The sequence below is a fragment of the Niastella yeongjuensis genome (genome assembly GCF_900110245.1).
GTDB classification, from domain to species: domain Bacteria; phylum Bacteroidota; class Bacteroidia; order Chitinophagales; family Chitinophagaceae; genus Niastella; species Niastella yeongjuensis.
Genome location: NZ_FOCZ01000012.1, coordinates 57,672 through 115,342, shown reverse-complemented (window position 1 = coordinate 115,342; position 57,671 = coordinate 57,672). Strand labels below are relative to the sequence as shown.

At 45.6% G+C, this 57,671-nt stretch carries 43 protein-coding genes (1 of these 43 only partly in view); 19 read left to right on the top strand and 24 right to left on the bottom strand.

Annotated features, from left to right (window positions below; all coding sequences use genetic code 11):
* The first annotated feature begins 21 nt into the window (after positions 1 to 21).
* Both BMX95_RS26390 and rfaE2 read left to right on the top strand, forming a co-directional pair.
* Positions 22 to 1,047, top strand: coding sequence for a lysylphosphatidylglycerol synthase transmembrane domain-containing protein (locus BMX95_RS26390; protein WP_081198062.1), 1,026 nt, complete (start codon positions 22 to 24; stop codon positions 1,045 to 1,047).
* Positions 1,034 to 1,522, top strand: a complete 489-nt coding sequence (gene rfaE2, locus BMX95_RS26385) for a D-glycero-beta-D-manno-heptose 1-phosphate adenylyltransferase (RefSeq protein WP_081198063.1) — start codon at positions 1,034 to 1,036, stop codon at positions 1,520 to 1,522. The genes BMX95_RS26390 and rfaE2 overlap by 14 nt, the downstream gene beginning before the upstream one ends.
* 116 nt (positions 1,523 to 1,638) lie before the next feature.
* On the opposite strand, the gene BMX95_RS26380 is transcribed toward rfaE2, so the two are convergent.
* From BMX95_RS26380 to BMX95_RS26370, 3 genes are all read right to left on the bottom strand, one after another.
* Positions 1,639 to 2,280: a DUF4294 domain-containing protein gene (locus tag BMX95_RS26380; protein ID WP_081198064.1), complete on the bottom strand. Its 642-nt coding sequence runs from the start codon at positions 2,278 to 2,280 to the stop codon at positions 1,639 to 1,641.
* A 308-nt stretch (positions 2,281 to 2,588) separates the two neighbouring features.
* The gene (gene ccsA / locus BMX95_RS26375; RefSeq protein ID WP_081198065.1) at positions 2,589 to 5,009 is read right to left on the bottom strand and encodes a cytochrome c biogenesis protein CcsA; all 2,421 of its coding nucleotides are present in this window, start codon (positions 5,007 to 5,009) and stop codon (positions 2,589 to 2,591) included.
* 9 nt (positions 5,010 to 5,018) lie between these two features.
* On the bottom strand, positions 5,019 to 5,438 hold the full coding sequence (locus BMX95_RS26370) for a cytochrome c maturation protein CcmE domain-containing protein (protein ID WP_081198066.1): 420 nt from the start codon (positions 5,436 to 5,438) through the stop codon (positions 5,019 to 5,021).
* Between the two features lie 305 nt (positions 5,439 to 5,743).
* Between BMX95_RS26370 and BMX95_RS26365 the strand changes: the two genes are divergently transcribed.
* The 6 genes from BMX95_RS26365 (at position 5,744) to BMX95_RS26340 (ending at position 13,868) form a co-directional block, all read left to right on the top strand.
* Entirely contained in the window at positions 5,744 to 6,790 is a 1,047-nt protein-coding gene (locus BMX95_RS26365; protein ID WP_081198067.1) for an agmatinase family protein, read from the top strand.
* A gap of 174 nt (positions 6,791 to 6,964) precedes the next feature.
* Positions 6,965 to 7,531: a hypothetical protein gene (locus BMX95_RS26360; protein ID WP_081198068.1), complete on the top strand. Its 567-nt coding sequence runs from the start codon at positions 6,965 to 6,967 to the stop codon at positions 7,529 to 7,531.
* 412 nt (positions 7,532 to 7,943) lie between these two features.
* Positions 7,944 to 9,467: an L-piperidine-6-carboxylate dehydrogenase gene (gene amaB / locus BMX95_RS26355; RefSeq protein ID WP_081198069.1), complete on the top strand. Its 1,524-nt coding sequence runs from the start codon at positions 7,944 to 7,946 to the stop codon at positions 9,465 to 9,467.
* A 204-nt stretch (positions 9,468 to 9,671) separates the two neighbouring features.
* Positions 9,672 to 11,168 carry an OmpA family protein gene (locus tag BMX95_RS26350; protein WP_081198070.1) on the top strand — a complete coding sequence of 499 codons (1,497 nt, stop codon included), beginning with the start codon at positions 9,672 to 9,674 and terminating at the stop codon, positions 11,166 to 11,168.
* 263 nt (positions 11,169 to 11,431) lie between these two features.
* A complete protein-coding gene (locus BMX95_RS26345) occupies positions 11,432 to 13,141 on the top strand; it encodes a S8 family serine peptidase (RefSeq protein WP_081198071.1) in 1,710 nt (569 codons plus the stop codon).
* A 121-nt stretch (positions 13,142 to 13,262) separates the two neighbouring features.
* Positions 13,263 to 13,868, top strand: a complete 606-nt coding sequence (locus tag BMX95_RS26340) for a DinB family protein (protein ID WP_081198072.1) — start codon at positions 13,263 to 13,265, stop codon at positions 13,866 to 13,868.
* A 199-nt stretch (positions 13,869 to 14,067) separates the two neighbouring features.
* Here the strand turns inward: BMX95_RS26340 and BMX95_RS26335 are convergent, their stop codons facing one another.
* The 8 genes from BMX95_RS26335 to BMX95_RS26300 all read right to left on the bottom strand — a co-directional run bounded on the left by BMX95_RS26335 (position 14,068) and on the right by BMX95_RS26300 (position 20,660).
* On the bottom strand, positions 14,068 to 14,829 hold the full coding sequence (locus tag BMX95_RS26335; protein WP_081198073.1) for a Rossmann-like and DUF2520 domain-containing protein: 762 nt from the start codon (positions 14,827 to 14,829) through the stop codon (positions 14,068 to 14,070).
* A 67-nt stretch (positions 14,830 to 14,896) separates the two neighbouring features.
* Positions 14,897 to 15,553, bottom strand: coding sequence for a protein-L-isoaspartate(D-aspartate) O-methyltransferase (locus tag BMX95_RS26330; RefSeq protein WP_081198074.1), 657 nt, complete (start codon positions 15,551 to 15,553; stop codon positions 14,897 to 14,899).
* A gap of 239 nt (positions 15,554 to 15,792) precedes the next feature.
* Complete coding sequence (locus BMX95_RS26325) at positions 15,793 to 16,686, bottom strand: aldo/keto reductase (RefSeq protein WP_081198144.1); 894 nt, start codon at positions 16,684 to 16,686, stop codon at positions 15,793 to 15,795.
* Positions 16,687 to 16,842: 156 nt separating this feature from the next.
* A complete protein-coding gene (locus tag BMX95_RS26320; protein ID WP_081198075.1) occupies positions 16,843 to 18,063 on the bottom strand; it encodes a PKD domain-containing protein in 1,221 nt (406 codons plus the stop codon).
* 158 nt (positions 18,064 to 18,221) lie between these two features.
* Complete coding sequence (locus BMX95_RS26315) at positions 18,222 to 19,427, bottom strand: MFS transporter (protein WP_081198076.1); 1,206 nt, start codon at positions 19,425 to 19,427, stop codon at positions 18,222 to 18,224.
* A 105-nt stretch (positions 19,428 to 19,532) separates the two neighbouring features.
* Positions 19,533 to 19,808 carry an ArsR/SmtB family transcription factor gene (locus BMX95_RS26310; RefSeq protein ID WP_081198077.1) on the bottom strand — a complete coding sequence of 92 codons (276 nt, stop codon included), beginning with the start codon at positions 19,806 to 19,808 and terminating at the stop codon, positions 19,533 to 19,535.
* A 199-nt stretch (positions 19,809 to 20,007) separates the two neighbouring features.
* On the bottom strand, positions 20,008 to 20,271 hold the full coding sequence (locus BMX95_RS26305; protein WP_081198078.1) for a hypothetical protein: 264 nt from the start codon (positions 20,269 to 20,271) through the stop codon (positions 20,008 to 20,010).
* A 104-nt stretch (positions 20,272 to 20,375) separates the two neighbouring features.
* Entirely contained in the window at positions 20,376 to 20,660 is a 285-nt protein-coding gene (locus BMX95_RS26300) for a hypothetical protein (protein ID WP_133053862.1), read from the bottom strand.
* Positions 20,661 to 20,955: 295 nt separating this feature from the next.
* Here BMX95_RS26300 and BMX95_RS26295 point away from each other — a divergent pair, with 295 nt between their 5' ends.
* The 5 genes from BMX95_RS26295 (at position 20,956) to BMX95_RS26275 (ending at position 27,003) form a co-directional block, all read left to right on the top strand.
* The gene (locus BMX95_RS26295; RefSeq protein WP_165758830.1) at positions 20,956 to 22,716 is read left to right on the top strand and encodes a histidine kinase dimerization/phosphoacceptor domain -containing protein; all 1,761 of its coding nucleotides are present in this window, start codon (positions 20,956 to 20,958) and stop codon (positions 22,714 to 22,716) included.
* The gene (locus BMX95_RS26290) at positions 22,713 to 23,480 is read left to right on the top strand and encodes a response regulator (RefSeq protein WP_081198081.1); all 768 of its coding nucleotides are present in this window, start codon (positions 22,713 to 22,715) and stop codon (positions 23,478 to 23,480) included. Before BMX95_RS26295 ends, BMX95_RS26290 begins: the two co-directional genes overlap by 4 nt.
* A gap of 58 nt (positions 23,481 to 23,538) precedes the next feature.
* Positions 23,539 to 24,636, top strand: a complete 1,098-nt coding sequence (locus BMX95_RS26285) for a DUF695 domain-containing protein (RefSeq protein WP_081198082.1) — start codon at positions 23,539 to 23,541, stop codon at positions 24,634 to 24,636.
* 137 nt (positions 24,637 to 24,773) lie between these two features.
* Positions 24,774 to 25,958, top strand: coding sequence for a glycosyltransferase (locus BMX95_RS26280; RefSeq protein WP_081198083.1), 1,185 nt, complete (start codon positions 24,774 to 24,776; stop codon positions 25,956 to 25,958).
* Entirely contained in the window at positions 25,945 to 27,003 is a 1,059-nt protein-coding gene (locus BMX95_RS26275; protein WP_081198084.1) for a lipocalin family protein, read from the top strand. The genes BMX95_RS26280 and BMX95_RS26275 overlap by 14 nt, the downstream gene beginning before the upstream one ends.
* A gap of 401 nt (positions 27,004 to 27,404) precedes the next feature.
* Here the strand turns inward: BMX95_RS26275 and BMX95_RS26270 are convergent, their stop codons facing one another.
* The 4 genes from BMX95_RS26270 to BMX95_RS26255 form a co-directional block, all read right to left on the bottom strand.
* Positions 27,405 to 29,390, bottom strand: a complete 1,986-nt coding sequence (locus BMX95_RS26270; RefSeq protein ID WP_081198085.1) for an OmpA family protein — start codon at positions 29,388 to 29,390, stop codon at positions 27,405 to 27,407.
* A 39-nt stretch (positions 29,391 to 29,429) separates the two neighbouring features.
* Positions 29,430 to 30,434, bottom strand: coding sequence for a PorP/SprF family type IX secretion system membrane protein (locus tag BMX95_RS26265; RefSeq protein ID WP_081198145.1), 1,005 nt, complete (start codon positions 30,432 to 30,434; stop codon positions 29,430 to 29,432).
* A gap of 48 nt (positions 30,435 to 30,482) precedes the next feature.
* Positions 30,483 to 34,517 carry a T9SS type B sorting domain-containing protein gene (locus BMX95_RS26260; protein ID WP_081198086.1) on the bottom strand — a complete coding sequence of 1,345 codons (4,035 nt, stop codon included), beginning with the start codon at positions 34,515 to 34,517 and terminating at the stop codon, positions 30,483 to 30,485.
* Positions 34,518 to 34,782: 265 nt separating this feature from the next.
* On the bottom strand, positions 34,783 to 37,746 hold the full coding sequence (locus BMX95_RS26255) for a PKD domain-containing protein (RefSeq protein ID WP_081198087.1): 2,964 nt from the start codon (positions 37,744 to 37,746) through the stop codon (positions 34,783 to 34,785).
* Between the two features lie 329 nt (positions 37,747 to 38,075).
* On the opposite strand from BMX95_RS26255, the gene BMX95_RS26250 reads away from it, so the two are divergent.
* Entirely contained in the window at positions 38,076 to 40,067 is a 1,992-nt protein-coding gene (locus BMX95_RS26250) for a tetratricopeptide repeat-containing sensor histidine kinase (protein WP_165758831.1), read from the top strand.
* A gap of 3 nt (positions 40,068 to 40,070) precedes the next feature.
* Positions 40,071 to 40,706 carry a response regulator gene (locus tag BMX95_RS26245; RefSeq protein ID WP_081198089.1) on the top strand — a complete coding sequence of 212 codons (636 nt, stop codon included), beginning with the start codon at positions 40,071 to 40,073 and terminating at the stop codon, positions 40,704 to 40,706.
* On the opposite strand, the gene BMX95_RS26240 is transcribed toward BMX95_RS26245, so the two are convergent.
* On the bottom strand, positions 40,703 to 41,209 hold the full coding sequence (locus BMX95_RS26240; protein WP_081198090.1) for a hypothetical protein: 507 nt from the start codon (positions 41,207 to 41,209) through the stop codon (positions 40,703 to 40,705). The two genes, BMX95_RS26245 and BMX95_RS26240, sit on opposite strands and share 4 nt — an antisense overlap.
* A gap of 402 nt (positions 41,210 to 41,611) precedes the next feature.
* Between BMX95_RS26240 and BMX95_RS26235 the strand changes: the two genes are divergently transcribed.
* Positions 41,612 to 41,974, top strand: a complete 363-nt coding sequence (locus BMX95_RS26235) for a helix-turn-helix domain-containing protein (protein ID WP_081198091.1) — start codon at positions 41,612 to 41,614, stop codon at positions 41,972 to 41,974.
* Between the two features lie 2 nt (positions 41,975 to 41,976).
* On the opposite strand, the gene BMX95_RS26230 is transcribed toward BMX95_RS26235, so the two are convergent.
* Genes BMX95_RS26230 through BMX95_RS26215 form a run of 4 tightly spaced genes read right to left on the bottom strand, consistent with a single transcriptional unit; the run spans position 41,977 to position 49,692 of the window.
* Positions 41,977 to 42,453, bottom strand: coding sequence for a group II truncated hemoglobin (locus BMX95_RS26230; protein ID WP_081198092.1), 477 nt, complete (start codon positions 42,451 to 42,453; stop codon positions 41,977 to 41,979).
* Positions 42,454 to 42,491: 38 nt separating this feature from the next.
* Entirely contained in the window at positions 42,492 to 44,465 is a 1,974-nt protein-coding gene (locus tag BMX95_RS26225; RefSeq protein WP_081198093.1) for a DUF3857 domain-containing protein, read from the bottom strand.
* 8 nt (positions 44,466 to 44,473) lie between these two features.
* Positions 44,474 to 46,399: a transglutaminase domain-containing protein gene (locus BMX95_RS26220; RefSeq protein WP_081198094.1), complete on the bottom strand. Its 1,926-nt coding sequence runs from the start codon at positions 46,397 to 46,399 to the stop codon at positions 44,474 to 44,476.
* Positions 46,396 to 49,692 (bottom strand): toxin-antitoxin system YwqK family antitoxin, encoded by a 3,297-nt coding sequence (locus BMX95_RS26215; RefSeq protein ID WP_081198095.1) that lies wholly within the window; start codon positions 49,690 to 49,692, stop codon positions 46,396 to 46,398. Before BMX95_RS26215 ends, BMX95_RS26220 begins: the two co-directional genes overlap by 4 nt.
* 357 nt (positions 49,693 to 50,049) lie before the next feature.
* Between BMX95_RS26215 and BMX95_RS26210 the strand changes: the two genes are divergently transcribed.
* The 3 genes from BMX95_RS26210 to BMX95_RS26200 are packed head-to-tail and all read left to right on the top strand — an operon-like array spanning position 50,050 to position 54,986.
* Positions 50,050 to 51,912, top strand: a complete 1,863-nt coding sequence (locus BMX95_RS26210) for a T9SS type B sorting domain-containing protein (RefSeq protein ID WP_165758832.1) — start codon at positions 50,050 to 50,052, stop codon at positions 51,910 to 51,912.
* A 32-nt stretch (positions 51,913 to 51,944) separates the two neighbouring features.
* The gene (locus BMX95_RS26205) at positions 51,945 to 52,967 is read left to right on the top strand and encodes a PorP/SprF family type IX secretion system membrane protein (protein ID WP_081198097.1); all 1,023 of its coding nucleotides are present in this window, start codon (positions 51,945 to 51,947) and stop codon (positions 52,965 to 52,967) included.
* Positions 52,968 to 52,976: 9 nt separating this feature from the next.
* The gene (locus BMX95_RS26200; RefSeq protein WP_081198098.1) at positions 52,977 to 54,986 is read left to right on the top strand and encodes an OmpA family protein; all 2,010 of its coding nucleotides are present in this window, start codon (positions 52,977 to 52,979) and stop codon (positions 54,984 to 54,986) included.
* 3 nt (positions 54,987 to 54,989) lie between these two features.
* Here BMX95_RS26200 and BMX95_RS26195 read toward each other — a convergent pair whose 3' ends face one another.
* The 4 genes from BMX95_RS26195 to BMX95_RS26180 all read right to left on the bottom strand — a co-directional run.
* Positions 54,990 to 56,315, bottom strand: a complete 1,326-nt coding sequence (locus tag BMX95_RS26195; RefSeq protein ID WP_081198099.1) for a hypothetical protein — start codon at positions 56,313 to 56,315, stop codon at positions 54,990 to 54,992.
* A 114-nt stretch (positions 56,316 to 56,429) separates the two neighbouring features.
* On the bottom strand, positions 56,430 to 56,645 hold the full coding sequence (locus BMX95_RS26190; RefSeq protein WP_081198100.1) for a hypothetical protein: 216 nt from the start codon (positions 56,643 to 56,645) through the stop codon (positions 56,430 to 56,432).
* A 10-nt stretch (positions 56,646 to 56,655) separates the two neighbouring features.
* On the bottom strand, positions 56,656 to 56,916 hold the full coding sequence (locus tag BMX95_RS26185; RefSeq protein ID WP_081198101.1) for a hypothetical protein: 261 nt from the start codon (positions 56,914 to 56,916) through the stop codon (positions 56,656 to 56,658).
* Between the two features lie 102 nt (positions 56,917 to 57,018).
* Positions 57,019 to 57,671, bottom strand: partial view of a LytR/AlgR family response regulator transcription factor gene (locus BMX95_RS26180; protein WP_081198102.1) — the 3' portion only. The gene runs 55 nt beyond the window's last position; only the last 653 of its 708 coding nucleotides appear in the window; the start codon falls outside the window, past its right edge; its stop codon occupies positions 57,019 to 57,021.

Here is a 57,671-nt window from a genome sequence, read left to right as displayed (position 1 = left end):
TTTGAAAAATAATCGCCCCGTATGAATAAAAAAATTCTGAGCATATTACAGTATCTCCTATTCCTGGGACTCAGTATTTTTTTAGTGTGGTGGTCAATGCGAAAAATTACCGATCAGGGTTGGGAAGACATTAAAAATGCTTTCCGAAATGCCAACTACTTGCTGATCATCCCGGTAATGGTCACCTTGTTATTAAGTCATTACAGCCGGGCATTGCGTTGGAAAATATTAATGGAACCAATGGGCTACAAACCCAGGGTTTCTAATACCTATATGGCCGTTTTGGTCGGTTATATGGCAAACCTGGCCGTTCCGCGGCTGGGCGAAGTATTAAAATGCACCATTCTGGCCCGGTATGAAAAAGTACCTGCCGATAAACTGGTAGGCACCATTGTTGCCGAACGCGCTTTTGATGTGCTTTGCCTGGTACTGGTTATCCTGATCACCTTTTTAACCCAGGCCGATCTTATTGGCGGTTATATCAGGGATACCCTGAACACCATTTTTAATTCAAAGGCCAGCTCGCTCTCCGCCTCCAAAATAATTATGTTGCTGGCCATCGTAATACTGGGTATAACGGCCGTAGTGGTGGCATTCAAAAAATTCTCACACATTAGGTTCATACAAAAGATCAAAACCATCTTTGAAGGGATCTGGCATGGCATTACCAGTGTGCGGTACCTGAAAAAGAAAGGCTGGTTTATATTTCATACCATTTTCATTTGGAGTATGTACCTGCTGAGTGTGCAGATCGGTTTCTGGGCCATGAAGGAAACAGCCGTATATACCATCCCTAATGCATTGTCGGTATTGACCATGGGCAGTTTGGCCATGATTGTACCGGCGCCCGGTGGTGGAATTGGTGTTTATGCCTGGTTTGTACAAAACACCATGCTGATCTATGGGTTGAAAGAAACCCTTGGCTTTGCCTTTGGTCAGCTGATGTGGTCAGTGCAATTCTTTTTTTCCATCATAAGTGGTTTTATTGCCCTGATCCTGTTGCCTTATTTTAATAAAAGAACTCCGGTAATAAATGAGAAAAGCTGATATTATTAGTACGCGGGTGTGCAATTTGAATGAAGCAAAACATAAAATTGCCCAGTGGCGGGTAACAGGTAAAACAGTTGCTTTTACCAATGGTGTATTTGATATTCTGCATCGCGGTCACATTTTTTCTCTTTCGCAGGCCGCTGTGGAAGCGGATTATTTAATTGTTGGATTGAACTCTGACGCCAGCACCAAACGGTTAAAAGGAGATAGCCGCCCGGTAAATGATGAACAATCAAGAGCCCTGGTTTTGGCTTCCCTGTTAATGGTTGATATGGTGGTGATCTTTGAAGAAGACACCCCACTTAACCTCATCACTACCCTGCAGCCAGATGTGCTGGTAAAAGGCGGCGATTATACCCTGGAACAAATTGTAGGTGCTAAAGAAGTAATGGAAGCGGGCGGTAAAGTGATTATTAACTCTATTGTAGAAGGATTCTCAACGACGGGAATTATAGCTAGAATGAGTTCCTAGTTTATAAGTTCGCAGGTTATTGGGTTCTTGAGTTTTAGGTTAACTTAATAACCTAATAACTTAATAACCTGAAATTCGCGAGTGTAGGAGTTAATCCGAGGCCTTGAACTAAGGAACTACATGCGATGCATCCGTTCCACTTCCTGAACGATGCTTTCTATTTCACGCTCATCGCCTTGGGCATCGTATGGCTGTTTGAGGTTGCTGCCAAACAGAAAGGCCACGGTTTGCCAGGTTCTGGCAGTAAATCCACCTTTATATTCTTTAATGATCTCGTAGCAGTTATTACCGGTTTGCCGGTTGATAAGCTTCATCAATACTTTTCCCTGGTAAATCGACAGTTCGCTCAGCGGTTCTGCAAACTGTTTTTTCAACTCTTTTTCGCGGGATTTTATATACGTTTTCTTGTCTTTATCAGGCATTTGGGAAATGTGCGCGTTGATGTCGTTCATGATGGCGCCGGCCCGGCGGGCATACGGATAACATACATAAACCGCATTGCGTAAACGCGTCCACTCCTGTCTTCTTTTCAATAAATGCTTGGGATAGGGAACCTGTACCCATACCCAACCCAGGGTTTGAGCCGGCACATATTCATTTTCAACTATCTGTGCGGGAACTGGAATGGTATCATTGGGCCCTAACAGAGGTAAGGGAATAGTATCGGGGGCCGTTTGTGCATGAGCCGGATTAATAGAAACCGCTACAATTGCCAAAACCGCAAATAAGATCCTGAATATTTTTCTTTTTTCAGTCATTCCAATCGCACTAATATAATACAAATTCCTTTGTAATTGTAATTCCAGAAAGACACTTTAGTAACCCGCACCGCTGCCCGATAATTATTAAAAAATTGGTAAGGTTACAATCAAATTTACAATATGAAATACAAAGGGAGAACGGTTGACTGAATATGATTTGATTAAATAAGGTTAATCATTTAAGGCTTTGGCGGGCAAAACCTCCTACGCCAAGGCTTCGGCGGGCAAAGCAAAAAGCCCATCCTGGGTTCCAGAATGGGCTTTGAATTGTATTAACCTGTTAACTCGTCAACTCCCGGCAGGGCCTATAACAATTTAACTCTGCGGATCATACTCATTACAAACCCGGCGATCATCAGGAGGGTCCCCAACCACACCAGGTTAATGAAAGGAAACTGCAGCACCTTCAATGCCAGGAACGGCGCCAGGCGCGATGATTCCTTTACACTGATCTCCACGTGTTTATCGTCGGCAATTCGGGTGAGGCCAATGGCCAGCCCTTGTGAATACAGGGTATCCAGCATGTATTGGGCGCCATTGTTGCGAACATAAAATACCGGTTTAGCGACCAGCTTTTGCTGTTCTTTGGTGATCACCGTTAAATTGGCCATTAAAGCCGTATCCCTGCTGGTGAACTTGTATTTTTCATTGTTCGGGTTTACGGTTACGCTGTCCAGGATCATATACCCTTCAGAATAAAACACCGTATCGCCGGTTTTCACCACATGGTTTTTGAACTGGGCCGTATCGGAGCCTTCCTGCACCGAACTGGCATGGTTCACATAACTGAAAATATCTTTATGCAGGTAATGTTTTGAATCGGGGTTGTTTGAATTACCTTCCTGCCCCTTGGTATTCTTGATCAGGTCGGGGTATAAGGTGAATTTGTCTTTTCCATCTTTCCGCTCCATATCAACCCTGAAGTAGGTCACCGTCTTCTTTTCACTCACCGAGTCTCCCACATAGGTTGCCCAGTAGCTTCCCATATCGGTTTTTACGCCACGGAACAGGGTCAGGTTTTCAAACCCTTCTTTTGGTTTTTCAGGACCAAAATTGAGCGGATTAAAGGTATTTACCGACAGCACCTCTTTCTTGGAGGAAGAAATGAGAATTCCCACCAGCAACAGGCCAAAACCCAGGTGGGCAACGGAAGCGCCGGCCGCTTTTAATTTGCCATGTAATCCGGTAAAAATATACCCGGCATTGGCAATGACTGCATACACCGAAGTAAACAGGGCCAGGTGAATGGCAGCCAGAAAGCCATAACCGTATTTATTATAGTTAACATGACCGAAAACACTGATGGAAACCGATACCAACAGCGAGATCGCTGTAGCCCAGAGCAGTTTTTTCGTAAAATACGCTTTTGACGTGTTTTTGTATTTGAGGTACTGGCTGATTGCAGTCAATATACCTATCACCACCGCTACAAATATCTGAATGCGGTTATAGGGAAATTCTTTGTCCTCCCCGATCACCATTTTGGTGCCGAACAGTTTATTGAAGATGGGGAAAGAAGTGGGAACGATGATGGCCATGGCCGACAGGAACAATACCAGCGAACCGATGAACATCCAGAATTCGCGGCTGCTGAACTCTTCTTCCTTGGCAATATGCGGGATCTTCCTATACCGGGAGATCAACAGGGTCAGCGAACCAATGGCAAAGAGCAGCACCCAGATGCGCATTTGCCAGTTCATGCCTGAGTCAACAAACGCGTGTACCGACGTATCCTGCAGGTCGCCGCTGCGGGTAAGATAGGTTGAGTATAATACCAGCAAAAAGCTCAATACAAAGAAAAAGTTGGTTGCCCGCAATGAGTGACCGGTTGAATTATATATAACCTGGGTATGAATACCAGCCACCATTATCAGCCAGGGTACCAGGGAAGCGTTTTCAACGGGATCCCAGGCCCAATAACCACCAAAAGTGAGGGATTCGTAAGCCCAGGCGGCACCCATCATAATTCCCAGGCCAAAAATGCCGCCGGAGAACAATGACCAGGGCAAAGCCTGTTTCGACCAGCCGCCAAAATCTTTCTTCCACAAACCGGCTATCGTATAAGCAAATGGCACAATGGTACTTGCATAACCCAAAAACAACACCGGCGGGTGGATCACCATCCAGTAGTTCTGCAATAACTGATTGAGGCCATTACCAGTGTGAATTTTCGGGAGGTTCAGGTAATTCTCGCCCTGGAAAATGGGCGCATCCTGAAACTGGTAGCGGGTCAATAGAAATGGACTGCTCCCCACCTTCAGATCAAACACATACACCCCAATAATAAGGGTAGCCAGGCAAAACTGGGCAAAGCTCATCACCGTCATAACCGGCGCTTCCCATTTTTTGGCGGTGGCAATCAATAATACGCCCAACAGAGACTGCCAGAAGGTCCATAATAAGAAGGCGCCCTCCTGCCCTTCCCAGATACTACTGAGCAGGTATTTGGGGTTCAGGGTGATGTCTGAGTGGTTCCAGGCGTAAAAATATTCGTGATAATGTTTGGCAATAATAAAGAAGAGAATGCTGAAAGTGGCCAGTACCGAGGCGGCATTCACGATAAAAGCAATGCGGGCCAGTTTTCTCCAGCTTTCGTGGTCTGTTTCTACAGTGGCATTGGAAGCTTTAAAATAAGCAATACAGGCTACCAATGACGCTACAAGGGAAAGCACTACCAGAAATTGTCCTAACTGACCGGGTAACAGGTGTTCACCGATATACTTCATTTCAGGATTTTAATTTTGAGTCAGGTTGTTCGCCGCAGCTTTGGGATCGTCTTTATATTTGGATGGACATTTAATCAGAATTCCGTCTTTGCTTTTAATTTCAAATACATCCCCTTGCATTTTTCCTTTCAGCACAATACGATCGCTTTTCTCCATATCCATAGGCTTTTCGAAATAATAACGCACCTGCGCCCGGTTGCCCAGAGAATCAACTACATAGAACTGGGTTAAATTGGGGTTTTTAGCAGGGTCGTACTCGATGGGAACAGCAGCCGATTTATCGAGCTTGGCAATTACGGTCACGGTTTTACCTTCTTTTTGACGGGCTGAGGCCAGGGTTTCGTAGGTGGAAAGATCGGCCATAAAGCTCAACAGGACCATAATGCAGACCGCGATTCCAACCAGAATGACAATGTGGATCTTTTTCATCTGAAATATTTATTGTAACGCCTTGACGGCGTGGCACATTTGGGTGTTTACGCCGCAAAGTTAGTTCAAAATTGAATTGAGGATAGATAGATTTTATTTATGTAGTATGTGTAATTAGAATTTAAGTGTTTATTGTAAGGTTTTAACTTTCTGTTCATAGTTTAAGGTCTAAAGCTGCGAAATCTCCGAACTTTGAACTTTGAACTTTCAACTATTAACTAACAAACGTCAGCTATCTTTCATAAATATTTTGCTACTATCTGTTCGTGGGCTAACTTGCACCCCGTTTTTTTAGTGTGTGACATATGACAGACCTATCGCAATTTGATCCCAACGCGGCAAGTAATCCCAATAACAATATTTTTGGTTTGCCGTTTACCGAGGAAGATGCCCGTTTGGTAATACTACCTGTTCCCTGGGAAGTTACCGTAAGCTATAATGCCGGTACTGCCCGGGCAGCCGACCATATCTTCAAGGCAAGTATGCATGTTGACCTTTTTGACCCTGAAACCAAAGAATCGTGGAAGCAGGGTTTTTTTATGCGCCCACCCGATAAAAAGGTGCTGCTAAAAAGTGACTACCTGCGCAAGGAAGCCGAGTTATACATCGACTATATCTGCCATGGCGAAATACTGGAGAAAAACCTCTTCATGTGCAAATCGCTGCGCGATATCAATGAAGGCGGCGGGTATTTGAACAAATGGGTGTACGAACAATCCAAACAACTGCTCAACCGCGGTAAACTGGTAGCAATACTGGGCGGCGATCACAGCGTAGTACTGGGTTTTTTCAAGGCAATGGCCGAACAGCATGGCGAATTTGGCGTATTGCAAATTGATGCCCATTGCGACCTGCGTGCCTCCTATGAGCTGTTTACCTACAGCCATGCCAGTGTTATGTATAATGCACTGAAAGAAATTCCTACCCTCACCCACCTGGTACAACTGGGCGCCCGCGATTACTGCCAGGAAGAATGGGAATATATTCAGAACAACAAAGACCGGGTAATACCCTATTTTGATAAAGACATAAAAGAACGCCAGTTCGAAGGGGAAACCTGGAAACAGATCACCGATGAGATCGTGAGCAAATTACCCGAAAAAGTACTGGTAAGTTTTGATATTGATGGGCTTGATCCTAAATTGTGTCCCAATACAGGCACCCCTGTACAAGGTGGATTTGAGACCGAACAGATCTTTTACCTGTTAAAAAAGATCGTTCAAAGCGGCCGTAAATTCATTGGTTTCGATTTGGTGGAAATTGGTGTAGGCGATAACAATGAGTGGGACGCCAACGTAGGCGCACACATTTTATGGAGATTGGCCAACCTGTTGGTAGCCAGTAACCATTGAAATCAGGCAGAGGGCAGAGAATTAAAGGCTGCGGCGGGCTAAGCAGTAGTCATGAGTATTGGACGGTGCAAAGGAGTTTATTAATCTCGATCATCGCGAACTAAACTCACCACTCACTACTCACTGCTCACCACTCACCACTCACTAATCAACTTATCAACCCTATCAACTACCATGGTATATCAATATGTTGTTACGCTGAAAAACCAAACCAACCGGTATCTGGATATACTGGGGCTGATCCTCAGTATTGTATCCGTTATCTGTTTTACCATGGAACTACTGCGTAGCGACAATGTAAGCCTGGCTTACCTCATTGGCGCCGTGGCGGTGTTGGGCTTTATCATTTTCAACCTTATCCAACAGGCCAAAAAACGAAAAGTATATTACAGCCGCGCCTTACTGCTGGCCGGACTGGTATGGATGAAAATGCCTTACTTCTCCTGGCTGCTGTTTGTTTTTATCATTCTGGCCTTACTGGAATACCAGGCTAAATATGCGGTAGAGATCGGTTTCTCCGATAACGAGATCGTCATCAACTCCCTGTTCAAAAAAAGATACAACTGGCTTCAGTTCAATAACATTGTACTGAAAGACGGACTGCTCACCCTGGATTTTGCCAATAACCACATTATGCAGCGCGAAGTGGATGACGATGAGGACGACGATGCCGATGAGGATGAATTCAACGAGTACTGCGCACTTCAACTGGCCAAGCACCGTAGAGAAGCCTCTCATTAAATAGCTGCATCCATTATTTCAAAGAACTGTCGTATACGAATACGAAGATATGCCGGTTTTATGCAGCGACAATCAGCTGCATAGCTAAGATGTCCTATAACAGTCTATGCTGCCTATTTGTGTCTATAGTAGTCTATAGCTGTTTTACCTGATTATGAGGAAATGCAGCATGGCGCCGGTATTGAGCCGGTATTGCGGCGCATGTTGTTCGCATTTTGTTCGGATTTCATTCGGGAATGTTCGGCTGTACCGAGGCAAAACCCGAACAAAGTCCGAACAAAGTCAACGGTAATACCGGCAGAAGACCGGCGCGATCCCCTGCACGTTTTTGCGTGCATACCAACACAAGTAACGGTTTTAGCTTTGCCCTTTGCCTTCTGCCTTTTCCTTACATTTGTCCAAAACGAACTACATGGATTTTCTTGCCGCTTTAAAGATCACTGAAAAAAATTCCGGTGTATCAACCGGTAACAGTTCTCTGCCAGCTCATGGCGAACTGATTGTGTCGCATTCACCCGTTGATGGTAAACTGATTGCCACCATACAGGCTGCCGATAAAAACGATTATGAAACCGTTATCGCCAAGGCGCAGACCGCCTTTTTGGAATGGCGTACCTGGCCGGCGCCCAAACGGGGTGAAATTGTTCGTCAGATCGGGGACGCCTTACGGGCCCATAAGGAACCGCTGGGCAAACTGGTGTCGTATGAAATGGGCAAAAGCCTGCAGGAAGGGTATGGCGAAGTGCAGGAAATGATCGACATCTGTGATTTTGCGGTTGGCCTTTCCCGCCAGTTGTATGGCTTATCCATGCACAGCGAACGCCCTGCCCACCGCATGTACGAACAATGGCATCCGCTGGGCATCGTAGGCATTATTTCCGCCTTCAATTTCCCTGTAGCGGTTTGGAGCTGGAATACCATGCTGGCCTGGATCTGCGGGAATGTATGCGTTTGGAAACCTTCAGAAAAAACACCGCTGTGCGCAGTGGCCTGTCATAATATTATTGCCGACGTACTGAAACGCAACGATGTGCCCGATGGCATCAACGGACTGGTGATCGGTGGACGTGAAGTGGGTGAATGGCTGAGTGCCGACAGCCGGGTTCCACTGGTATCGGCTACCGGTTCAACCCGTATGGGTAAAGCCGTAGGCGCCACTGTTGGCGCCCGCCTTGGCCGCGCCCTGTTGGAACTGGGTGGCAATAATGCCATCATCATTTCACAACATGCCGATCTCGACATCGCCATCCGCGGCTCTGTTTTTGGCGCCGTAGGTACCGCCGGTCAACGGTGTACCACTACCCGGCGGCTGATTGTACACGAAGCCGTATACGACACCATAAAAACCAAACTGGTAGCAGCCTATAAACAACTAAGCATCGGCGACCCGCTCGATGAAAACAACCACGTGGGACCGTTGATCGATAAAGACGCAGTTATCGGTTACCAGAAAGCGTTGGAAGCCTGTAAAAAAGAAGGCGGCCGCTTTATTGTGGAAGGCGGGGTGCTGGAAGGCAAAGGCTTTGAAAGCGGTTGTTATGTAAAACCCTGTATTGCCGAAGTAGACCCTCATTTCAACATAGTGCAACAGGAAACCTTTGCACCTATTTTGTATTTGATGAAATATAACACCATCGATGATGCGATCGCCATTCAGAACGGGGTGCCGCAGGGGTTATCATCGAGCATTATGACACTGAACCTGCGGGAAGCAGAACAGTTCTTATCAGCCAATGGCAGCGATTGCGGCATTGCCAATGTAAATATCGGTACCTCCGGGGCCGAGATCGGCGGCGCCTTCGGCGGCGAAAAAGAAACCGGCGGCGGTCGCGAAAGCGGCAGCGATGCCTGGAAAGCCTATATGCGACGCCAGACAAATACGATCAATTATTCTACGCAATTACCCTTAGCACAGGGAATTAAATTTCACGTATAAATTTTCGAAGTAGAAGTAGGAAGTAAGATGTAGGATGTTCAAAGATCTTGAAAACTTGAGCATCCTGCTTTTACTTCGTACTTCTTACCTCCTACATCTTACCTCCTACATCTCTCCCACCATCCCACCCATCCCTACCTTCCCGGTTCAGACAATATAAGGAGCCTCAAAAACGTTACTACCAGTCTTTTAAGCTGAACCGGTATGAAGAAACTTTACGCACTGCTGTTATTGACCGCTACCCTATACAATGCCAATGCCCAATTGCGATTAGGAATTGTAGGGGGGCCGCAATCTTCAACAGTAAAAGAGACTAATTATATACCAGACTGGGACAATACCACAAAACCCTATTATTCCAAAAGAAGTGGTTTGAACCTGGGCGTTATAGCCGAAATGCCCATTGGGTATACCAATAAACTTTTTTTTCAGCCCGGGATCATATTCTCCAACAAGGGTAGAAAATTCGCCCGCTCTTACGATATGAATTCTGTAAAGGGCGATACCCTGTATTATAGTAATAATTTCTATACCAACTATATCGATATGCCGCTGAACCTGGCGGTAAAACTGCGTCTGAACAGAAAAAGCCGGTTCCTCATCAGCGCAGGCCCATACCTGTCGTTCTTTTATAGTGGCAAAGACAGCTGGGAAAAAAGGGATACCATTATGCGCTATAACCAGGATGAAAGCAGCATTCAGGTGGGTAAAAATGACAACAGCGTAAAAACTTTTGATATTGGGGTGAATGCCCGCGTTGGGTTTGAACTCGGCAATGTATTATTGACCGGTTTCATTAGCCAGGGCCTTACCAATTTTTACAACGCCTCGTACAGCGGCACCTTTAAACACCAGGTAATAGGCGCCTCCCTTGGTTTATGGTTGAGCAAGCGCGTGGTAGCAAGCAACGATAAAGATCGCGATGGGGTACCCGATAAAGCAGATGCCTGTCCGGATGTACCCGGTTCGGCTAAAGCAGGCGGCTGTCCCGATAAGGATGGCGACGGCGTTGCTGATGCCGTTGATAAATGTCCTGACCAGGCCGGGTTGGCGCGCGACCGCGGTTGTCCCATCTTTGACCGGGATAATGACTCTGTTCTCGACGACGTAGACCAGTGCCCTGATGTAGCAGGCACATTTAAATACCATGGCTGCCCCATTCCCGATACCGATGGCGATGGCATAAACGATGAAACAGATTTGTGCCCGGATAAAGCAGGACCTGCCGAATTCAATGGCTGCCCGATCCCCGACAGCGATGGCGATGGTGTGAATGATAAAGACGACAAATGCCCGACTATAGCCGGTTCAATAACCAATAAGGGTTGTCCGGATATTAAGAAAGAGATCGTTGAAAAAGTAAACTATGCCGCTAAAAAAATATTCTTTATAACTGGCAGCGAAAAGATCGCGGCTGAGTCGTACAGCGCGCTGAATGGTGTAGTAGCTATTCTGCGGGGTGATACTACCCTGAAACTGGTTATTGAAGGGCATACCGATAATGTAGGTAAACCAGCCAACAACCAGATCTTATCGCAAAAACGAGCAGATGCCGTTAAAAACTACCTGGTACAAAAAGGCCTTGACGCCAGCCGGTTAGAAGCCAGGGGTTATGGCCAGGATAAACCTGTTGCCGACAACAGCACACCGGAAGGCAAAGCAGCCAACCGCCGGGTTGAATTGAAGCTGTCGCAACATTAGAGAAAGAGTACCCGATACAGCTTTCGAAAAGCCCGGGCTTTACAAAATCTTATGAACAAAATATTAGCCACTCATGTAATATCATACATGTGTGGCTTTTAATTTTATATTTTGTGCCTGACAAAAACAATGAACGTTTGTAAAGGCGGGGGAAAATCTTCAAATGTTAAGAATTAGTAAAAACCAGATATTTGAGCCCTACATACCGTTAATAAACTTACGTTACGAATCTTGTAAATCTGTAAAGCAAAAAACACTTGTAAATGAACAAACTGGTAAAAGTAGCAGGATTTTTAACTGCCCTCGTGGTTGCTGACCAAACCGCTTTTGCGCAGCAGGAGAAAAGCATTAAAACAGGCGATGTGCCGAAGGGATGGCATCTGCTCGACAAAACCAAGGATGGATACTATGGGATCAGTGTCAATAAAGCCTATGATTTCATTCACTCCAAAAACCTGAAGGGTAAAACCGTAGTGGTAGCGATCATCGACTCTGGTATTGACACCCTGCACGAAGACCTGAAAGATATTCTGTGGGTAAACCCCAAAGAGATCCCCGGCAATGGCATCGATGACGATGGCAACGGATATGTAGATGATATTCATGGCTGGAACTTTATAGGTGGCAAGGATGGCAAAAACGTAAAACAGGATTCTTACGAAGGCGCCCGCGTTTATCATATGTACAAAAGCAAATTCGGCGATAAAGTAGATACCACTAAAATGAACGCCGATGAAAAAGACCAGTACAAAATGTGGTTGAAGGCCAAAGCAAAAGTAGAAGGCGATGGCAGCGACGAACAGGTTGACCTGGGCAGACTGAGAATGTTTTTGACCATGGCGCAAAAAAGCGACAGCATTTTACGGGCTGGTATGAAAAAAGATACTTATACCGGTAACGAGCTGGATACCTTTAAAACCGAAAACGGCACACAGGATACGGCCAAAGGCCAGCTGATGTTCCTTTTCAAGAACAATCAGATGATGGAAACCACCAATAAGGAGTTCCTGGATGGTTTTGAAGAGTTTGTTAGCGGGGAGGAAAGAAAAGAAGAAGCCAAATCAAAAGCCCCCGAAGATTACCGCGGTGAGGTTACCCACGATAACGAACAGGACATCAACGACCGTTCTTACGGTAACCCTGATGTAATGGCTTCCACCCCCTTCCATGGCACCCACGTGGCCGGTATCATTGGCGCTGAACGCAACAATGGTAAAGGAATGGACGGTGTTGCCGATAACGTACGCATTATGATGATCCGTGCCGTACCCGATGGTGATGAGCACGATAAAGATATAGCCCTGGCTATTCGCTATGCAGCCGATAACGGTGCCAAAGTGGTGAACATGAGCTTTGGTAAAGACTTCTCGCCCCAGAAAAAATGGATAGATGAGGCCGTTAGATATGCAGAAAGCAAAGGCGTATTGCTGGTACATGCAGCAGGGAACGATGCGAAAGACATCGATACGGCAGATAACTTCCCCAATGCGATCATGAGAGATACCCATAAAAAAGCAGCAAACTGGATCACAGTAGGCGCCAGCGGTGATCCGCAGGCCGGTGGTTTCACCGCCAGTTTCTCTAACTATGGTAAAAAACAGGTAGATGTATTTGCGCCCGGCGTTAAGATCTGGTCCAGCATTCCCGGTGGCAACACCTATGGCAATGCCCAGGGGACCAGCATGGCCTGCCCGGTAGTTGCCGGTACAGCCGCCTTCCTGCTGGAATATTTCCCTTACCTCACGCCGCAGCAATTAAAATATTGCATCATGAAATCGGCCCAGGCGCCTGGTGTTAAAGTAAATAAACCAGGAACCGACGAAACCGTTATGCTGAGCGACATCAGCCAAAGCGGTGGCATTATCAATGCCTACGAAGCCGCCAAGGTAGCTGCAACGCTTAATCCTTCAGGTAACAAAGTGGCCCCCACCGGTGCGTCGCCCAAACCTACGCTGAAGAACAAGAAAGGATAATAGTTGTAAAATATAAGTACAGGGTATACAGGAGGGCATACCGCCCCAATGTATACCCTGTTTCTTTGTTACGCGTTACCGGGCAACCTGGATCTTTTTAAGTACATTTAAAGAAAAAAGTATGGTGAATAAAAAGGACATTACCGTACCTGATTTTTACAAAACCTATCTCAATGCCTTGCAGGAAGACAATCTGCAGGAAGCCCTGGCCAACAATACCCGCCGTTTTAGAAAACTGCTGAAACAGATGCCCCACAAAAAGATCAACTATGCCTATGCAGAAGACAAATGGACCATCAAGGAATTGTTGCAGCACATCATCGATTCGGAAAGGGTATTTATTTACCGGGCCCTCACTTTTGCCCGGCATGATGCCGCCCCCCTGCCCGGTTTTGACGAAAACAACTGGGCCATAGCAGCCAAAGCCCCCAAACGCAAATGGAACGAACTGGTAGAAGAGTTCAAGGCCCTGCGCAGCGCCAATGAACTGTTCCTGCTTTCACTCGACGATGACCAGTTACTGCAAACCGGTTCCGCCAACAACAACAACATCAGCGTTGCCGGACTGGCATTTGTTTGTGCAGGCCATGTAGCCCATCACATGCGTATCATCCGCGAAAGATACCTGGGTGAACAACCGGCCAAAAAAGAAAAGGCGAATGCAGTAAAGAAGAAGAAAAAAAAGAAGGCGGGGGTTAAGGTGAAAGTGAAGGGACAAAGGGCGTAGGGTTGATTGGATTAACACGTTGACAAGTGAGTTGTGAGTTGTGAGTTGTGAGTTGTGAGTTGTGAGTTGTGAGTAGCTCGCGAAATAGAAAAATCCGCCAGCCAGCGAAGCAGGAGGGCTGTTCCTATTGCCTACTGCCCACTGCCTTTCTCCCATTGCCCATTGACTATTGCCCATTGCCTCTCTGCCCTCTGCCCTTTCACCTATGCATTTTCCTAATGCTCTCTGTGAACATAATGTATAGGGTCTTTAGCGCGGGGTGTTGTTGTAAAAGGGCGAGGTGTTTTTGAATGGTGGCTTCATCATTGCGTACGGCCGGGCCCGTTTGTACTGCTGCAGGTTCATAATCATGCAGGCGTTCGGCTACCGAAGTGATCAGTGGTAACAACATATTGAAATCAACATGTTCCTGTAAACAATAAGCTTTTGCCAGGGCATATAAATGATTGGTAAAATTACTTACCATAACGGCTGCCACATGCAACTTCAACCGCTGATCATCACCGGCCTGCTGCACCTGGTTAGAGATGGTATTGGCAAATTCGGAAATAAGGGCCAGGTCATCCGCCGTATTGCCATCTACCAAAAAAGGAATATCAGGCAATTCATTCAATTCACTACGGAGGCTTTGCAACGGATATAAGATGCCGTAGTTGCGGCTGCAAACGCTTAACACGTCTTTAGAAACCGCACCGGCGGTATGTACTACCAGTTTATTATTCAGCTGCAATTGGGAGGCGATGTCGGCCACAGCGGTATCGCTTACGGCCAGCACATAAAGATCGGCATTGGGATTAAGGTGCTGCAGATCGGTGGTGAACGGAACACCCAATACATCGGCCAGTTCTTCAGCATGCAATTGATTTCTTCCGCACACCTGCACTATTTCATGGTCGGCCTTCAAAAACCTTTTACCTAATATAGTCGCAACATTTCCTGTACCGATAATAACTATTCGCAAACTGAGTTATTTAGTGTGTAAGTTATTTAGTTCAAGGTTGTTTTCAGCAGGGTGGTTACTTCAATAGCTAGCTGTTCTTGCCTTCAAGCATGGGCACAAACGAAAACTTGTCGAACAATTCTTCCGTTACACTACCATCGCGTTGTTTGGTAAGACGTAACATACGTTGGATGTTGCCCTCGCCTACCGGTATTACCATTTTGCCACCCACTTTTAATTGTTCAATCAATTTAGGTGGAATGTAGGGAGCAGCTGCAGTAACGATCACCTTGTCAAAGGGAGCATAGGTGGGCAGGCCTTCGTACCCATCGCCATAAAAATATTTAATGTTGGGGTATTTGCTTCTCAGCACAAAACCGCGGTGTTCTTCAAACAATTTTTTCTGACGCTCAATAGTATATACCTGAGCTTGTATTTCGCCCAGAATAATTGCCTGGTAACCACTGCCCGTACCGATCTCCAGCACTTTTTCGTAAGGCTTTACCTCTAACAACTGGGTTTGATACGCAACAGTATATGGTTGAGAAATGGTTTGTCCTTCCGCAATAGGAAAAGCCCGGTCTTCATAAGCGACCCTGTCTAAAGCTGAATCGAGAAAATAATGCCTGGGAACATGTAATATAGCTGTTAGCACCCGTTCATCGGTAATGCCTTTCTGTTTTAATAGATCAACGAGCTGTTTACGCAATCCTTTATGCCGGTAACTGTCTTCAAACGTTCTCATTCACTGCAAAGATAGCTCAATTTAGTTTTCAGCTGGTGAAAGAAAGTCACTTAGTGGAAGCAAAGGGCAGAAGGCAGAGGGCAGAGGGCAGAGATAGAAAGGCAATGAGCAACGAACAATGGGCAATGACTTAATGCAATTGCCCCAAAACAGCTACGCTGTTTTGGGGCAATTTATATTTGCTTTCGCCTTTGGGCTTTAGCCTTATCATTAAGAAATTTCATTTCTGCCTTCTGCCCCTACAGTTCCCCTCTCGAGGCCGCATACAACTCATACCAATCCTGGTGATCGAGGTCAATAGAAAATGCATTGGCAATATTGCGGATCCTTTGCTCATTGATGGTGCCAATTAATGGCAGGGCGCCTAATTTCACCAGCCAGGCAACAGCAAGAGATTCGATATCAGCATTGTATTTTTTGCCAATTGCTTCCAGCACCGAACGTACTTTTACGGCCTGTGCATCGGTTCCATTGGCAATACGGCCTGCCGCCAGCGGTGCTGATGCCAGTGGACGCATATAGCGTTGTTTGCAATAATCCAACTGGCCATTGTCGAGTGCTGCGGTGTTCAACAGGTTCAACTCAAAATGATTGGTTACAATGGGCGTTTTTAATAACGAAGCCAGTAACTGATGTTGGAACACAGTGAAATTCATCACCCCGATATTTTTCACCTTACCGGAATCTTTCAGGCGTTGTAAGGCCAGTGCTGTTTCTTCCACATTCGATAAAGGATCGAGGTGATTCAACAGGAAAATATCGATATAATCTGTACGCAGTTTCCGCAGTGAATTATCTACACTTTTAAGAATGTGCGCAGCAGAAGTATTATAGTGATTAATGCGAACACCTGGCGCCTCGGCATGAGGAGTAACAAACCCACATTTCGAAAACAACACAATGTCTTCCCGTTTGAACGATTTCCGGTTGATCAGCTTGCCAAACAGTTCTTCACATTGGTAGCCGCCATATATATCAGCATGATCGAATGTGTTAATGCCCAGTTCCAGACACAGGTTAACGATCTTTTCCATGGTTTGGGCGGCATCGCCTGTTACTTCATTCCATCTGTAAAATCCATAAATAGCTGGTGATACTTTGGGGCCCGAATCGCTGAGATAAATTTTTTCCATTCCAATTACTGTTTTGGTACAAAATACAATAATCGGCATTAAACCAATACAATGCAAACTTTAAAGGCTACAAGTTTTGATAGTGAACGGGAAATCAAAAGCCCTTACCGATGTACCGGGAAGGGCTTTTTTAAGTGTATTTATAACCAGGTTTAATCAGCTTCTTTTATATACTACCACCAGCTTGGGAAATTTATCAGCAAGGCTGAGATCAGGGTTATGGCTGGATACAAAAGTGCGTGAGTTATAATTTGGATTATTATTGGCCATTTGCAGCATAAATCCATAATTGAATTTATTGCGGGTCATGTAAAGTAATGCCTCTGTTACAATGAAGTTCATATCCAGCTGTGCCTCTTTGGTGTCATAGGCCATTGCATAAACAGCGCCGGAGGTAACTGGTTGATTATTCCAGTTAACGGTTGCAGGCGACCAGTCTGAGGTGATCATTTTTGCATTAAACCCGTTCTGAGGACCGGTATTCGCAGTTGTTCCATTCTGAGTTGTGCCCGGATAAGAATACAAATACAGGTTAGCGCTAACGATGGTTTGATTGGGAGGAATGCTACTCAGATCAAATTTGATCATTGGCCGTACCTCATACCAATCGTTATTGGGTTTTAGCCAGAACATTACCGGCAGGTCATAAGTGGGAACATAGCTTCGATCGTCTGGTGCTGCCAATGGGCTAATAGCCGCTAAATTGAATTCCCATGGGTTATTAACCGGTTGCAACGTCAATGTTTTTAATTCAACAGGGTTTACCTGTATGGAAACAGTATCAACGCCAACAGCACCTTCATTATCGGTTGACTGTAACTTAAATGAATAGTTACCGGATACTGAAAATATGATAGCGGTTGATTCGGCACCCGGGTTAAGGATATTTGCTTGCCTGGGCCCGGCAATCTGGCTCCATAAATTGGACACGACACTCCCATCATCAGTGATTGTACCTTTTACCCTGGCAGAATCAGGGAGGGTAATGGTCTGCGAAGGCCCGGCATCTACTATAGGTGCCTTGTTTTTATTAGGGTTCACCAGTATTGCAACAGTGTCAACGCCAACAGCGCCTTCATTATCGGTTGACAGTAACTGAAATGAATAGTTACCCGGTACAGAAAATATGATAACGGTTGAATCGGCACCCGGATTAAGGATATTTGCCTGCTTAGGCCCGGCAATCTGGCTCCATAAATTGGCCACGATTTTGCCATCATCAGTGATCGTACCTTTTACCCGGGCAGAATCTGGGAGGTAAATGGTCTGCGAAGGCCCGGCATCTACTATAGGTGCCTTGTTTCCTGCATTTTTTTTACAACTTGCTATTGATAATATCAGTACGATGGCGATCAGTAAATAACGGGGTCGGGTCATATGTTTTCACTTTTTGGATGCTACATTTTAACATCCAAAATAAATGCGTAAGCTTCTGTAAAGCAAGTTAAAAATCATTTATTTAATAAATGCGTCGATTTTGCCGATAAATGTGCAGAATTGGCAATAACCGTGCAGCCTTTTCTACCCCCGAACGCTTATACGCCCAACGCTTCTTCCACAACATCTTCTTCAGTAATTTCCACAGGAGTTTCCGGATCTGCTGCTGGCACCTTACGGCCAACAAACACCCACGTTAATCCCAGGGCCAATACCAGTAACAGAATACTTATCCAGATCACTTCATGAACCCCAAACCGGGTAATGATCATCCCTCCCAAAAAGGTACCCAGGGTTACGCCTGCATTCCCAAACGACACCATTAAACTGGCGGCCAGTTCAGGCGCCTCCGGTGCTTCGGCAGTTGAACGGGTTTGACCGATCAAAAAACCACCGGTATGAATAAAACCCCAAATACCGATAATAGCCGTCATGGGTATAAACAAACCACCGAACGTATACGCCAGCATGTGTACTGCTATTAACGATAACAGGAAAAACCGTGTTGTCAATAAAACATTTTTACTCAACGCCAGCCCCGTAACCCAATTGCCCGCAATACCGGTAGCACCAAACAACAACAGCATCAGACTAATCTGTTTTCCGTTCATGCTGCTGATCTTGCCCAGATATTCGGCCAGGAAACTATACGTAGCAAATATGCCGGCAATCATGATCATGGTTGCCACCAGGTTCACCCACATTTGTCCTTTCTTTAAAATCACCAATTGGCTTTTTACCGATTGATTTTCTATTACCGGCATAGAAGGCACAAATGCCAGCAGCGCTGCAAATGCAATCAGGTTAATGATTCCCGATACTATAAAAGAAGCCTGCCAGTTGATCAGATCAGCTATGTACGTGGTAATAGGTACTCCCAATACCGTGGCTACACTTAACCCGCCCAGCACTACAGATACCGCTTTAGGCGCATCTTTGGGTTCTACCTGTTTAGATGCGGCTACCGTTGCTACAGCCCAAAAGACCGGGTGCAAAAACGCGGGTAGAATTCTTGCTATCATCAACACAGTGAAATTGGGCGATACCGCCGATAAAATATTGGAGAGCACAAAGGTCAGCAGCACCAGGCACATCATCACTTTTCGGTTGATTTTAGAGGTTAGCAGCACCGAAAAAGGACCAGTAAGCGCAATGGTCAATGCAAAACCACTTAACAGCCAGCCGGCCGTATCGATAGACACCTGAAAATGTTTCGCAATGGCGGGCATAATACCAATAATGCCAAATTCTGTTGTAATAATGCCAAACGCCCCCAGCGCCATAATGTAGATAGACTTCTTCATAGATTCTTTTATTGAAATATTTCGATATATTAGTCAATAGGATCTCCCCAACAGACTTAATACCTGTTGATATTCATATATGCAGCATTTGCCTGAGCTGTTTTTCTACCCTTTCAGGGCATTCAGGAAGCTAATGTACTCGCCGAGCACTTTCTGATTTAAATTGTACTTGAGGTTGCGCCCTTCTTTTTCAGGGATCAGTAGATCTGCATCTACCAGTTGTTTCAGGTGATGGGATATGGATGGCTGCGCCAGGTCCAGTACGTCATGAACTTCTGAACAATACACCGGATTGGAATTCTTTCTGAATTGATCCAATATCCGCAACCGGTGCGGATCGGCTAAAGCCCGGGAGATCTTCTCAATTTTTTTACTGTCCATACCTCACATTTTAAATACCGGTGCAAATATAAATAGATAAATCGAAATACTTCAATGTATTTGTGTTAAAATTAATTGCCCCTGGCAGAAAGCGGTAAAAAAAGGCCACCCATGAACAAGCAGGATGGCCATTCCCCTCCGGGATCCCGGGAATCTCGGGATAAAGCAGAACCTTAACGACTTATTGAAACGATGTATATTATTTGATCTTTCTGTCTTTTATATATTGTGCAAACACCAGGTGTATTATTTTCATATAGTCTACATCAAAAAACGAACTAATGCTAACGATCTCCTGTACCGTAAGATCATCAACTTCCGAAGTAAGGCGGGTTATTCGTGGATTATTGGTATGAAGATATTTCCCCAGCGGACTCTTTGGCATGTAATTGAAGATCTGCCTGAATTCGGTTATATGCCCTGTTTCGATCATGAACTTAATACTTTCATATCGCTTATCCATACTCATTATTCAAAATAAAAAAGAAATAGTGATTAAATTGAGAAAATCACCGTTTCGTAGTTTTTTTGTTTTGAACGAATACTGCATTATTCCATTCTGTACTTTTATCGGGCCGCTTTCTTACCGGGTCTTGTTCGTTTATACTCATCCTGCAAAGCCAGGTTCACCAGCACTTTTGTCTCAACCCCTATGGCTTTGGCTATTTTTGATAGTTCTATTAACTTAAATGCAAGGGGATCGCTGATAAGCCGCGTAAAGCGGTTGTTGTTGGTCTTTAGCTCACGGCTCACCACTGACTTGGGAATATAATCGAAGATCTGTTCAATCGTTTTAATCTCTCCTTTCTCAATAAAAATACGGGCAACATTATAGCGATTATCTTTGATCATGTTATCAAAGTACCTCATATTCATTCAAACTAAAGCATAATAGGACGAAGACGTATCAAGAAAGTACAAGGTGTACGATCCTGTTTAATTATTGTATTTTTTATTATTGAAAACATACTTTTTCAGGACACGCCAAGGCGTTCAGTTTTAAAATGATAGCTGTATAACGAGGCATGCAGATTGAGCGGGATCATTTTTTTGGAACCCGGCACATATATAAATTCCAGCACATCTGAGGTAAGCCGGGAAATATTGCTATTTTTATTTAATGATCTCCCGTAGTAAAAGCCTGGTTTTGTTTATTTTACTTGTACCCGGCTCCCCTTTTTGCATGGCCCAGAAATGGCAAACACAAACCGATAGTCTGTTGCAGGCTTTCAAAAAGGCTACTACCCCGGTGCAAAAAGTAAAACTGCTCACCGATGCCGCCACCATCTTTCTGTTGCAAAACCCCGATACCGCCCTGTTGTTGAGCAGTGAGGCCGAAGCCATAGCCGAAAGCAACGGTAATGATACGTCGCGGGCATTGGCCTATGCCGCCAAAAGCGCCGCCTATCTGATAAAGGATAACGATGCCATGATCCTGGAATATGCGTTAAAAGGTTTACAACTGAGCGAACACACGCCGTTGCCTCCCGATGTGCTGGCTGCCTTAACACGCAAACTGGGTTTTGTATACAGGAATACCAACCGTTTTAACGAGTCGGTAGAAGCCTATAAAAAAGCACTGGCGTACTCTACCCGATCGCATAACCTGTACGATATGGCCACCACCTCTTCCAACATCGGCAACATTTTTAATTCGTTCAACAAATACGACAGCGGCCTTATTTACCATAACAAAACAATCGAGATTGCAAGAAAGGCCAATTTTAAAGACATCATTGTGCGGTCGTATATGCAGATCATCAATTCATACAATGGATTGAAACAATACCCCAAAGCATTTCAGGCAGTAAGCGATATGCAACCCTACTTAAACGATCCCGATGTAACCCAGGTTACAAAAGGATTGGTATATACCGTTATTGCCAGTTTGGATATGCGCCATGGTTCCCCACAACATCCGCTGGCTGCCCGGTACCTCGACAGCATGAAGCACCTGATCACCCATACAGGGCCCGGTAAGGAAAACCTGATCAACTATTACCTCAACCGCTCGCTGCTTGAATTCAGCCTGAACCATTTTGATTCGGCATCTGCTGCTCTTGAAAAATACAATGAGCTGAAAAAGACGCGCGACGATGAGATCATCAGCGGCCATGCCCAGGAACTGGCCACCCGCTACGAAACGGGTAAAAAAGAGGCGCAGATAAAAGACCTTGACCAGCAAAACCGCCTGCGCAAAAAATTATTATTCGGGTCCTTTACCGCGTCTGCCATCTTCCTGGCCCTGTTATTCTGGGTATGGCTGCAGAATAAAAGGATAAAAAAGCAGGAAACGCATTTGAATTATTTAATGAAAGAACTGCATCACCGGGTAAAGAACAACCTGCAGATCGTAAGCAGTCTGCTGAACCTGCAAAGCGCCCGGATCGATGATGCCCAGGCCCGGAAAGCGCTTATGGAAGGCCAGCACCGCATAGAAGCCATGAGTCTCATACACCAGAAACTCTATCAAACAAAAACAACCAGCCGGGTAAACATCCAGGAATTTATTGCCGAACTATCGGAGAACCTGTTACATGCCTACGGTTACAAAGCACATAATTTTAACCTGCAGTTACAGGTGGAGGTAAAAGAACTGGAAGCCGACATGGCTATACCGGTAGGCCTGATCCTGAATGAAGTGGTGACCAATGCCTTTAAATATGCTTATAAAAATGTAAGCGACCCGGCCCTGTACATTTCATTACAGGAACAGCCAAACAAGCTGCAGTTAACCATTGGCGACAATGGCCGGGAGCTTACCGAAAAGGCCTGGAAATATTCCACCTCCTTTGGGCGGCAGCTGATATTATCGCTTACCCAGCAGCTGGAAGGGACCATGCAATTGAATTGTGACAGCGGTTCTGTATTTACTTTTACATTTCCTGTTAAACCGGTACAAGCATGAACGACGACAAAGTAAGGATCATGATCGTGGAAGATGAGTCTATTGTAGCCCTGGACCTCTCGATGCGTTTACAAAAGGAAGGATATGAAGTAGTGGGCATTGCCGCCAGCAGCGACGATGCCATTGCCCTGTATACCGATCAAAAACCCGACCTGGTATTGATGGATATTAATATCAAAGGCGCCAAGGACGGTATTGAAACAGCAGCCGCCCTGAAAAAGATCCAGGAAGTACCGCTTATTTTTCTCACTGCGTTTTCACAAAACGAATATGTAAACCGGGCCAAAGCGGTAAACCCATCGGCTTACCTGGTAAAACCATTCAATAACGACAGCCTGCATACCAGCATCCAGATAGCCATTCACAACTTTGCCGTTCCGGGTAAACCCACCGATCCACAGCCGGCAGATAATGCGAAGGAAGAAGTAAGTAAAGAAGCCCTGCTCTTCTTCAACAATTATTTCTTTGTAAAACACAATTACCGGTTCAACAAATTCTCCATCGATGAACTGTTGTTTGCCGAAAGCGATAACAATTACGTCAAGCTGGTAACTACCAATAAAAAGATCGCTTTACGGGTATCGTTGCAATACATTGCAGATAAATTCAATCACCCGGCGCTGGTGCGGGTTCACCGGGGCTTTATTGTTAATATCAAAAACATCGACAGCTTCAACGAAGAGGAAATTGTTATTGGCCCCCACCAGATCCCCATTGGCCGGAATTACAAAGATGATTTTCTGAAAAGCTTCCGGTACCTGTAAACATTACCATACAATAAACACCACTCACCAGAGTTTATATACAAACCAACGCGGATAAATGAGCTTTCTAAAAAAATTGTTCAGTAAAAAAGAGGTCCCCATTACTACCTATGCCGATTTCTGGAACTGGTTTCAACAGCATGAAAAAGCCTACTTCAATGCGGTGAAAACCGGCGGCGGCCGCATCGAAAAGGACCTGTTCGATAAACTCTCCCCCAAGCTCAATGAATTACAAGAAGGGCTGTTCCTGGTAGCGGGGATGTACGATGAACAAACCGCAGAATTGATCATTACACCAGACGGCGTTATAAAAAACATCGTGTTTGCGGAAGAGATCATACAGGCAGCCCCGGCCATAACAGGCTGGAAGTTCACCGCACTGAAACCCGCCCTGGACATGCTCGATGTGCGTATAAAGATGGAAGGTTATGTGTTCGACAAAGACCATTTATCATTTTATTCGAACGACAGCGCTATTTACCCCGATGAAATCGACATCACGGTTTTGTACCAGGACTATAAAAAAGATGATGAAACAACCATCATAAACGGCACCTATATTTTTCTTGATAACACGTTGGGCGAGATGAATTCGATAACAACCATCGACAATCTAACGGTGGCTGGTTCACCCGTCGCCAACCAGGAGCTGATCCCCATTGAAAAGCTGAAAGACTTTTTGATCTGGCGGCAAAAGGAATTTCTGGAGAAATATGATGGCCACCGGCACGATACCGAAAACGATAACTATGTAGGGCTGGAAGCCCAAATGGCCAATGGCTGGCCACTTGTTGCAGTGGTCAATTCCACGTTGCTGGAATGGGATGCCAAAGCATCGCACCCCTGGATTTTGCATTTCGACATATCCTATGACGGCAACAACCGGAATGGCCTGCCCGATAACGATACCTATCAGCTGATGGCCGTTTTTGAAGAAGAAGTGATGACCGAACTAAAAGATTTTGAAGGCTGCCTGAACATAGCCCGGGAGACTGCCAATAACAAAAGAACGGTTTTCTTTGCCTGCAAGGACTTCAGAAAGCCATCAAAAGTGCTGAACAGGCTCATAAAAGAATACGATGGCCAGCTCAGGATCACATATGATGTTTTTAAAGATAAGTATTGGCAATCGATGAATAAGTTCATGTCTAACTAATAAAAGAAACATTTTATCGTAAAAACTTGCACAGGAAAGTATAATTACTATATTTACTTTATATAAAAAATGTTGAATATACAATTCAATGTTTTTTGCCCCTAAAATCCAAAATTCCAATATCTAATATCCAGCCTATGCAAGCAGATAGCATGAAAACCGTACGTACCATTGCCATCGTGTATTCAGAAGCGGCCTCTGGTCCCCTCTCCGCTGCTACCGCATTAAAAAATGTATTACAAACCCGCAATCCGCATTGCCATGTACGCCTGGTGAATATCGCAGAGATCTTCGATCACCATCCCCTTTTCGGAAAGATTGTTCGCACCGGTATTAATTTCTTTAACTGGCAGTTGAAAAACGACCGGGTTGTTGGTTTGCAGAAGCAGATCGGCCTTATGCAGTTTTTTCATAACCAGATTGGTAAAAGAGGCATCCGGAAAATTGCCCGGTACTGGACAGCCTCACCGGCAGACATCGTGGTATCTGTAACACCCATCTATAATCCGGTATTGTATCGGAGTGCACAGCTGGCCAATCCCGATGTAGAATGCATTACCGTGCCGGTTGATTTTGAAGAAGTGCGTTCCGGCTATTGGTTTACGCCCGATGTAAAACAGTATTATCTGAATGGTACTGCCCGGTTGCAGTTACAGGCGGCCAAAGCAGGTATTCCCGAAAAAGAACGTTGCCGCATAGATGGCATGCCGGTTGGTGTTTGTGCGTATGAATGCACCCCGCACAACCGCAACGAACAATTAAGAGCCATTGGCCTGAACCCCGCATGGCCCGTTGGCTTTCTGTCGTTCGGCGCACAGGGTTCCCGCAGCATCCTGGGCATTGTGAAAGCACTGGCCCGGCAACACCGCAATCTGAACCTGATCATTATGTGCGGTAAGAACAAAAAATTATTCAAACAGGTAACGGCCTTAAAACTGCCTTTCCCTGTAGCAATATATACCTATTTACCTAAAACGCCTTTGCGCCACCTGCACCTGGCCGATTTTGCCATAGGCAAACCAGGCGCTATGACCATTACCGAATCGCTGATCACCCAAACGCCCCTTATAGTACAACAAAGCAAGGGCATGCGCCCAGTTCAAAAAGCTAATGAAGAATGGCTTAAACAGGCGAAAACCGGTATTGTAGCGTCTACCCCCGAAACAATAGCCGCTGCAGTAAATGAGATCGTAAATAACCCGGTCTTCAAAGAACAGATGGACGAACACCATCACCAGGCACTTTATCAAATGGCGGCGTTTATAGAAAAGATTGGTAAATTAAACCAGATACATAAGCCCTATTTACATGTCACAGCTTAACCCAACCAACACAAAAAAGAAAGGAACAAAAAAACAACCGGCAGACTGGCCGCAAGCCGATAGCTCCCCAAACCTGGCAGTTCATGATCTGCCACATGAATCATCGACCCTGGAATGCTGGAACCAGAACTGCCATTTGGCAACCATACAAGGCCGGCATTTCTCTCTGTTCGCCTCCTTTACCCGAACGGTTATCGGAAAAGACGAACAAACCGGCGAAGCCATCTTTACCCATTCCGTTCGCTGGGCCCTTACCGACACCGATACCCAACAATACCACCCCGATTCCCTGGCCGACCGCACAGACGCCCTCGTTAGCAATACCACCCTGCAGTTAGTGATCGATTACAATAGTTTTCAAAAAATACAGGAAGGAAAATACCAGCTTAAATTGCACAACCCCTTAACCGGTGTAGGTTGTGAACTGAATTTTATTCCCTTCGTAAACCCCGTATTGCACGGGAACAATGGCCTGGTTACCGGTTCGCGTGGTGAAGACCTGTTCTATTATTTTATTCCCGCCTGCGAAGTAAATGGCACCATAACACTGCCTGGTTCGGCATCGTTCGACGTAGAAGGCTGCGGCTGGTACGATCACCAGTTTGGCAAACCCAAAACAGCCAGGGCAAAAAAACAACAGCTGTCATTGAACTGGTTCTCCATTCAACTGGATAACAGCTGGCAGATCACCGCCTACGAATTGTACGACACCAATAAACAACCGGCTTTATTCGACAGCATTAAACAACCTGCCGTCCGCTGGGGAGTGCTGATAGATCCCGATGGCAACGCCGCGCCCCTGGCCGATGTTCAGTTAACGCCCGGCGCAACCTTTACCAGCGCGCGCACGTTTATCGCCTATCCCATACAATGGCAATTAGCCATTCCCGAATATTATATCGACCTTGACATACAAGCCGCCCTACCCGATCAGGAATTCATCACTGTTGTTGACAAACCCGCTTTCTGGCAGGGAAGAATACAAATTAGTGGCCGCTTCGGGAAAAGAAGTGTGAATGGATTAGGATATATTGAACGAAGTTGAAAGCAGATACAAGTTTATAAGTTGAAAGTTTAAAGTTGAAAGTTTTAAAATACAAGGCTTCAGGCAAATACCAATCGTCCCAACCAGCTATGCTGATTGGGACGATTGCTTTAAGCTTTAGGCTTTCTGCCTCGCCTGCCTGGAATAAAAAACCCACCCCTGCCTCCCGCAAAGCGGGACAGGCTCTCCCAGGAGGGAATCCCTTAAAACAAGCATTAACTAAACGACATTGATTGCCTACTCTTCGCCTGCCGAAGGCGGGCCCACTGCCTACTGCCTTTCTCTCTGCTCTCTGCCCTCTGCCTTCTGCCTTTCTCTCTGCCTTCTGCCCTCAAAAAAAATAGCCCCAACTTATCGTCGGGGCCATTTCGTTTATAAGGTACGTTACGGGTGTAGGAGTACTATTTAATGATCTTGAATTCTACACGTCTGTTCTTTTCACGCGCAGCAGGAATGTCTTTTCCTTTTTTGTCTTTCTCTTTTTCCAGCGGTTGGGTAGCACCATAGCCTTTTGCAATCAGTCGGCTGGCATCGATACCGGCATTAACCAGGTAATTCACACAGGCGTCGGCACGGGCCTGAGACAATTGCTGGTTGTAGCTTGCAGAACCAATACCATCGGTGTGGGCTGAGATCTCAACCTTAACCGTTGGATTGGCCTTCAGGTATGCAGCCATATCATTCATATAAGCATACGAGGACGGGTCAACTTCTTTTTCGTTATAACCAAACCTGAGGTCGTGCGTTACCAGGCTTGCCTGGCCTTTGAACGGATCAGGGATTCTGGCGAGGCAGCTCTGCCCAATATTGATGGTATCTGAACTGGCGGTGGCAGAAGCCAGCGCGGCATTTTTATACTTATCCATTCCGGCAGAAAGGCGAACTTCCTTGCCAATTTCAGTTTCCAGCGTATAATACCCTTCCGCATTGGTTGTTTGCGTGGCAACGGGTTGTCCGCCGGTATTGGTGGCCGTGATGGTTACCCCGGGGATGGGTGTTTTATTTTCACAATCCACAATTTGTCCGCTGAAGTATTGATGGTAAGATTTATGCAGGGAGAATAATTCCAGGCAGCACAGGGATGCACGGTCGCTGCTGATGATGGCATCTTCGAGCAGGTTCTTACCGCGGCTTACAAAATAGCTGTCGTTTTTAACGGAATTTACGGGATAGCCGAGGTTCACTGCTTCAGACCAGCCGCTGCCAAAAGCACCGGTTGAGGAGAACAGATCGAAACCACCCATACCGGTACGGCCTTTGGAAGCAAATACGAGCGTGTTACCGGCAGCAAAATAAAAAGGCGCCCCATCATCTTCTTTGGTATTGATTTCCTTTCCGATATTCATGGCTTTACCGGGGCGGCCTTCTTTCAATGGAGTATACCAGATGTCGAAACCACCCTGGCCACCCGGCCGGTTGCTCGAGAACAACAGGTATTTCCCATCTGCAGTAACATGCGGTTGACGGGCATCCGTGCCTTCTACATTAACGGAGCCTTGTACCAATACGGCAGGTGACCAGCCACTGCCGCTGTTTTCACTGCTGTAAATCGCAAATGTTTTTTTACCATCAGCCAGGGTATTCCAGCCTGTGAAGAACATCTTTTTACCATCGGGTGTAAACGTAGCTACGCCCTGGTGGGTGCTGGTTATTCCGGTGATGGATAATTTCTGTGCTTCATCAAAACTGCCGCTGTGTTGCGCGGTAGTATATAAAGCATTATTGTATTCCGTTGTTTTGTTGTGCTCATCAACGCTGCTGCGGGTAGCGGTGAAAACCAGAGTGCCGGCATTCATCCAGGCTGCGGCATAGCTGGCGCCTTCTTTATTAACCTGGTTGTTCAGTTTGGCTATTTTCACATGTCCCTCACCCTGCTGCAATTGCTGTTGAATAAAATTGCAATTGGCCAGTTCAAGCGTTGCTTTGGATTTGTAATCGGCAGCCGGTTTTGTTTTCAGGAATTTCTCCAGTTGTTGCTGCGCCTGGCTGTATTTACCATTGGCCCGCAAACAAATGGCATAGTCGTACAACGCATTGGGATACGCGGTGGCATCCATATCGATCACCTCTTTGTAATATGGTTCTGCATGACTGTAGTCCTGCAATTTGTAATACGAATCGGCCAGATTATACAACAGCGTTACTTTGGGGTTCACGCCTTTGTTGTTGGCTGAACCGGCAGGCCTTTTTTCAACCTGGTACGGCTCGTATTTATTTTGAGCATTCTTATCGCCTGCCAGTGATTTTTCATAATACTGGGTGGCGGAATAATAATCGCCTTGTTTATAGAATTTATCAGCAGCCCGTTTGTAATTTTTTACAATCTGCGCATGACCTGCTTGAACAGTTATTACCAGGCCTGATATTATAATTATATGTTTAAGCATTCTTTTTGAATTATGATCATGAATGGTTACTTTCTTCCCCTACATTGCCGGACAAACAAACGGAACCCGTTTTGCTTTAATGGCCCGGCTGCCGATCACAGACAGCGAGATCTCGAAACTGTTGGCTTTACCGCTGATCTTCGACAGATCGCTGGTGCCCACATCGTAACTCAGGCCCAGAACAAAATTCTTATAATATACGCCCGCATAGGGAACGATGGCGTCTTTGATGCGGTAGTTGGCGCCGATCAGAAAATCGGCATCCTCATTGATATTGCTTTGCACATAGGCACCGATCATTTTTTCAGAAGCTTTTCCCTGGCGCATATACAACAGGTTGGGCGTAATGCTGAGCCCTTCGGAGATGTTGAACTGTGCACCGCCATGGGCCGTTAAACGAACCGGCATTTTGGTAAGTTCGGGGCCATTGGTAAAAGGATCTTCCGGTTGTGTTAAATGATAAGCGGAAAGTCCGGCAAAAATGTTCATCTTTTTACCCGGAGTAGCATCGTAATAAACCACACCTGCGCCGGCATCGAAATTCGAAGCGGAGGTTTTATTCAACGGCTCACTAAATGAAGGGTCAACGGTGCCGGTACTTCCATTATACATGCCATTGGTCTGCAACTTAGACTGATCAAAACGGCGGTTGATCAATCCCAACGACATCCCCATTGAAATGCGCTGATTGCCATCTGTACCAAACCGCACACCTGTATACGCCATAGATGCATAAGCCGTAAGGTAATTATAACCGGCGCTCCCAGCCTGCTGGTTCATGATGTTCAACCCTACGTTTACATTCTTGTTGGTGGTAATATCGGCCGAGATACCAGGGGTAGCGAACGGGCTTGAAAGCGCGTCCCACTGACGGCGATAGATCGCGGTTACGCGGTAGTCCCCATCCATAACACCCGTTAAGCCTGGATTCAGCCACAACGGATATATGTAATACTGCGAATAGTGCGGGTCTGTTTGCGCCTGTGTGGAAATGCCACTCAGCACAGCCATCAGCCCCATCGTGAATATTGCGAGGTTTCTCATAATAGTTAGTTTTATGGTTTTACCAATGTTTTGCATGTCAATACCGGCTTAGCGGATCAAACTGATAGTTCCTTTTTTGTTTTCAACAGTACCGTCCAACATGGTCATGGACAGTACATATACATACACACCAACTGGTTGTTGTTTGCCATTGAAACTGCCATCCCAGCCATTTTGCTGACTGCTGGTTTCGAAGATCTTCTGTCCCCACTGGTTAAAGATCATCAGGTGCATGGTCCTTATTTCGTGGCTCTCTATTTTAAATTCATCGCTTTGGCCGTTGTTGTTGGGCGTAAAGGCATTCGGTACGAAATACCTGTTATTGGGTGTACGGGCAACCAGTTTATCGGAAGTAACAGTTGGACAATTTACCGAAGACCCCTGCGCCTGAACGGTAAAGGAAACCTCGGTACCTCCTGTTAACCCGCTCACCACATGGTACAAGCCGGTTGAACCTGAAGAAGGCGTAACATAAGTGGTTCCATTGGTAGACACTTTATAACCTGTTGCATTGGCTACTGCATTCCACGAAAAACGGATAGAGGTAGTGGTAGTAGTATCCACTTTTGCTACAGGTGCTGCGCCTAATTGTAAACACAGGGTACGGCCTGTTACTTTAGCGGAAGTATCGTTTGGACAATCAACCGTTGTACCCAGCGCTATTACATACAGGGAAACATCGGTTCCGGCAATTACATTCGAAACAGTATGGGTTGTTCCCGTTGCACCGGTAGAAGGCGCCGCATAATTCACCCCATCGGTTGAAACCAGGTAACCGGTTGCATTGGTCACTGCATTCCACGCAAAACTCACCTCACTGGTAGTTGTATTGCTTACTGTTGTAACAGGCTTGGTCAAAGCCAGGCAAAAACTGAATTCAAATGCACCGATATCGGGTTTTGCATGACGGGTCAGGTTATTGATATCAGTAGTAATACCAACCGGTGTACCCTTATTATCAAATGCCTGGATGGTAGGTGTAAAATCAATACCAGCAGGGTTTTGGAAAACCGGGTTCATGCTGATGGAATTGGTATCCTTGTTCAAAACCTGCCACAGTGCCAGCGTAGCATAATCCTTGGCGTTGTAAAAGGCCGTGAAATTCCTGGTGCCGGCTGTAGAAGCATCATACAGGTTATTGAAATTAGTTGTAAAGGTGGTGGCAGCTGTATTGATATATATACAATGCTTGGGACCGGCGCCGCCTCTTTTAATCACAATGTTATTATTCTTGATCAGGATACCCAATGCAGCGCCACTATTATAAAAACCCTGCGTTTTTTGTGTGGTGGTTGCAGTAGCATCTTCCAGTGAGATAGTATTGTGATAATACTGTACGCTATCAGAACTGAAGTTGTAAATACCTATTTGTGGACCAGCGCCATTGAAATTATAAATGAGGTTATTGCTAACAATAACGGGCTCGGCCAACGTGGCATCGTTTTCATCGTTATAAAGGCCATAACTATTGGTGGTGCCGGTCAACTGCGCGTCCATTGGGTTATGCACCTTGTTCTTTGAGATCAATACGCTTTTTTCGGTAGCCCAGCTGGCAACACCGTACCAGGAGGAGTTACTGGTAGTACGGGTAGGCCGGCTCATGTCATTTCCTTCGATGAGGGTATTTTTTGTATTGGCTATATAGATACTATAAGCCCATGCATCCTTTATAATATTATTCGTGATCACATTGCCCTGCGTCAGCAAAGTGGGGGCTGATGTACAGGTAATACCATATTGGCCGCCAATGATCGTATTTCCCGTAATGGTATTGCTGTCGCAATAACTGGGCCCGCTGAATATATCGGTATAATTGTCCTTTAACGGGCTTATCACTATCCCAGCCTGGTTCCTGATAAAGCTGGTACTGGTATTGGTAGTATTCCCGGTAATGGTACAATTCTTAACGGTGTTGTGATCGGCATCGTTTAACAGTTGCACGCCCACGCCATATTGACTGCCAGTGGCTGCCTGTGGAACGATTTTGATATTGTCGAAAATGAAGTACCGGGTGCCATTCAGTTTTACAACCGCCCGTTCGTCTGAACTGGTCGACAAATAAGTCAATGTAGTACCGTTTCCTTTGAAGGTAACGGTATTGGTGGCAGAGGTACCGCTTATTTGTGGAATGATCAGCTGTTCGTTGTAAGGACCACTGCCTGCCGCCACATCAAACACCACCGGTCCGCTAATACCGCAGCGGATGGCATTCAGGGCGTCGTTATAACTATTGAAATTGTTACCCGCTGTAGGCTGGGCATTATTGATCGTATAGGTATTAGCCGTTAGTCTGGGTGATACAGTAACAAGAACCGGCGTGGAATAGTCAACCTGTGAATTACAGGTCACGGCGGCGCGGTAATACAGGGTACTAACCGCAGACATGCTGACAGCCGGATGCGGCAATGCTGATCCTACATTGGTATAAGTACCGTTTATGGTGGAAGACGTTTGCCACTGATAGGTTTGATTGAGACCAAAAGAGTTGCCGGCCAGGTTTAAGGCCATGGGCGCCCCTTCACAAATAGTGGTCCCCGGCAGTAAAGTAGCAGCACCACCAACCGCAGGCCCAACACAGGCTGGCGTTAAAAATTCATACGCACCAATATCAGGGTGTTGGTTATTACGAACAGCACCGGTAATATCATTGGTAATGCCTACAAACTGGCCCATGTTATCGATAGCCTTTTCAGTAGGCATCAAAGTAGTAACCAGGTCATATACCGGATCAGCGCTCACAGACAGCAGGTCGCGACCAGTTTTTGTACGCCAGTTGGCCAGCGTGTTTTGTGCACCGCCGTAATCACCTACTGCATTCCTGCCTGTACTGCCCGATGGCAAATAAAACAGGTTGCGTTCGCTGGTAAACCTGGTTATTCCCGACTGTACAGCAAGCCCGATGTTATCGGCGCTGGTGGTTCTCTTTATGGTAATGATATTATTCCAGATGTTGAAGTCTGACGTATTATCGAAATGCATTCCATAAGTGGACCCGCTTCCGGCAACAGCCGTATTTTCAAGCGAAATAGTATTGTGATAAATATTCAAATACGCAGCCCCATCACTCCAGATCCCATATTGCTCGCCCGCACTTTGAAAATCGTAAATCAGGTTATTGGCTATTGTATTGGCAGATGTAGCCGAAGCAAATGCCTGGCCCACCTCAATGCCTTTATAAAGACTATTGGGATCGGCAGTGGCATCGTACAGGTGGTGGATCTTATTGTTCACGATCTTCGTATTGATATTAGGCTCAAACAAGGTAATCCCACTACCCCTTATGTATATCGGATTGCTGACATCATTGCCCTGTACCAGCAGGTTATCGTTGTAAAACAAATAAATGCCGGAGTTCCAGTAACCAGAAATTTTATTATCGATAAGCTGGTTGCCTTTCATATAAACAACTGTTTCACCGGTGGCCGGCACACTTGACACCGTGATACCGGTATTTCCGCCGGTAATGGTATTATTAACGATCAGGTTGCTGTCGCAATAACTATTCCCCTGCGCAGAAGCAAAATCTACCGATCCGTTGATCACGATCCCTTCATTATTTTGCGGCACGCCGGTATTGACACCGTTCAATATGGTACAATTGCGAATGGTATTGTGATTGGCATCGTTCACGATGTGCACCCCTACCCCAAATTCAGAGTTGGTAAGCCCCGTGGGAACGATCTTCAGATTGTCGATGGTAACATAATTAACCTTATTCAGCAATATCAGCTCCCTTTTTAAACCATCAGTAGAAAGATAGGTAAGCGTTACGCCATTACAATTGAAGATAAGTGGTTTGGCAGCGGAACTTTGAATGTCTTCTATCAGTTGGAACCGCTCGTTATAGGGACCACTGCCCGCGGCCACGGTAACAGTTGTTGCACCGGTAAGACCGCCAGTTAAAAAGGTTACACAGTCATTGAATGAATTAAAATTTCTACCCGCTGTTGGTTGTCTGTTATCGATGGTATAGTTCCCTGAGATCTGTGCCTGTAACATACCAGGTGCACAGAGGCAACCGATCACCATGATCCTTGTTACAAATAAATTACAATACGAACGCAGGCGTTTCAAAGTACGCATAGCAGTAGAATTGGTTTTTTAATTTAACCGGAACGCAATACCGGTTATATATGTCGCTTAAAGTTATTGCAGTGTTAACCGTGTTACCCCAATGTTACCAGCCGAAACAAAAAACAGTGGTAAAGCACTATTGGAATCGTGAGTGGTCGGTAGTGAGTGGTGAGTGAGTTTCCGAATGTTCAGAAGTCTGAATAATCGCGAGCTTACTCACAACTCACCATTCACAACTCACTCTGTTAACTCGTCAACTTGTCAACCCGTCAACCTATCTCACAATCAGCACACTTCCCGATATAGTCCCATACCCACCCTCTTTAGGCTGAATAACATAATAATAGGCGCCGGTTGGTAAGGGCGTGCCATTTATATCGCCGCGCCAGGGATTGCTGTATCCTGTGCTTTTAAACACGATCTGGCCCCAGCGGTTAAATACCTGTACCGTTGCATTTTTGTAATCTTCAAGTCCCGGAATACGCCAGGTATCGTTCTTGCCATCGCCGTTTGGCGTAAAGGCATTGGGCACTTTCAATTCCTTGAACACTTTTAACAACATGCTGTCGGTGCCCTTACACCCCTTATCTCCGGTGGCAGTAATGTAATACCGGGTAGTTTCAAGTGGTGATGCCATTGGCTGCAACTGGCCGGCGCCCGATAAATTCGTTGCGGGCGACCAGGAAATAGCAGCAGTAGCCGGTGTAACCGTAGCCTGTAACAGTACCGGCTTTCCAGGTTCTGTGATCATATCCGGCCCGGCATCTACCACAGGTACCGGATATACCTTTACCACAGTGGAAGCCGTATCGGAAATACAACCTTCGCTGCTGATTACCGCCATCGTTACCGTATAGGTTCCGGGTTGTTTATAGGTTTTTGCAGGATTAGCGGCTGTTCCGGAAGTGATATCTCCAAAGGTCCATTTATATTGGGCCCCGGTTGCAGTACCCGGGTAGATACTTTTATCAGAAAAGGAGAAAGCGGTTCCGGCACATTGTTCGGTATTGGTTATTCCAATACCGGCAACAGGCCTGTCGGCAAAAGCCGAAACTGTAGTGGTAATGAAGTCTGAACAACCCTGATCGGTTGTAACGGTCAGCTTCACCGGATACGAACCGCGCGCTGCATAATAATGCGTGGGGCTCTTATCAGCAGCGTTTCCACCATCGCCAAAGTCCCATGCATATTGTAAAGTACCGGTAAACACACCCGGCACGGTGGTTTTGTTTACAAAATTTGAAGTGCCATTGGGCATACAAACTACTGCAGGCTGGTCAAACGCCACTTTAGGCATACCCGGTATGTTCACCGTTTTTGTGGCCATGCCTGCACAACCATCGCTGCTTCTGAAAGCATACATGTTTACGGTATAAGGGCCGCCGGCCACGTATACTTTATCGGGCTTCATTACATTATCAAGCGTTTTATCACCAAACTCCCAGCGCCATTTATCGATCAATGGATCAGATGAACTGGCCGTAAAGGAAGTGGTTTTGGTAGCGCAATCCGGTACGAATGTAAAATCGGCTGTTGGCCCGGGTAATACTTTTACTTCTATGACCAGCTTTTCACTATTGGTGCAATTATCAATAGAAGGCGATACAATGGTTACCGGCACATAATAAGTACCGGTTGACGGCGCCAGGGCCGGTAACGGTTGTTTATAAACATTGTACGTTTTTCCATTGATCACTTCCGTGCCGTCCGGCACCGGGTTTGAGTAATTGATATTACCATTGGGGCTAAAACCCGGCAGTGTTCCGTACCCCCAGATAATTCCGGTTGCGGTATACAATGTTTTAATGGTAATGGAAAAAGGCGTTTGAGGACAGGTATAGGTATTCGGCGTGGAACTGCTGTCGTTTTTAATTTCGGCGATATAAGTAAGGTTGTTTACATAGCTGCCCGCATTATATCCGTAGCTTTCATGATCGCCCAAACCATAGGCAATGGCATTGAAAGCCGAATCACTGCGTACCGTATGCTGCATCCCTGTTGCCGGGAATCTTCTCACTACTACTTTATAACCGGGCAAACCGGGACAATCGAGAGTAAGGTCAGTAGACGTAAGCGGCCCGGGAATGCTGCCATCTATCGACAGCGAGCTTATTCCATTCTCGTGAATGGTAAGCATTACATAATTTGCCTGAATATGTTCTTTTTCGGCGCTGTAGAATGAAACATTGTTTATGGCCTGTTCCATGGGACTTAAATAGATCATCTCCGGATCGTTGTAACTGGAAGCGCTGGTGTTACAACCTTCCTGCGAAACGATCAGCTGGGCCACCATAATTGGTTTATCGGCGGTAATATATTGCGGTGTATTTGCGTCGAAATCATAAAAGTAACCATACTGGTCCATACTGTTCAGCTTCGTGCCATTTGCGTATACATTCGTGAGTTTATCGCGCACATATACCCGGAAACGGTTTACACCAGGGATATTGATATTATCAGTATTAGCGGTAATGCCAGCGAGGTAACGCGCACCCCAGGCTGTGGCCGGAAAGATCTGCTGCATGATAAAATCACCGCTCGGAAGTCCTGCACCGGAAGGACAGATCACGGTACGGCTGCTTCCTGAAAACACGGATATAGGATGACATTTTCCATCGGCCCCGGCAACAGAAAGTATAGTTGTGCCTGACATATCATTACCTATTCCGGCACTGGTGGTAGCCCCCATTACATTAAGGATCTCCCCTTTATTCAGGGCTACTTCAAACTCCTGGTTCCGCTGTACATTACTGGCGGTTTCAAGGGATGGCTTCACCCGCACCCGGGTGTTGTTTTCTGCTGCTACCACATAAAACCAGGAATGGCTATCAGCATCATAACTCTGACCTGTGTTACAGGAAGCATAAGTATAGCCATACGTTTCAACCGGTAACAGCATGGTGGCGCCGGAACTATAATCGCCATACACATGCGCATAGGCGACAATGGCCACATCACTTTCAATATGAATATTCTTTTGGGAGATCCCTTCCCCAACGAGGCGACAATCCTCGGCTCCACTTTTGGGAATGAGGTCAGATACTACCACCTGGCCAGGGGCAATGGTGTAGTTCCTTACCCAGGTAGTATTGGAAATGCTTACTTTAACATTCGCAGTTTGTTCGGCACTCAGGTATAAGACCATCTCCTGCGTGTTGCCGGAATAAAAGAGTGTATTGTGGCCGTAGCCTACCCAAAATTCCCTTCCCTTGTTGGTAAAGTTCTGCCCATATGACATAAGGCAGGCACTTGCCAGTATAAATGTCAAAATGACTCTCAATATCAGTTAGCTTTTACGTGCTAATTTATTTATGCTCCGCCGCAAAGCGACCATAGCAAAACACCTAAAAGAAAAATAGTGGAAAAGCACTATTTTATTTCATCAACCCGCCAAATGGTGTTAACTTTCCGTTACCTGAAACCATGCTAATTGTACCTGGCTTTATCCCATGTAATTGAACACTTTGCCTGCCAGTGAAATTCACCATTCATTAAAAAAGTATATGTATGTGGCGTAAGAATAGCATTGCGGTTAGATTAGTGTGCTTGCTCTTGCTGCCTTGCTGTATGACCTTGTTTTCATTAAAAGCCCTTAGCCAGGGAGCCTTTTCTGAAAACAACCCCCAGACTATAGTTACCGGAACACAGCAGCTGAATGACACTACTTCCATAAACGCGGTTATTAAAAAAGCCGATGGGATACGGGAACAGGTCATCGACAGCGCCCTGGTGCTATATAACCAGGCTATGCGCGCCTGCCAGCTGCATCAATACAATTACGGCATGGCCAAAGCCCTTTTTGGCATCAGCCGCTGCTATAATAATAAAGAACAAAAAGAAAGCTCGGTATTTTACGCCCGCCAAGCCCTGAACTGGTGCCCTAATGATATCCGGGGCCACGAGCTAATTGCCTCCGTATACCTGGCCCTGTCTGAGATCTATTATTATCAAAACCGGTACGACTCCTGCTCCTACTACCGCTATACTGCCCTGCGCGAACTGGAGAACAACAAGGTAACCAACCCCCGCGCTCAAATAGGTGTGCTGTGCAGCATCTTACAATTCTGGCTCAACGCCCATGAAGACATTCATAACGACCTGTACATCCGGGAAGTAGTACAACGCATCAACAACATTGAACGGAATGCGCAGGCTACCAACGACAGTTCGCTGCTGTTGAAGATCTATTTTCACAAAGGCGGTTATTATAATAATATTGGCCAGAACGATTCGGCCCGCTACTACTGTGAACGGCACCTGCAACTGGGCCAGGCTCTGAAGGCCTCCCCTTCCATGACCATTGCCACCCTGCTCAACATCGGGTTAACGTATATGGACGATAAGCGGCCCGAAGCAGCTTTACAATACTATAAAAAAGCCCTGGCCGAGATCCCCGAACAAAGGCAAAGCGAGAACCGGTATGTGATCTTTGCCAATATTTTTCAGGGCGAAGCCTACGCCATGCAGCACGACTGGAAAAAAGCCATCGCCATTACCGAACCGGCGCTGGCTGAAGCAAACAATTTCCAGATCATGCACCTGAGTGACCATGCGCACAAAACCCTGGCCGATGCCTATGAAGCCCTGGGCCAGTATAAAAAAGCGAATGAGCATCGCAAACAGTATTCTCTTTTACGCGACAGTGTGCAGCGGATCCAGAAGCTGGAGATGATGTACGATATGGAAGTAAAATACCGGCTGAGCGATAAAGACAAACAACTGGCCCAGCAGGAACTGGCCATTGAACGGAATGAAAGCCGGTTAAAAACGAAAAATTTCTGGATCATTGCCATTTCGGCAAGTTTCATATTAATTTTGGCAATCGGGGTATTGATTTACCGGAACAATTACCATAAACAAACCCTGCAGGCAGAAAAGATCCGCAACCTGCGGCAGGAAATACAAATTGCCAGTCTGCAGGCCATGGTAAACGGGGAAGAAAAAGAACGGAGCCGGATTGCCCGGGAATTGCACGACGGTATTGGCGGTACCCTGGGTGCTATACGAACGCGGGTAAGCGCGATGGTGCGAAAGTACAAGACCGCCCATACGAACGACGACTTTACCGAGCTGATGCAAATGCTGGAAGAAGCGTCCGCCGATCTGCGAAAAACCGCCCATAACCTGATGCCGGAGATCCTGCTGCAGGAAGGGCTGGCCAAAGCGTCGCTGCTTTTTTGCGAACGCCTGCGCAAAGGACACAGCCTGCAGATCAATACAGAGATCTGGGGAAAAGTAAGGCGGTTGCCCGGCGATGTGGAATTAACCGCTTACCGCATTATTCAGGAGCTGATGCATAACATGCTGAAGCATGCGGGCGCAACCCAGGCCCTGGTTCAGATCGTCTTTCATGAATCGCAGCTGTGCATTACAGTGGAAGACAATGGCCGGGGAATGCCGGCAGATGACAGCCAGGGGGAAGGCATTGGCCTCCGGACCATTCGCGAACGCGTAAAATTGTTAAACGGACAAATAGATACAGTAAGTACACCAGGTGAAGGAACAAGTGTGTATATTGAACTGAACCTGGCAGCAACCAACCAAACAAAACAGCTTTGAGCAATGACAATTAAAGTAGCCATTACTGACGATCATCCAATTGTAGCCAATGGACTCAAAAAGATCCTGGATGATTTTCCCAACATCAATGTGGTAGCGGTTTATGCAACCGGTAATGCCATGCTGAAAGAAGTAGCTACTTCCATGCCCGATGTAATGCTGCTGGATATGAACCTCCCCGACCTGGAAGGCCCCGACCTCGCCCGCCAGCTGATCAAAAAACACCCTTCTATCAAAATAATCGTACTTACCAGCAGCGATGTAACCGTTCAGGTGAAAAAAATGCTGCAACTCGGCTGTCAGGGTTACCTGCTCAAAGACTCCGACGACAACACCATAGTACAAGCCATTGAAACGGTTTACAACGGCGGCCAATTTCTTTCCCCCGCCATACAACAGCAGCTGGTGAACGACATGTTCAAGAATAAAAATCAAAAACAAAATACCCTGCTCACCCGCCGCGAAAAAGAAGTATTGCAACTAATTACCCAGGAATTTACGAACCAGGAGATTGCCGATAAATTGTTCATCAGCCTGCATACGGTAGACAACCACCGAAGCAGCCTGTTACAAAAGCTCGATGCCAAAAACACCGCCGGACTGGTAAAGAAGGCCATCGAAAATGGATTGGTAGATTAAGAGATCGCTGGTTTATCCAGCAGATAAAGTACATAGCCTGGTTTGGGAAGTATATCGATCGTCTCTGTAAACCCGGCAGTTTTTACCCAGGTCATCAATAGGGTATTGCTGTTATGCAGGGGCATCCATACCCGGCCTGCTTTCTTTTCTGTAAACACATACGCAATACAGTTATGCAACGCGCGGCTGATGGCATTATAATCCGCATCGGGTGCCGGCAATAAACGCAGGCTGTAGTCGCCGGGCGAAATACCATCGCCGGTTCCCAGGTCATCAAAGAGCGCTTCACAAATATCAACCTGCAATACAGGCCGGTCGTTTTCCCATACCACCACAGATTGAATAAAGCTGGCTACCTGCAGGCTTTCATAAAAAGGGATCAGGCAATCTGCATCTACCCCAAGCCACCGCTGCAACCACCGTACATCGTCGGGGATAACAACAGGACGGATGGAAAGATCCATCTGAACCTGCTTTTCAGGTTTAATAGCAGGGAGAATCATTTGAACACTTTTAGTTTTAACCAAATGAATCATCAGGGAACAGGATGCACTATCTCTTACCAGGGATTTTGTTGTTTTGAAAGATGGCTACAACAAAAAAATAATTTGAAGTTGGATAAAGGTACATATTTTGGCGTTTGTCAACAAAGTAATTTATAGCCGCATCCCCTTAATTATCAATAGAATTACCGCAGTAGTAATTAATACAATGGCAAATTATCGGTTAGGGGTTACTGATCATGTGTCAAAATTTATTTCTGATTTCATAACAACGGGCAAACCATATTCCCTAAATTTCACCTGCATCGTAATTTGTAACCGTTAGTAACGATTATTGTCCAATACTCCGCTTTAAACCTGATTAATAAAGAAACTGATTAGCGTAACAATTAAACCTTTCCCATGTATCAAGTTCACCTTTCCCTGAAGGACCTGCAAAAGGTTCGCAATGCTGCCCAAATTATCACTGAAAAGATAGAGCAACATTACACTATCCCTATATTGGCAGAAATGGTTGACATTCCGGAAAAGAAATTAAAAGCCGGCTTTAAGCACCTGTTCAATAAAGGCGCTTTCAGGTACCGCTGTGATTTTCTCTGGAACAGAGTAAAAATTCTATTGTTAGAAGACAGGCCGTTGAAGTCCGTAGCTGTAGATACCGGCTTTAAAGACAAGAGCGCTTTAATAAAGGCGTTTAAAAATGAATTTGGGTTAACCCCTATTCAGTGGAAAAAAGACCATGAGAACGATGTAATAAAGAATTAGCGTTACTCGCTTTCTGGCACATACGGTCCGCCGGTTTCGCCCCAACCCCATTTGGGCATGGGCTCGGCTTTTTGCATTGGGTTCTCCATTAACTGGGAATTGATCACTGCTATGCGGCTGCCCCATTCCAGGTAGCCAACAAAGGCAGAACGGAATTCGGGATCGCTCTTAAGCCCTGTTTCATCGGCAGTTTGTATCAACAGGTGCACCCAGCGCTGGCGTTTTTCCTCTGTAAGCATTTTACCAATATGCTTACCAATCATCTTTGCATGGCTGCCGCCTTCCCGTGAATACAATTTTTCACCACCAAACACTTCCGCTACAAAATGCGACACATGTTTTACATGCTCCGGCGACATATTCCTGAACACTTCACCCAGCAGTTCATCCTGCAATACTTTATCATAAAACTTCTTAAATAATATGTCAAAGGTTTCCTGATCACCTGCCCATTCGAATAAGGTTGGAACGTTTTTCATATCTTACATTTCCTGCAAATTACAGAAATAAAACAGACCTACTTCGCCTCCAGCACCAGCGTCACTTTATTGAAATCTGCCGATGCGTTGATGATCTTTTTAAAGTCTTCGTACCAGGCCAGCGGGTACTGTATTTTCCGGTACTGTTCCAGCACACGTACTTTAACCACATTCCCTTCCTGCGTATAGGAAGATTCAAACCCCATGGCCAGTTCATTATTGTCTTTGTACACTTTGCTAATCGTAAGGTCGTTCAGGTTCTTTACTTTATACCCATCGGGAATGGTGAACTCGATGGTCCTGTCGAGCGTGTGCGGATAATTTACATCCATATCGAACTGGCGGGGTTTCTCCTGGTACATCTCAACCTGGGGCCCAATGATCTCGCCGATCTTCACCAGGATTTTATTACCGGCTTTTTCTACCAGCTCGCTGGCATTTACTTCCATATCCAGAATGAAAGGTTTGTTGCCCTGGTAATTCTCCATTTCCTTATTTTCTATTTTGGAAGATACCACCTTTTCAGAACTGGTGCCAAATTTCACCAGCTCCTTCATCAGCTCTTTTTGTCTTTCTTCAGAAGTGAAGTTAAAGCTGGCGCGAAAGAACACCGCAGAATACCCGGAGTACGACTGCCGGCTTTTCACGATCAGCGTATCGAGCGTTTTATTCAATTGCAGCTTTGCATCGATATTGTTACTGCTTTGGGTATACGCTTCGCCCACAATGGGTTTTATATCGGCGATGGCAGTAGTAAAATTGCCGATCACCGTTCCTTTACAATAAATACCATTGGTGCCTATCCACGAAGGATTGAACAACGGGTAACGCATTTCTATAGCCGTAGGCGAAATATACTTCTTCAGTTTGGGGAAATAGATCAGCTGGTTATCGCAATTGTTCCAGTTCTCAAATGCCTTATCCACCGAAAAATCGTCACGGGAGCCGCACATTACAAACTCATGGTTTACGCCCAGTTGCTTGAAAATGGCGCCGTACAACCGCTCAATACCGCGATAAGTGGCCAGCTTGTTTTTGATGATCCATTCAATACTTTCGGCATTTTCGTCATTGATATCATCACGGGTGCTGATATTCATCTTCAGAAAATGTTCCACTGCGATTACCATAGCCGCTTCATCGCCACTGTTCTTCCAGTTGTTGCTGCTGATAAGCCCATCTACCTTTTTCAGTTCTTTATCTGAGAACGTTCCATAAATAGAATAGATCCTTTTGGCCAGTTCGTTCCAGGTGAACAGCCGGCTGGCGTTTATGTTGCTGTTGTTGTAAGATAATTTGTATTCTACCCTTTTCAGGCTCGCAGTAAAGGGCGCATATTTTTCATCGGTGGCGCCGGGTATGTTTTCCTGGTGCACGATAAGAAAACGCTTTTTGCCAATGAGGGTATCGGCAGCGGCATTTACCTGGTTATACCCTTTGGCTTCAAAAATCAGGCGGTCCGGACCTACCACTTCAATCCTGGAATCCAGTATCGGAAAACTGCGTTGTATTACCTCCCGGCCAAAAAAGGAAACGTTGGCTTTATAGATGTAATAATACTCTACCTCGCAACCCTTTACCAGCCCTTCCATGGCAAAGATCTTATACAGTTGCTCGTCCTCCTTCATGTCCTTGATGTTCTTTTTGTCCAGCTCAATGATCTTACCGCCGGGCAAAACGGTACGCGCTTTTATGTCAACGATATCGTCGTTGCTGGCCACGGGCAAATAGATCTTGTTAAAGCTTTCAATGCCTTTATCGTCGTTTATATGAACGCGGGTATGGTAGGTTTTATACGCTGCCATGTCCTTATTTTCATCCACGTACTCGATGCGTCTTTTTTCAAAAAGCGCTATGGCAGATTCGTTGTTGTATTTAGCATCGAGGGGTTGTATGCCCGACTGGCTGCTCCATTGTTCCTGTTCAAGCACAGGTGTGGCGGTTTGGGCAAACAGGGATCCACTACAAATCAGCAAACAGGCCGTTATTACTTGTTTATGCACGTGTAACATGAAAGGTCTTATTTTTTTGAAAGGCTGATAGTTTCTTTATACAGGGGAAAAAGGTGTTCCAGCACTTCATTCCAGGCTTTAAAATGATCGGCTGTCAGCAACAGGTAATCATTGTAAAATTCCTGGGTAAGTATAATGGTGTTATCCTTTTGCTCATAATTCAGCGAAAAACCCCATACATCGTTCCTGAACGATTTGCTTTGCGGCAGGTAACTCACCGCATACCCATCAGGGATGGTGAGCACCGTCACATATTTTTTAATAAACCGGTAATCGTATTCCACCGGCATTTTACGGCGCGGGAAATCGATCTCCTGGTGCTCATATAATTTCAACAGGTTGATATTCAAATACCATTCATCGCCAATCTTGCGGGCGTAATCCTGCAACTCGAATTTACCGGTAAGGGTTACTTTGTTTTTATCGCCCAGGTCGCCAACTTCATAACTGGTTAGCTGAAATTTGTTTGAACCGCGGGCGAACCGGCTGCGCATGTAATTGTCTTTATCCTTTCCGTTCACATACAACAAGGCAGCATGCATGTTCATGGAATTATAACCGGTCATGCTCATATTGATACGGCCTGAAATGCCCTTATCGGTCAGCTGAATAAAACAGGAGTCTACCAGCTGGTTGGTTTCTTTTGGCGGCGATGGCACCCGTACAATATTGTATTTATCGGGCCCCATGGCAATCAGTGCTTCCTTATCCTGGATGTGGGCGGAAGGAATACCAAACACACAGGTTGGGTCGGTACCATCGAGAAAGATAAATTTACCGGGCTGCAGTTGTATGGCGCAGATCATGTGATTATCTACAATGGGCAATGGCGTTTCCCGGTAGGTATAGGGTAAAGAGCGGGTACCGATCCACGTATAATAAGCGGGTACGCCGGCGGTATTCAGCATCATGGTGAGTATACTGCTCATATCCTTACAATCACCAAAACGGCGGCTGCAAACAAAATTGGCGTCGCGGGGAACAAAACCTTCCATCCCATCTTCGAAGGCCACATATTTTATGTTATCCTGCACCCAGCTGTAAATGCGCCGGGCTTTTTGCGCTGTGTCGGTAACGCCATAGGTGAGCGAATCGACAAGGCGTTTCAGTTCGGGCCCGGCCTCTTTATTGAGGTCCTTTAAAAAACTGCTGTTCAGTTTGTACAGGTCGTTTGTATCTGACAGGTATTTTATCTCATCGCCATTGCCGTTTTTATACTTCTCTATATAAAATACAACATGCGGCGTATAATAGGCGGCACCGGGAGCATCTTCATAATCTTTTTCCGCCGGCTGGTCGTTTACCTGAAAGGTATAGGTAGTTTCCCCGCCTCTGCTGTCCTGCGTAAATTTTATCTTATCGGTATCCTGTCCTTTCAGAATATATTTCACCGTAACCTCTTTGGGGAACGAGATCTTCAGCTCATCGTTCACCACCGGAATGTGGCGGCCAAAATAATGTGGTGAAAGCAGGTACGGTTTCTTATGAACGATCTGCAGGTTCAGGTTACCGGTTGCGCCCTGTCCAATGGCCGGAAAGTCGAATAGGGTTTCCTGCACATCATCGTAAAACACGCCGTCCGATTTGCTGTTGCTGGTTTTGAAATTGGTTACTTTTACTTTCTTGTTGTCGGCGGTTTGCGTGTACGCCTCATACTCTTTTACTTCATGAAAACTGCTGTGGGAAAAACCATAGCGGCCCAGGTAAGCGGCGGCATTGGCCGACAGGTACATCAACTGCTGGTTCTCCCTGCTTTCCACATATGGCTGTCCATCCTTGATCCTGATCTTATACTGGGCCGAGGAATGTAACATAACGGCCTCATCACCAGGAAAACGCTTTTTTAATTCTTCCATGTTTTGGGCAAACGTGTTACAACACATTCCCAGCGCAGTTGCCAGCAACCACCCTTTTAATCCTTTTTCAGCACTCATTTTATGCTCAATAATTGTCCGTAATAATAGGTTCTAACTTCTTTTAATTTGCCATTGTCATCAAAATAGCGTGTTTCCCCGTGGTAATCGCCATTGTAATAATTCCCTTCTTCTACCAATATGCCTTTTGCATTGTACTCCCGGGTGGTACCGTGTAAATTATTATGCAGGTAATTGTACACATAATGTTGGGCGCCATCCGCATAGAATTCCTTCAAGACACCTTCGATATAGCCATAGTTTTCATTGCGTTCCCGTAACAGCTTGCCATTGTCGTAATAGAATTTGTAGGTCCCGTTTGTTTGCCCGTCCACATATAGTACATCGATAGCCGCATTCCCGTTCGGGAATAATGGCCTGAACCGGCCGTTTCCGGCTGTCATCGGTATTTCCGGCACCAACTCGTTGTTATTACCCCGGTAGCTATAACCAACCGGCTCGTCTTCTTCATATCTCATTTGATACAACACAACCCCTTCACTCGAATATTTCCGGTAAAAGCCCTGCCGGCTGCCGTTCTCATAATCCATTTCTGCATCTTTCTTACCATCCATAGTATAGAAGGTCTGTTTTCCATGCAGCTGGCCCGCTTTGTATTCATCTACCCGCGACACGTTGCCGTTTTCCCAGTAATACTTCCAGGCACCTGCTTTATTGCCCATTTTGTACATCCCTTCCTTAGCTATGTTGCCACCAAAATAAAAGTCGCGGTACAGGCTGTCGCGCAGGCCTTTTTTAAAGTATTGTACCGCCAGGTTAGAACCATCGAAATAATAATATTTGTAGGCCCCCTCCAGGCTTCCATATTGGTACGTACATTCACTGTATAATTTTCCGTTCACATTCAAGGTGGTCATTTTGCCGGTACCGTTTTTCAGGTTCACCTGGTTCAATACCCTGCCGGTAGTGTCGTATTGGGTCATTGCTAAAAGAACGCCCCTGTCGTACAGGTATTCCACCAATTTTTTTCCATTGGGCCAGTATTCGGTTTTCAGCCCGTTCATTTCATCATTCAAAAAGTTGGTGCGGGCGGTCAGGTTTCCTGCTTCATTATAACTAAACCATTCCCCTTCGGGCTCATTATCTTTATACCAGCCTTCTTCCTGCCTGCCACCATGTATATAGCGTGCGATATAATAACCGTCTTTTTTACCCTGTGTATAATTGACAGTAACTTTTTTTTGTTCACCCGGATAATAAGAGACTGACTCCCCGTTCAATTCTCCATTAGCATAGGTATTGGTCTCTTTTTCTTTGCCCGAACCATAATAATAGACCTGGGTGCCTTCCATCATTCCCTTTTCGTTGTAAGGGCTTAATGCGCTTTTAGTGCCATTGGGTACGTAGGACAACAGGTTGAGCCTGCCTTTACTGGCTTCGGAAATACTGATCTGTTTGCCGGTTTTATCAAAATACCTGGCCGCTTTCAACAGATCATTGTCAAAGGTAAAAATGGAATACATTTTTCCGTCCTTGTCGAAATACTGCACATCGCCATTCAGCTTCCCTTTTTTATTGATGTACTTTGTATTTACCTGCCCGTTGTTGTACCAGGAAGCGTATTCACCTTCCAATACGCCGTTATTATAGGTTTCTATGCTTTTGGGCTTGCCATTCTCAAAGAACTTTTTGATCTCTCCCACGGCGTTATCCTGGTCGTACTGCGCTTCCATAGACACCACTCCATCTTCATAATAAGCCTTGTAAGGCCCGCTCAGTTTATCATCCGCATAGCTGCCTTCCAGTTCTACCTGCCCGTTGGCAAAATAGGTTTTAAACGCTCCGCTTTTTTTATCGTTTGCGTACATGGCTGCCGATTGCAGCAGCCCGTTTTGGGTATACACTTTCCGGTTCCCTTTCAATTTTCCATTTTCCTGCTGTTCAACAGTCCTTAAGGCGCCGTTCTTATAATAAGTGATGCGTTCCCCATTTATTTCCCCGTCTTTATATTCAGCAGTGGAAGAAATATTTCCATTCTCATAGTAATAGGTTTCCTTTCCTTCCTGTTTGCCATTGCGGTAAATTTCTTCGCCCCTTAACTGACCGGTGAAATAATAATACTTCCAAACGCCTTCCTTCTCTCCTTTTTCATTGTAAACACCGGCTGATTTTTTATTCCCCGATGCAAAATAATATTCCCAGGGGCCGGTGAGGGTATTTCCATTATCCGGACTTGCTCCCTTCCCGATCAATTGTCCGCCCTCGAAATAATAACAGGAGCCTTTGGCATCTCGTTTGGCAAGTGATAATTCGCGGGTAGCCCTTATCGGTTTTAAGTATTCTACGGTTTCGGTCACAAATGCTTCAATGTCCTTTTTATGTTTCCGGTTAAAGTCTTTGATAACAGAGGAATTTACTCCTGAAAAAGCATAATACACCAGCTTATCGAATTTCTTTTCTTCAAAGACCTTTTGATAGAAAGGAGCATAGAACTGCATGTAGAAATCGTTGTCATTTTCATCATAGCTGAGCTTTTCACAGATCACCTGCAATTGTTTTGCAATGGGATCGGTGAGCTCGATGATGGATTTATAATTATTATCCAATGCAATTTTTGATAACACGATCTGTTCAATGAAGCGAAAGTTCGCCGAAGGTTCTTCCTTTCTATTGTTCACCAGTTCTACCACATAGTCCTTGGCTTTTGCAATATCATCCAGCATGGTAACAACGTTGCCCGAATAGTGATTGCCGGGGTCCATAACCACATTGCCCAGCAGGCTCAGGTAAGCGCCCACTATATTACCCTGGTTCAGGGCACAGATGCCCAGTTTAAAATGCGCTGCTGCGGAATAGGGATTTATCAGCAGGACTTGTTTGAAAACCTGCTCAGCTTCCTTATACTTTTTCATTCTTATCAGCGTGGTGCCCTTGCTGATGTATAAACCGGCATAGGCCGGATAAACGGCCAGTGCGGAATCGAAGATCCTGAGGGCGCGTTCCTGCTGGTTATCATAATCGAGCAGGTTGCCATATTGCGTCAGCAGGTCGGGGCTTCGTTCCCGTTCAGTAGGCAGGGAAAGGGCTTCCTGGCACACTTGTATTCCCCGGGTATACTGGCTGTCGACAGTACAGGTTAATGCCATTTCATACAGGGCCCACACATAATTGGTATCGCCCACCTTTACCCGTTCATACTCCTTCAGGGCTTCCTTGTATTGGCCATTGTCATATAATTTAACGCCGGCACTTATGGCTTCTGCAGAATTAATAAGCGGATTGTTTTCTTGTGCTGTAGCGTACAGGCATGCAAAGCAAAGCGCGGTGATCAACGGGGTTACGTGTCGGTTCATGGTCTATTTACCTTTTCTGCCTGTAAGTTATATATGAAGTTGGTAAAAATGAAATGGCTTATAAGGATTATTTTAATAACAAAAACGCCGTCCAAATTCGCGGATTTCCTCCAAAATGACGCACTTATAGGTTAAAAATGCACAGATATAAACTTTCATTAGGCGCTTTCAATGGTTTTATTATTTTTATGGGACTTTTACACCATTAGCTGTTTAAACCCGGTTTGAGGATCTGATCATTCACCCCAGCGTTTTCCCCTAGTAGCCATTTAAATGAAACTTTTATCATTACCGTATCTACTTATTGGTTTCATAATTACGTTTTGTTGTAATTATGCCCGGGGCCAAAATCCCATATTGCAATTAAGCAATAACCCAACAACCTGTCATGGTTCAGAAGGGTCAATTACTTTTAGCGGACTTGTTCCCAATACCACTTACCAGGTAATGTATTTGGAAAACAATGTTCAAAAAGGCCCGGTTACCCTGCTGACAGATGGAACCGGACAACTGGTTATTCCCAACTTAACGATGGGCGCCTACCGCAATTTCACATTCATCGGCGGGGGCACCACCCTGTCTTATGTAGCCGGTACACCGCTATCAGATCCGATCCTGCCACCGCCAGTATTTAGTTTTTCTTCCATCATAATCTGTTTAGGCGATCCGGCACCTGCGCTGCCTGCTACTTCCAACAACGGTTATACCGGCAGCTGGAGCCCGGCCGTGATTGACCCAAATCAATCCGGCACCTATACTTTTACACCATCCATTTCTTGTGCCGATCCGGTTACCATAACTGTTACGGTGATCCAAAAGCAACCGGTGACGTTCCCGTTTGGCCCAGGCCTGGTATTATGTGGAACCGGCGCGGTACCCATATTAACCAATACATCGAACGAGGGCGTTACCGGCACCTGGAACCCGGCAGTAATAGACCCTACCCATTCCGGTACCTATGTGTTTACACCCACCGTTCCGCCACCAGGCTGTCTTACCGGTACCATTTTTACCCTTGTGGTAAATCCGCCCATAATGCCGACGTTCTCGTTCCCAGGCAGCGAGTCAATTTGTACAGGCGGGAGTGTACCTACCCTTCCCAATCAGTCGCAAAACGGTATTACCGGCAACTGGATCCCGGCTGTGGTTGACCCCAATAATTCCGGCACTTATACATTTACGCCCGATCCCGGTCAATGTGCGTTACCAGCTACCTATACATTGACCGTTAAACCCATTATACCACCTGTATTCAGCAGTTTTCCCAATTCGAAAGACACCATTTGTGATGGTGATCCGGCGCCGGTTCTACCCGCTGCCTCCGATATTGGACAAACCGGTACCTGGACCCCGGCTGTAGTGAGCAATACGAAAAGCGGCACCTATGTATTTACCAGCACCAGCGATCCCTGCGCGCCGCCAACAACGGTTACAATAACGGTGAAGCCAATCCTTACACCTGAATTTACCTTCAGCACGTCACAATCTGTTTGTATTAATGTCAATCCGCCGGTTTTACCAGGTGTTAGTACCAATGGGGTGAATGGGACCTGGAGCCCCGCTGTAGTTGACAATCAAAATACGGGCATGTACACCTTTACGCCGGCAACAGGACAATGCGCTGTTGATGCTATGTTGAATTATGAGGTGAACCCGATACCTTCCATCATTAATTTGAATTTAAAAAATCAGGATACAGTAACTGATGGTGATGTATTGCCCTATTACGATTTCCCGGTAGACATTCCGGTTACCGGTATCAACTGGACCAATAACAATACGGCGATCGGACTACAGGCATCCGGTGCAGGTACGGTGCCTTCGTTCACCGCTACCAACATGACCAACGATCCCATTACCGGCACAGTTACGGCCATACCCTATGTAAATGGATGTATGGGCGCCGCCCAATCGTATAAAATAATCGTGAAGCCGCGTTTTAAAGACATTTATGTGCCTAATGTGTTTTCACCCGATGGAAAAGGAGATCCCAGGAATGAAGTATTCAAGGTATATGGAAATTACATTGCTACGCTCGAGCTGCACATCTTCAATCAGTGGGGCCAGAAAATGATCACCATTACTGATCCTAACCAGGGTTGGGATGGCAGGTTCAAAGGTAGTCCCCAGCCTGTGGGCGTGTATGTATATGTATTGAAAGCGACAACCACAGATGGAAGAACATTGAGCATGAAAGGTTCCATTACCCTTGTACGATAAAAACATTGTTGTAACGACACTTTACCATAGCAATGAATAAAAAACTGATCTTACAAACCGTTTGGTGTTTGGCCTGGCTGTTGACAACTGTTGGTAAAACAGTGGCGCAAACAGACCCGCACTTTACGCAACAATATACTTTCCCCATGTATTTGAACCCGGCGCTAACGGGCAGCACCGATGGCGATTACCGGGCTTCTGCCATTTTCAGGAACCAATGGGGCAGCATCACCAATCCTTATCGCACCATGGGCGTTTCATTCGATGCCCGTACCAATAAGAATATAGCGCTGGGTGTAAACCTGCTGAATCAATCAGCGGGGGATGGCGGTTTTAATTATCTTACCTCCTCTTTCTCGTTTGCCTATACCGGAGTTAAATTCGGCCCTTCGTTAAATCATCACATTGTGATGGCCATGCAGGGCGGTATTATCAATCGCCGGGTGAACAAATCAAAATTCAAATGGGGAGAACAATGGAATCCCATTGTTGGCTACGATCCCAATATTTCAACAACGGAAATATTCGCTCAAACTTCTTCAACCGTGCTGGATATTGGCGCCGGTGTTATGTATTATGATGGGGCAGCCGATAAAAAATTCAACCCCTTCGGCGGTTTTTCCATTTATCACCTCAACAAACCCAAAGACCCCATCATCAGTACTGAAAGTACGGTGCTGAATACACTACCCATGCGGTATTCCATTCAGGGTGGGGTTAGTTATAATTTATCAGATCGCACCCGTATTGTACCCCATGTGATGTACATGCACCAGGGCACGGCCTCTGAAGCTATTATCGGGGTGTACGGACAAATAAACGTAGATGCGGTTACCGATTTTATGGTGGGTGGTTATTACCGCGGTAAGGATGCGGTGGCACCCTATGTTGGTATTGATTATAAAAACTTTGTTATTGGCCTGAGTTATGACGTAAATACTTCGAAGCTGGGCTCCATGACAAAAAATGTAAACAGTATTGAACTGAGCCTGTCTTACATTAAACGGTCAGGCACAAAGAGTGTTGTAGATTTTATCCGTTGTGCAAGACTTTAATTGATTACTATGCGAATGTTTTCCTTTTTCAAGATAGTTTGTCTGGTTATTTGTATCGGCTGGCTGCCCTGCCGGGGACAGCAGGTTGTTGTTACCAAAAATCCGCTGCAACTGGCCGATCAGTATTTTGCTGCCGGTGAATATTATACAGCTGCTTATTTGTACGAACAGATCCTGAATCCACCAGCCAATACACCAAAAGACGAGGTGTTCCCGGTGTATTCAAAAAGAGGAAGACCTGGTTATATCATTCCTAAAAACATTACCCGCCAGTCCATTCTATACAAACAGGCTGAAAGCTATCGCCTCGCACATTACTGGCCGCAAGCCGATTCCGTTTATAAAAAATGCCCTGATTACATCGACGCCTTATATTGGATGGCGCTGTGTGAACGAAGCCTGGGACACTACGAGGAAGCAGCCGCCAATCTGCGCCAGTACCTGGAAGCTACCAATCCCAACAAACAGTATCTGGAGGCCGCCGAAAAGGAATGGGCTACTTTACAATACATCAAAAAACAACTGGCGCGGCCCGATACGGTGCTGACGCATATAAGAAAACTGAATGTGCCTGACAGTTATGAAAAAGGCACCTTTGCCGTTACGCCCTTAACCGGGAATCAGTACCTGGTAAGCAAAACCAAATCCGATTCACCCATCGTAAAAGGATACAATCCCAATAACAGCCACCTGTTTCAGGCAGTGTTGGAGAACGACAGTTTAACGGGGGTAACACAACTGCCATTATCCAGTGCGGATCCGTTGATCAACCAGGGTGCAGCCAACAGCAGCGCCAATGGCAACAATATCTATTTTACCCAATGGCAAAAATTGAACGGCCGTACTATATCTAACATTTATATTACCAGATTAGTAAATGGCAGCTGGTCGGCCCCGCAATTAGTGAATGGCATAAACACCAGTGGCTATAGCAGCAAACAACCCGTTTGTACCCCAGACGGTAAGTATCTTTATTTTGCGTCTGATCGTCCCGGTGGCACAGGTGGTTTTGATATCTGGTATGCGCAGCTGCATGAAGATGGCAGCGTGGGAGAACCGGAAAATGCCGGCAGAACAATCAATACGGAAGGCGATGAGCAGGCGCCTTTTTATCATGCCGACAGCAAAACGCTGGTATTCTCCACCAATGGCCGGCCCGGCATGGGTGGGTTCGATCTGTTTTCAGCACAGGGTAATACCATTACGTGGAGCACCCCAACGAATCTGGGCTACCCGGTTAACTCATCAAGAGATGATGTGTATTTCTATGCACTTGAAAAAAACACCTTACTGAGTGATGCGCTTATCGGTTCCGACAGAGGCAGCGGTTGTTGCCTGGAAACCTATCGCATTAACAAACTCCCCAAACATAATCGCATGACCGGTGTGGTGCTGGATACAAAAACCCATAAACCTATACCTGATGCCAATGTGGTGTTGACAACGCCTGATGGTAAAACCACACAAACCACTACTGATATAAATGGTAATTATAGCTTCGACAGTGTCGACAACTCTTTCAACAATCACCAGCTGGTGGTAACCAAACAATACTACCGCGATACGGCTGCAATGGTTACCATTGCAAAAACGGATAACACCAATCTGCTTACCGATCAGCATATCAATACAGACATCCTCCTTGAGAAAAAGTTTGTGTTGAGACCAGAAAATGTAGTCACCGTGTACTTCGACTTCGATATGTATAACCTTAAAAAAGAAGCAGTACGCAAACTGGATTCCGTATACAACGTGCTGCTGGAAATACCTGCTGCCACGTTGCAGATCAGCGGTTATACCGATGGTAAGGGCAGCAATGAGTACAATGCCATACTTTCTGACCGCCGCGCCCGGGCCTGTGCCGAATACTTTATACAGAAAGGCATTGCAGCCAGCCGTATAACCTTTGAATCGTTCGGTTCCTGCTGTCCGCTTGAAATGGAATTGATCAATGGCCGCGATAACCCCGATGGCCGGAGTAAGAACCGGCGGGCATTGATCAATATAACAAAGGACTAGCCACTAAGCGATCCTTCCCTGTAACTGGAACATACCTGATATCCTCATGCCTTTGGCGAGTGCTGTAACCCGCATGTTCTCCGGATTTACAAACATGTCAATGGTAAAGAAGTCTTTGGCATCAGGGTGATTGATCAACCTTACTTTCAGCAGGTATGCTTTGGCAGGATTGAATCGTGAGTAAGTGGTTTCTTTAAAATCCTCCAGTATACCTATAAAGTCGAAACAACCATATGCAGGCAGGTCCTTGCTGGGAAAATAACCGCAGAAATCATCGGCCAGTGGAACCTCCGGATCATTGTTCCCTTCATAGGTATCCAGTACAAACAAAATACCGCTCAATTTTATATTGAGCTTTTTTTGTGACAAATACTGGTCCCGGTTAACCGCATAATCTGTAGCAAAATAGCTTACCCCAAACGTATCCCTTCCTGAGCCGGTAATAACCGCTTCCAGGTTGTTGGTATTTTCCCACTCGTTGATCTCCTTATTCTCTACAGGAACTATATAATCGGTTTTTATAACCGGTAAAATAGTTTTCGGTCTTTCGTTTTGTATAACCGTCACAAAACTTGAATCGTCAAAATCAATGGCAGAAACGACAATGCCTTCCTTTTTCATTTGTTTGTTCAGCATCAAATCCATTACAGCACTTTTGAAATGCTCTTCCAGGACCTTACCCCCATCTGGTTTCCGGTAACTCACAAAGCCGTAAATACCACACCAGGTATTGTCTAAATGAAGGTTATTTGATTTCTTTATCTTAAGTCCGATGGGGTTTTCGGTTACCGGCGCTTCCACCAGCTCGGTATGCTGGAAATAATTAACCCCTTGTCTCAGTTGCGTAGTGAAAATGGCATTATTTTCTTCCTGATCAAAAACAGCAATGGGCTGATAACTGGCACCATCGTTATCAAATCGATAAGGCAACCCAATTTTACCTGCCGGGCCGTTCTTAAAATTATAGGCAATAGAAATTGCTTTCAGTTCTTCGTCTGCAATGGCAATCCGGTGGTTATCGTCGTTACTGAATTGGGAATGGTAAAAGATGGTGTAGGAGCTTATTTCATCCCTGGTCAGCTGTTGTTCAAAACGCTTTTCCATTTTTTCGATCGCCTCACCTGCCGATAAGGTATACGAATTGTCTTCGCTCGACAAATATAAAAAACCAACTATATCACCGGTTTCTTTTTCATAAGCAGCGATGGGCGCATAATTGCCCTGCTGCTGCATGGTTATAAAACGAACTATATATTCATTGTACCTGCTGATATAGGAATACAGTGTTTCGGGGGAGTCTTTCTTTTTAAAGATATTGAATAGGCCCATGGGTAAAAATATTTTGCTATCGGTTTTATGCAGCCGACGGGCCTAAAATAATTCAAAAATTCAATTGGTACAACTTTGAGGTTGCCGGTTATGATTTAGTAACAGCCTGTCGCATTATTTCATAACCCGGTCTTTCCGCATCCGCTTGCGCAGTAAATGCCCTTTCCAGAGCCAGAAACCGGAAACAATAAGCACCGGCATAATGATCCATTTAACCACCATGGCCTGGCGTGGCATGGTGGCTAATGGACCGTAGATATAACCAAGAATGGGAATACTCAACACAATATGCAGCCAGCGGATTATCTTTCTTTCAGTTGATGCTTTCATAACTGTTTGTTTATCGGGTTACAGATGAATCTGCAGGCAGGCGGTCACAACGTTCATAATAATGTTGCCCGCGGTAATCGCGATACCGGTTCCAGCCAAAACGCATACTCAACCCGGTAGTAGCAAAAAATAAAACGATTACCAGGATGGCTGCTATCTTACTAAAAACGCTAAGGGTTCTTCTTTGAGAAAAATTTCCGAAAATAGCACCAATAATAAATACCATACTGGCTATAAAAAGCACGCGTAATAAAATGAATAACGGGAACATAAAATAGAATTTTAAATGATTAATAATTACAACACAAAGCTACACCGCTGGCATAGCCGTTCCCGGGGTGAGTAGAGGAACAGGGAACATGAGTAGACGAGCTTACTTATTGAGGGGAAGCACCGCTTCTACAGCGGCCCGGTAACTTTCACTGAGGGGCAATTCTACGGCACCCAAACAAATGAGATCACGTTTTACCGCTGTTACTTTATCTGCTGCAATGATGTAGGATTTATGAATACGCACCAACCGGTATGGCAGCAACTTATCTTCCAGCGCCTTTAAACTCATTTTGGTGATCACCGGTTTGGGGGCCGTTGTTAAATAGATCTTCACATAATCCTTCATGCCTTCTATATATACGATCTCATTGATGTTGATCTTTACCTGGTTGTATTCTACATATACAAAAAAGGAAGGCGGCAGTTCTTTGGTGGCGGGTGTCTTTTGTTGCAGGCGAAACAACTCCTGCGCTTTGTTACAGGCTTTTAAAAACCGTTCAAACGAAACCGGTTTTAACAGATAGTCAACAGCAGCCAGTTCAAAACCTTCCCAGGCATGTTCTTTATAGGCTGTAACAAATATGATCATGGGTGGGTGCTGCAGCGATTGTACAAATTGAATACCGTCCAGTCCGGGCATTTGAATATCCAGGAAGATAAGGTCAACTGCTTCGCGGTGTAACAGTTCCGTAGCTTCCAGGGCATTTTTACAGCGCCCCACCAATTGTAAAAAGGGAACCCGGCTGATGTTGT

Excerpts from the sequence above, each read along its gene's own strand:
- BMX95_RS26390 (WP_081198062.1), top strand. The coding sequence starts at position 22 with ATGAATAAAAAAATTCTGAGCATATTACAGTATCTCCTATTCCTGGGA.
- rfaE2 (WP_081198063.1), top strand. The coding sequence starts at position 1,034 with ATGAGAAAAGCTGATATTATTAGTACGCGGGTGTGCAATTTGAATGAA.
- BMX95_RS26380 (WP_081198064.1), bottom strand. The coding sequence starts at position 2,280 with ATGACTGAAAAAAGAAAAATATTCAGGATCTTATTTGCGGTTTTGGCA.
- ccsA (WP_081198065.1), bottom strand. The coding sequence starts at position 5,009 with ATGAAGTATATCGGTGAACACCTGTTACCCGGTCAGTTAGGACAATTT.
- BMX95_RS26370 (WP_081198066.1), bottom strand. The coding sequence starts at position 5,438 with ATGAAAAAGATCCACATTGTCATTCTGGTTGGAATCGCGGTCTGCATT.
- BMX95_RS26365 (WP_081198067.1), top strand. The coding sequence starts at position 5,744 with ATGACAGACCTATCGCAATTTGATCCCAACGCGGCAAGTAATCCCAAT.
- BMX95_RS26360 (WP_081198068.1), top strand. The coding sequence starts at position 6,965 with ATGGTATATCAATATGTTGTTACGCTGAAAAACCAAACCAACCGGTAT.
- amaB (WP_081198069.1), top strand. The coding sequence starts at position 7,944 with ATGGATTTTCTTGCCGCTTTAAAGATCACTGAAAAAAATTCCGGTGTA.
- BMX95_RS26350 (WP_081198070.1), top strand. The coding sequence starts at position 9,672 with ATGAAGAAACTTTACGCACTGCTGTTATTGACCGCTACCCTATACAAT.
- BMX95_RS26345 (WP_081198071.1), top strand. The coding sequence starts at position 11,432 with ATGAACAAACTGGTAAAAGTAGCAGGATTTTTAACTGCCCTCGTGGTT.
- BMX95_RS26340 (WP_081198072.1), top strand. The coding sequence starts at position 13,263 with ATGGTGAATAAAAAGGACATTACCGTACCTGATTTTTACAAAACCTAT.
- BMX95_RS26330 (WP_081198074.1), bottom strand. The coding sequence starts at position 15,553 with ATGAGAACGTTTGAAGACAGTTACCGGCATAAAGGATTGCGTAAACAG.
- BMX95_RS26325 (WP_081198144.1), bottom strand. The coding sequence starts at position 16,686 with ATGGAAAAAATTTATCTCAGCGATTCGGGCCCCAAAGTATCACCAGCT.
- BMX95_RS26320 (WP_081198075.1), bottom strand. The coding sequence starts at position 18,063 with ATGACCCGACCCCGTTATTTACTGATCGCCATCGTACTGATATTATCA.
- BMX95_RS26315 (WP_081198076.1), bottom strand. The coding sequence starts at position 19,427 with ATGAAGAAGTCTATCTACATTATGGCGCTGGGGGCGTTTGGCATTATT.
- BMX95_RS26310 (WP_081198077.1), bottom strand. The coding sequence starts at position 19,808 with ATGGACAGTAAAAAAATTGAGAAGATCTCCCGGGCTTTAGCCGATCCG.
- BMX95_RS26305 (WP_081198078.1), bottom strand. The coding sequence starts at position 20,271 with ATGGATAAGCGATATGAAAGTATTAAGTTCATGATCGAAACAGGGCAT.
- BMX95_RS26300 (WP_133053862.1), bottom strand. The coding sequence starts at position 20,660 with ATGATCAAAGATAATCGCTATAATGTTGCCCGTATTTTTATTGAGAAA.
- BMX95_RS26290 (WP_081198081.1), top strand. The coding sequence starts at position 22,713 with ATGAACGACGACAAAGTAAGGATCATGATCGTGGAAGATGAGTCTATT.
- BMX95_RS26285 (WP_081198082.1), top strand. The coding sequence starts at position 23,539 with ATGAGCTTTCTAAAAAAATTGTTCAGTAAAAAAGAGGTCCCCATTACT.
- BMX95_RS26280 (WP_081198083.1), top strand. The coding sequence starts at position 24,774 with ATGCAAGCAGATAGCATGAAAACCGTACGTACCATTGCCATCGTGTAT.
- BMX95_RS26275 (WP_081198084.1), top strand. The coding sequence starts at position 25,945 with ATGTCACAGCTTAACCCAACCAACACAAAAAAGAAAGGAACAAAAAAA.
- BMX95_RS26270 (WP_081198085.1), bottom strand. The coding sequence starts at position 29,390 with ATGCTTAAACATATAATTATAATATCAGGCCTGGTAATAACTGTTCAA.
- BMX95_RS26265 (WP_081198145.1), bottom strand. The coding sequence starts at position 30,434 with ATGAGAAACCTCGCAATATTCACGATGGGGCTGATGGCTGTGCTGAGT.
- BMX95_RS26260 (WP_081198086.1), bottom strand. The coding sequence starts at position 34,517 with ATGCGTACTTTGAAACGCCTGCGTTCGTATTGTAATTTATTTGTAACA.
- BMX95_RS26255 (WP_081198087.1), bottom strand. The coding sequence starts at position 37,746 with ATGTCATATGGGCAGAACTTTACCAACAAGGGAAGGGAATTTTGGGTA.
- BMX95_RS26250 (WP_165758831.1), top strand. The coding sequence starts at position 38,076 with ATGACCTTGTTTTCATTAAAAGCCCTTAGCCAGGGAGCCTTTTCTGAA.
- BMX95_RS26245 (WP_081198089.1), top strand. The coding sequence starts at position 40,071 with ATGACAATTAAAGTAGCCATTACTGACGATCATCCAATTGTAGCCAAT.
- BMX95_RS26240 (WP_081198090.1), bottom strand. The coding sequence starts at position 41,209 with ATGATTCTCCCTGCTATTAAACCTGAAAAGCAGGTTCAGATGGATCTT.
- BMX95_RS26235 (WP_081198091.1), top strand. The coding sequence starts at position 41,612 with ATGTATCAAGTTCACCTTTCCCTGAAGGACCTGCAAAAGGTTCGCAAT.
- BMX95_RS26230 (WP_081198092.1), bottom strand. The coding sequence starts at position 42,453 with ATGAAAAACGTTCCAACCTTATTCGAATGGGCAGGTGATCAGGAAACC.
- BMX95_RS26225 (WP_081198093.1), bottom strand. The coding sequence starts at position 44,465 with ATGTTACACGTGCATAAACAAGTAATAACGGCCTGTTTGCTGATTTGT.
- BMX95_RS26220 (WP_081198094.1), bottom strand. The coding sequence starts at position 46,399 with ATGAGTGCTGAAAAAGGATTAAAAGGGTGGTTGCTGGCAACTGCGCTG.
- BMX95_RS26215 (WP_081198095.1), bottom strand. The coding sequence starts at position 49,692 with ATGAACCGACACGTAACCCCGTTGATCACCGCGCTTTGCTTTGCATGC.
- BMX95_RS26205 (WP_081198097.1), top strand. The coding sequence starts at position 51,945 with ATGAATAAAAAACTGATCTTACAAACCGTTTGGTGTTTGGCCTGGCTG.
- BMX95_RS26200 (WP_081198098.1), top strand. The coding sequence starts at position 52,977 with ATGCGAATGTTTTCCTTTTTCAAGATAGTTTGTCTGGTTATTTGTATC.
- BMX95_RS26195 (WP_081198099.1), bottom strand. The coding sequence starts at position 56,315 with ATGGGCCTATTCAATATCTTTAAAAAGAAAGACTCCCCCGAAACACTG.
- BMX95_RS26190 (WP_081198100.1), bottom strand. The coding sequence starts at position 56,645 with ATGAAAGCATCAACTGAAAGAAAGATAATCCGCTGGCTGCATATTGTG.
- BMX95_RS26185 (WP_081198101.1), bottom strand. The coding sequence starts at position 56,916 with ATGTTCCCGTTATTCATTTTATTACGCGTGCTTTTTATAGCCAGTATG.